This window comes from Shewanella marisflavi (assembly GCF_023283925.1).
Lineage (GTDB): Bacteria > Pseudomonadota > Gammaproteobacteria > Enterobacterales > Shewanellaceae > Shewanella > Shewanella marisflavi.
The window spans coordinates 1-57,671 of the sequence record NZ_JAKIKX010000003.1 but is presented as its reverse complement, the minus strand read 5'-3'; the positions used below and the strand labels follow the sequence as shown (position 1 = coordinate 57,671).

The 57,671-nt window shown below is 50.7% G+C and carries 50 protein-coding genes and 5 tRNA genes; 24 read left to right on the top strand and 31 right to left on the bottom strand.

Annotation, left to right across the window (positions count from 1 at the left end; translation table 11 throughout):
• Window positions 1–107 precede the first annotated feature (107 nt).
• The 6 genes from L2712_RS07860 to orn all read right to left on the bottom strand — a co-directional run bounded on the left by L2712_RS07860 (window position 108) and on the right by orn (window position 1,322).
• A tRNA-Gly gene (locus L2712_RS07860) sits at window positions 108–183 on the bottom strand.
• A 15-nt stretch (window positions 184–198) separates the two neighbouring features.
• Window positions 199–299, bottom strand: a tRNA-Ser gene (locus L2712_RS07855).
• Between the two features lie 8 nt (window positions 300–307).
• Window positions 308–383: transfer RNA gene (locus L2712_RS07850), tRNA-Gly, on the bottom strand.
• A gap of 8 nt (window positions 384–391) precedes the next feature.
• Window positions 392–467: transfer RNA gene (locus L2712_RS07845), tRNA-Gly, on the bottom strand.
• Window positions 468–514: 47 nt separating this feature from the next.
• Window positions 515–590, bottom strand: a tRNA-Gly gene (locus tag L2712_RS07840).
• A gap of 186 nt (window positions 591–776) precedes the next feature.
• Entirely contained in the window at window positions 777–1,322 is a 546-nt protein-coding gene (orn, locus tag L2712_RS07835; RefSeq protein WP_033538752.1) for an oligoribonuclease, read from the bottom strand.
• Window positions 1,323–1,437: 115 nt separating this feature from the next.
• Here orn and rsgA point away from each other — a divergent pair, with 115 nt between their 5' ends.
• The 7 genes from rsgA (at window position 1,438) to L2712_RS07800 (ending at window position 9,863) form a co-directional block, all read left to right on the top strand.
• Entirely contained in the window at window positions 1,438–2,493 is a 1,056-nt protein-coding gene (gene rsgA, locus L2712_RS07830) for a small ribosomal subunit biogenesis GTPase RsgA (RefSeq protein ID WP_033538753.1), read from the top strand.
• Window positions 2,494–2,580: 87 nt separating this feature from the next.
• A complete protein-coding gene (gene asd, locus L2712_RS07825; RefSeq protein ID WP_088903771.1) occupies window positions 2,581–3,441 on the top strand; it encodes an archaetidylserine decarboxylase in 861 nt (286 codons plus the stop codon).
• An 8-nt stretch (window positions 3,442–3,449) separates the two neighbouring features.
• The gene (locus L2712_RS07820; protein WP_248977426.1) at window positions 3,450–4,340 is read left to right on the top strand and encodes a DMT family transporter; all 891 of its coding nucleotides are present in this window, start codon (window positions 3,450–3,452) and stop codon (window positions 4,338–4,340) included.
• Window positions 4,341–4,464: 124 nt separating this feature from the next.
• Window positions 4,465–7,653 carry a mechanosensitive ion channel domain-containing protein gene (locus L2712_RS07815; protein WP_248977425.1) on the top strand — a complete coding sequence of 1,063 codons (3,189 nt, stop codon included), beginning with the start codon at window positions 4,465–4,467 and terminating at the stop codon, window positions 7,651–7,653.
• Entirely contained in the window at window positions 7,653–8,384 is a 732-nt protein-coding gene (locus L2712_RS07810; protein ID WP_248977424.1) for a glycerophosphodiester phosphodiesterase, read from the top strand. Before L2712_RS07815 ends, L2712_RS07810 begins: the two co-directional genes overlap by 1 nt.
• 200 nt (window positions 8,385–8,584) lie before the next feature.
• A complete protein-coding gene (locus L2712_RS07805) occupies window positions 8,585–9,511 on the top strand; it encodes a D-2-hydroxyacid dehydrogenase (RefSeq protein ID WP_033538758.1) in 927 nt (308 codons plus the stop codon).
• 160 nt (window positions 9,512–9,671) lie between these two features.
• Window positions 9,672–9,863, top strand: coding sequence for a bacterioferritin-associated ferredoxin (locus L2712_RS07800; protein ID WP_033538759.1), 192 nt, complete (start codon window positions 9,672–9,674; stop codon window positions 9,861–9,863).
• A 66-nt stretch (window positions 9,864–9,929) separates the two neighbouring features.
• Here L2712_RS07800 and parC read toward each other — a convergent pair whose 3' ends face one another.
• The 7 genes from parC to nudF all read right to left on the bottom strand — a co-directional run bounded on the left by parC (window position 9,930) and on the right by nudF (window position 17,989).
• A complete protein-coding gene (parC, locus tag L2712_RS07795; protein ID WP_088903766.1) occupies window positions 9,930–12,197 on the bottom strand; it encodes a DNA topoisomerase IV subunit A in 2,268 nt (755 codons plus the stop codon).
• Window positions 12,194–13,303: a PQQ-dependent sugar dehydrogenase gene (locus L2712_RS07790; protein ID WP_052125552.1), complete on the bottom strand. Its 1,110-nt coding sequence runs from the start codon at window positions 13,301–13,303 to the stop codon at window positions 12,194–12,196. Before L2712_RS07790 ends, parC begins: the two co-directional genes overlap by 4 nt.
• Window positions 13,304–13,399: 96 nt before the next feature.
• Window positions 13,400–15,286, bottom strand: coding sequence for a DNA topoisomerase IV subunit B (gene parE / locus L2712_RS07785; protein ID WP_033538762.1), 1,887 nt, complete (start codon window positions 15,284–15,286; stop codon window positions 13,400–13,402).
• 48 nt (window positions 15,287–15,334) lie between these two features.
• Window positions 15,335–15,913, bottom strand: coding sequence for a YqiA/YcfP family alpha/beta fold hydrolase (locus tag L2712_RS07780; RefSeq protein ID WP_033538763.1), 579 nt, complete (start codon window positions 15,911–15,913; stop codon window positions 15,335–15,337).
• Between the two features lie 175 nt (window positions 15,914–16,088).
• Window positions 16,089–16,928 carry a 3',5'-cyclic-AMP phosphodiesterase gene (cpdA, locus tag L2712_RS07775; RefSeq protein ID WP_033538764.1) on the bottom strand — a complete coding sequence of 280 codons (840 nt, stop codon included), beginning with the start codon at window positions 16,926–16,928 and terminating at the stop codon, window positions 16,089–16,091.
• A 9-nt stretch (window positions 16,929–16,937) separates the two neighbouring features.
• Complete coding sequence (locus L2712_RS07770; RefSeq protein ID WP_033538765.1) at window positions 16,938–17,384, bottom strand: DUF1249 domain-containing protein; 447 nt, start codon at window positions 17,382–17,384, stop codon at window positions 16,938–16,940.
• The gene (gene nudF / locus L2712_RS07765; protein WP_248977423.1) at window positions 17,381–17,989 is read right to left on the bottom strand and encodes an ADP-ribose diphosphatase; all 609 of its coding nucleotides are present in this window, start codon (window positions 17,987–17,989) and stop codon (window positions 17,381–17,383) included. Before nudF ends, L2712_RS07770 begins: the two co-directional genes overlap by 4 nt.
• A 284-nt stretch (window positions 17,990–18,273) precedes the next feature.
• Between nudF and tolC the strand changes: the two genes are divergently transcribed.
• Window positions 18,274–19,599 carry an outer membrane channel protein TolC gene (tolC, locus tag L2712_RS07760; protein ID WP_033538779.1) on the top strand — a complete coding sequence of 442 codons (1,326 nt, stop codon included), beginning with the start codon at window positions 18,274–18,276 and terminating at the stop codon, window positions 19,597–19,599.
• A 74-nt stretch (window positions 19,600–19,673) separates the two neighbouring features.
• On the opposite strand, the gene L2712_RS07755 is transcribed toward tolC, so the two are convergent.
• From L2712_RS07755 to L2712_RS07745, 3 genes are read right to left on the bottom strand one after another with little or no spacing between them, the layout of a single operon-like run.
• Window positions 19,674–20,432 carry a TIGR04219 family outer membrane beta-barrel protein gene (locus L2712_RS07755; RefSeq protein ID WP_033538780.1) on the bottom strand — a complete coding sequence of 253 codons (759 nt, stop codon included), beginning with the start codon at window positions 20,430–20,432 and terminating at the stop codon, window positions 19,674–19,676.
• 4 nt (window positions 20,433–20,436) lie between these two features.
• Entirely contained in the window at window positions 20,437–21,408 is a 972-nt protein-coding gene (locus L2712_RS07750; protein WP_033538781.1) for a DUF2333 family protein, read from the bottom strand.
• Window positions 21,409–21,420: 12 nt separating this feature from the next.
• Window positions 21,421–21,888, bottom strand: coding sequence for a copper chaperone PCu(A)C (locus L2712_RS07745; protein WP_033538782.1), 468 nt, complete (start codon window positions 21,886–21,888; stop codon window positions 21,421–21,423).
• Between the two features lie 49 nt (window positions 21,889–21,937).
• Here L2712_RS07745 and L2712_RS07740 point away from each other — a divergent pair, with 49 nt between their 5' ends.
• The gene (locus tag L2712_RS07740; protein WP_248977422.1) at window positions 21,938–22,675 is read left to right on the top strand and encodes an enoyl-CoA hydratase; all 738 of its coding nucleotides are present in this window, start codon (window positions 21,938–21,940) and stop codon (window positions 22,673–22,675) included.
• Window positions 22,676–22,688: 13 nt separating this feature from the next.
• Here L2712_RS07740 and L2712_RS07735 read toward each other — a convergent pair whose 3' ends face one another.
• From L2712_RS07735 to L2712_RS07710, 6 genes are all read right to left on the bottom strand, one after another.
• The gene (locus L2712_RS07735; RefSeq protein ID WP_248977421.1) at window positions 22,689–23,048 is read right to left on the bottom strand and encodes a hypothetical protein; all 360 of its coding nucleotides are present in this window, start codon (window positions 23,046–23,048) and stop codon (window positions 22,689–22,691) included.
• Between the two features lie 18 nt (window positions 23,049–23,066).
• Window positions 23,067–23,273, bottom strand: coding sequence for a PspC domain-containing protein (locus tag L2712_RS07730; protein WP_033538785.1), 207 nt, complete (start codon window positions 23,271–23,273; stop codon window positions 23,067–23,069).
• Window positions 23,274–23,435: 162 nt separating this feature from the next.
• The gene (locus L2712_RS07725) at window positions 23,436–23,714 is read right to left on the bottom strand and encodes a hypothetical protein (RefSeq protein ID WP_088903762.1); all 279 of its coding nucleotides are present in this window, start codon (window positions 23,712–23,714) and stop codon (window positions 23,436–23,438) included.
• 298 nt (window positions 23,715–24,012) lie between these two features.
• Window positions 24,013–25,002, bottom strand: a complete 990-nt coding sequence (gene dusA / locus L2712_RS07720; RefSeq protein WP_248977420.1) for a tRNA dihydrouridine(20/20a) synthase DusA — start codon at window positions 25,000–25,002, stop codon at window positions 24,013–24,015.
• 183 nt (window positions 25,003–25,185) lie between these two features.
• Complete coding sequence (locus tag L2712_RS07715; RefSeq protein WP_248977419.1) at window positions 25,186–25,848, bottom strand: single-stranded DNA-binding protein; 663 nt, start codon at window positions 25,846–25,848, stop codon at window positions 25,186–25,188.
• Between the two features lie 74 nt (window positions 25,849–25,922).
• Window positions 25,923–27,290, bottom strand: coding sequence for an MFS transporter (locus L2712_RS07710; RefSeq protein ID WP_033538789.1), 1,368 nt, complete (start codon window positions 27,288–27,290; stop codon window positions 25,923–25,925).
• 202 nt (window positions 27,291–27,492) lie between these two features.
• On the opposite strand from L2712_RS07710, the gene uvrA reads away from it, so the two are divergent.
• From uvrA to L2712_RS07695, 3 genes are all read left to right on the top strand, one after another.
• Entirely contained in the window at window positions 27,493–30,318 is a 2,826-nt protein-coding gene (gene uvrA, locus L2712_RS07705) for an excinuclease ABC subunit UvrA (protein ID WP_248977418.1), read from the top strand.
• Window positions 30,319–30,426: 108 nt separating this feature from the next.
• On the top strand, window positions 30,427–31,419 hold the full coding sequence (locus tag L2712_RS07700) for a M20/M25/M40 family metallo-hydrolase (protein ID WP_248977417.1): 993 nt from the start codon (window positions 30,427–30,429) through the stop codon (window positions 31,417–31,419).
• Between the two features lie 247 nt (window positions 31,420–31,666).
• Window positions 31,667–33,475: a DEAD/DEAH box helicase gene (locus tag L2712_RS07695; RefSeq protein ID WP_088903758.1), complete on the top strand. Its 1,809-nt coding sequence runs from the start codon at window positions 31,667–31,669 to the stop codon at window positions 33,473–33,475.
• A 49-nt stretch (window positions 33,476–33,524) separates the two neighbouring features.
• Here L2712_RS07695 and L2712_RS07690 read toward each other — a convergent pair whose 3' ends face one another.
• The gene (locus tag L2712_RS07690; RefSeq protein ID WP_248977416.1) at window positions 33,525–34,652 is read right to left on the bottom strand and encodes an NAD(P)/FAD-dependent oxidoreductase; all 1,128 of its coding nucleotides are present in this window, start codon (window positions 34,650–34,652) and stop codon (window positions 33,525–33,527) included.
• A 234-nt stretch (window positions 34,653–34,886) separates the two neighbouring features.
• Between L2712_RS07690 and L2712_RS07685 the strand changes: the two genes are divergently transcribed.
• The 3 genes from L2712_RS07685 to L2712_RS07675 all read left to right on the top strand — a co-directional run bounded on the left by L2712_RS07685 (window position 34,887) and on the right by L2712_RS07675 (window position 37,530).
• On the top strand, window positions 34,887–35,714 hold the full coding sequence (locus L2712_RS07685) for a tetratricopeptide repeat protein (protein ID WP_033538793.1): 828 nt from the start codon (window positions 34,887–34,889) through the stop codon (window positions 35,712–35,714).
• Window positions 35,715–35,796: 82 nt separating this feature from the next.
• Window positions 35,797–36,618, top strand: a complete 822-nt coding sequence (locus L2712_RS07680) for a tetratricopeptide repeat protein (protein WP_033538826.1) — start codon at window positions 35,797–35,799, stop codon at window positions 36,616–36,618.
• 84 nt (window positions 36,619–36,702) lie between these two features.
• Window positions 36,703–37,530, top strand: a complete 828-nt coding sequence (locus L2712_RS07675) for a tetratricopeptide repeat protein (RefSeq protein ID WP_088903755.1) — start codon at window positions 36,703–36,705, stop codon at window positions 37,528–37,530.
• A 63-nt stretch (window positions 37,531–37,593) separates the two neighbouring features.
• On the opposite strand, the gene L2712_RS07670 is transcribed toward L2712_RS07675, so the two are convergent.
• The 7 genes from L2712_RS07670 to metB all read right to left on the bottom strand — a co-directional run bounded on the left by L2712_RS07670 (window position 37,594) and on the right by metB (window position 44,816).
• The gene (locus L2712_RS07670) at window positions 37,594–37,971 is read right to left on the bottom strand and encodes a hypothetical protein (protein ID WP_088903754.1); all 378 of its coding nucleotides are present in this window, start codon (window positions 37,969–37,971) and stop codon (window positions 37,594–37,596) included.
• A gap of 27 nt (window positions 37,972–37,998) precedes the next feature.
• Window positions 37,999–38,220: a cysteine-rich CWC family protein gene (locus L2712_RS07665; RefSeq protein ID WP_033538796.1), complete on the bottom strand. Its 222-nt coding sequence runs from the start codon at window positions 38,218–38,220 to the stop codon at window positions 37,999–38,001.
• Between the two features lie 66 nt (window positions 38,221–38,286).
• Window positions 38,287–39,354, bottom strand: a complete 1,068-nt coding sequence (locus L2712_RS07660) for a c-type cytochrome (RefSeq protein WP_248977415.1) — start codon at window positions 39,352–39,354, stop codon at window positions 38,287–38,289.
• 11 nt (window positions 39,355–39,365) lie between these two features.
• Entirely contained in the window at window positions 39,366–39,956 is a 591-nt protein-coding gene (locus tag L2712_RS07655) for a c-type cytochrome (protein WP_248977661.1), read from the bottom strand.
• Window positions 39,957–40,081: 125 nt separating this feature from the next.
• Entirely contained in the window at window positions 40,082–40,972 is an 891-nt protein-coding gene (metF, locus tag L2712_RS07650; protein WP_033538798.1) for a methylenetetrahydrofolate reductase, read from the bottom strand.
• Window positions 40,973–41,236: 264 nt separating this feature from the next.
• A complete protein-coding gene (locus L2712_RS07645) occupies window positions 41,237–43,630 on the bottom strand; it encodes a bifunctional aspartate kinase/homoserine dehydrogenase II (RefSeq protein WP_248977414.1) in 2,394 nt (797 codons plus the stop codon).
• Window positions 43,631–43,649: 19 nt separating this feature from the next.
• Window positions 43,650–44,816, bottom strand: a complete 1,167-nt coding sequence (gene metB / locus L2712_RS07640; RefSeq protein ID WP_248977413.1) for a cystathionine gamma-synthase — start codon at window positions 44,814–44,816, stop codon at window positions 43,650–43,652.
• Between the two features lie 223 nt (window positions 44,817–45,039).
• Between metB and metJ the strand changes: the two genes are divergently transcribed.
• A complete protein-coding gene (metJ, locus tag L2712_RS07635; RefSeq protein WP_033538801.1) occupies window positions 45,040–45,354 on the top strand; it encodes a met regulon transcriptional regulator MetJ in 315 nt (104 codons plus the stop codon).
• Window positions 45,355–45,431: 77 nt separating this feature from the next.
• Entirely contained in the window at window positions 45,432–46,172 is a 741-nt protein-coding gene (locus L2712_RS07630; RefSeq protein ID WP_248977412.1) for a sulfite exporter TauE/SafE family protein, read from the top strand.
• 51 nt (window positions 46,173–46,223) lie between these two features.
• On the opposite strand, the gene L2712_RS07625 is transcribed toward L2712_RS07630, so the two are convergent.
• Window positions 46,224–47,420: a conjugal transfer protein TraF gene (locus tag L2712_RS07625; protein WP_248977411.1), complete on the bottom strand. Its 1,197-nt coding sequence runs from the start codon at window positions 47,418–47,420 to the stop codon at window positions 46,224–46,226.
• A 499-nt stretch (window positions 47,421–47,919) separates the two neighbouring features.
• On the opposite strand from L2712_RS07625, the gene L2712_RS07620 reads away from it, so the two are divergent.
• The 7 genes from L2712_RS07620 to L2712_RS07590 form a co-directional block, all read left to right on the top strand.
• A complete protein-coding gene (locus L2712_RS07620) occupies window positions 47,920–48,249 on the top strand; it encodes a c-type cytochrome (protein ID WP_248977410.1) in 330 nt (109 codons plus the stop codon).
• Between the two features lie 63 nt (window positions 48,250–48,312).
• Window positions 48,313–50,025, top strand: a complete 1,713-nt coding sequence (locus tag L2712_RS07615) for a DUF3373 domain-containing protein (RefSeq protein WP_033538804.1) — start codon at window positions 48,313–48,315, stop codon at window positions 50,023–50,025.
• Between the two features lie 71 nt (window positions 50,026–50,096).
• A complete protein-coding gene (locus L2712_RS07610; RefSeq protein ID WP_033538829.1) occupies window positions 50,097–51,476 on the top strand; it encodes a tetrathionate reductase family octaheme c-type cytochrome in 1,380 nt (459 codons plus the stop codon).
• Between the two features lie 242 nt (window positions 51,477–51,718).
• A complete protein-coding gene (locus tag L2712_RS07605; RefSeq protein ID WP_248977409.1) occupies window positions 51,719–53,374 on the top strand; it encodes an ABC transporter transmembrane domain-containing protein in 1,656 nt (551 codons plus the stop codon).
• Window positions 53,371–55,470 (top strand): ATP-binding cassette domain-containing protein, encoded by a 2,100-nt coding sequence (locus L2712_RS07600; RefSeq protein ID WP_248977408.1) that lies wholly within the window; start codon window positions 53,371–53,373, stop codon window positions 55,468–55,470. The genes L2712_RS07605 and L2712_RS07600 overlap by 4 nt, the downstream gene beginning before the upstream one ends.
• Window positions 55,463–56,788 (top strand): HlyD family type I secretion periplasmic adaptor subunit, encoded by a 1,326-nt coding sequence (locus tag L2712_RS07595; protein ID WP_248977407.1) that lies wholly within the window; start codon window positions 55,463–55,465, stop codon window positions 56,786–56,788. The genes L2712_RS07600 and L2712_RS07595 overlap by 8 nt, the downstream gene beginning before the upstream one ends.
• 9 nt (window positions 56,789–56,797) lie before the next feature.
• A partial coding sequence (locus tag L2712_RS07590) for a hypothetical protein (protein ID WP_248977406.1) occupies window positions 56,798–57,671 on the top strand: 874 nt, incomplete at its 3' end.

Here is a 57,671-nt window from a genome sequence, read left to right as displayed (position 1 = left end):
CGATGATCGATACCTTGGCAAGGTATCGCTATTACTCTTCGCAAAGCAGCAACTGAACTAATGTCGTGATTAATTTTAAAGGGGGGAGCTAAAACTGAAAAGAAGATTGGAGCGACATATCGGGTTCGAACCGATGACCTATACCTTGGCAAGGTATCGCTCTACCAACTGAGCTAATGTCGCATAAATCTTTAAACTTGGAGCGACATATCGGCTTCGAAACAAACAACCGATGACATAAACCTTAGTAAGGTATCGCCCTTTTGCTCTATACAAAGAGTCAACTGAGCTAATGTCGCATAAAATTTGGAGCGACATATCGGGTTCGAACCGATGACCTATACCTTGGCAAGGTATCGCTCTACCAACTGAGCTAATGTCGCATAAAATTTGGAGCGACATATCGGGTTCGAACCGATGACCTATACCTTGGCAAGGTATCGCTCTACCAACTGAGCTAATGTCGCTTAAAATCTGTGAGTCTGGATATTGGTGTAACCAAACTTTTGTAATTTGGAGCGACATATCGGGTTCGAACCGATGACCTATACCTTGGCAAGGTATCGCTCTACCAACTGAGCTAATGTCGCATAAATTTTTTCGAGCTAAATTAACTGTCATCATCAACAAAAGGTATCGTCTTTCACCTTTTATCAACTGAGCTAATGTCGCATTTCAATCTCTACCAACGAACACGCTAGTAAAAAGTTGAGGCCGCATTATAGGAGAATTTCGCCCCTCTGCAACCCCCTAATTTAAAATTTTCTATCGTTTGGTCAAATTTTAAATACTTTCTCGCGATAATATTGCAGTTCGGCAATCGACTCTTGAATATCAACCAAGGCTTGGTGAGTCCCCTGCTTCTTGAAACCGTTCATCACCTCTGGCTTCCAGCGACGCACTAACTCTTTGACTGAACTCACATCAATATTGCGGTAATGGAAATAATCTTCCAAGGCTGGCATGTAACGATTCATAAAACGCCTGTCCTGGCCAATGCTGTTACCACACATGGGTGAAACACCTGCCGGGACATGTTGTGAAAGAAAGGCTATCGTCTGCTCTATGGCATCTTGCTCACTAAAGTCACTCGCTTTGACTCTTTCGATCAAGCCTGACTCGCCATGGTGCTTCTGATTCCAATCATCCATGGCGGCTAATACATCTTCACTCTGATGAATTGCAATCACGGGCCCTTCGGCCAATATGTTTAACTCTTTATCTGTCACGATTGTCGCGATTTCAATAATTCTATCAACCTCAGGCTCTAACCCTGTCATCTCAAGATCTACCCAAATCAGATTCGTTTCATCTGCAGCCATATATCTGCCTTATCAATGCGTGTTTGCCTAAATTCAGGCTTTTTTATTTAAGACCGTGTATCATACTGCTTTTTTAGATGACACAAAATAACCTTATTTTGACGATGACGATATTGTGAGTAAGAAGAAACCCCTAAGCCAAGGTCAACGCCGTCGCATGCGTGCCAATCAAGAGAAGCGTTTGCAGCGAAAAGACACCGAAAACGCCACCGTTGAGTTACAGGATAGCTCACTGGGACCAGAGCAGCTCGGCACCGTCATTTCTCGTTTCGGTCAACATGCTGATGTTGAAACAGAAAGCGGCGAACTGGTTCGCTGTAATATTCGCCGAAACATTCAAAGCTTGGTCACTGGCGATAAAGTCATTGTTCGTCAGGCCACGGAAACCAGCGCCACCATAGCTGGCGTCGTCGAAGCCGTTCATCCTAGGCACTCGTCACTCTCACGCCCGGATCTGTATGATGGCATCAAGATTATCGCCGCTAATATCGACCAGATCCTTATTGTGTCGTCAGTGGTCCCTAGTTTTACGACCCAAATTATCGACCGCTATCTCGTTGCTGCCGAAGACACAGGCATAGCCCCTGTCATCATACTCAATAAGATCGATCTGCTTAGCGACGAAGAGGCTCCTCAGGTCGAAGCGGCGCTAAAGCGGTATCAGGCCATTGGCTACTCCGTCTATCAAGTCAGTAGCAAGTCAGGCGAAGGGGTTGAAGCCATTAAAGCCCTGTTAAAAGATAAGGTCAGCGTATTTGTTGGTCAATCGGGTGTGGGTAAGTCTTCGCTTATTAATGCTCTGTTACCAGAAGCTGAATTGATCACAGGTGATGTATCTGAAACATCAGGCTTGGGTCAACACACCACTACCACGGCCAAACTGCTGCATTTCCCCAGCGGCGGCGATCTGGTGGACTCTCCGGGTGTACGAGAATTTGCCCTATGGCACTTGCCTGCCGAGCGCGTAGGCTGGTGCTTTATTGAATTTAGAGATTACCTCGGCACCTGTAAGTTCAGAGACTGTAAACATAAAAATGACCCGGGCTGCGCCATCACCCAGGCTTTCGAGGAGGGTAAAATCTCCCAAGACAGATACAACAACTATCATCGTATAATCGATAGCCTAGATGAGCAGCGCCATGCCCGTCATTTCAGAAACGACACCGATTAACTGGGCCTGTTGTTCTTTGCTTAAACTTGAGAGATCAACAGACCCTAAAGTAAGAACAGCCAGATTGGATTTGAAGGAAAACATACTGTGGACAAATTGAAGATTGCCTTGCAATACATAATGCCAAAGCACCTGCTATCACGACTCGTGGGTAAACTGGCAGCCGCCGAACTCGGCGCAGTGACCACAAGTGTAATTAAATGGTTTATCAAGCAATATAAAATAGACATGAGTGAAGCCGCCGCAAGCGAACCTGAAGCCTATGCCAGCTTCAACGCCTTCTTCACTCGCGCCTTAAAGCCCGGTATCCGTCCTCTGTGTGATGATGACGACTATATCGTCCATCCGGTAGATGGTGCGGTCAGCCAGTGTGGTCCCATCAAAGAGGGTCGCATCTTTCAGGCCAAGGGACATGAATATTCATCACTTGCCCTTTTAGGCGATCAAAGTGATGATGCCAAACGCTTCGAAGGCGGTGACTTTGCCACTATCTATCTGGCACCTAAGGACTACCACAGAATTCACATGCCCATCAAAGGCACTTTGTCTAAGATGACCTATGTACCGGGCGAACTGTTTTCGGTTAACCCTCTGACGGCGGAAAATGTTCCAGGTCTATTTGCCCGCAACGAGCGTGTGGTCGCCATCTTCGAAACCGAAATTGGTCCTATGGCCATGGTATTAGTAGGTGCGACGATCGTCGCCAGCATAGAAACCGTCTGGGCTGGCACAGTCACGCCACCGACAGGCAAGAAGGTGTTTACCTGGGACTATCCGACCGAAGGCCCAGAGGCAATTACCTTAGACAAAGGCGACGAGATGGGGCGCTTCAAGCTGGGTAGCACAGTCGTGATGCTGTTTGCCAAAGACGCGATAGAACACTTTGCCGATGGCGTAGAGCCTAAGGCCGTCACCCGCATGGGACAAGCCTTCGCCAAAATCGATTAGAGGAAATATTGAATACGCACAGCAGCGAACGCTCGGGATTAATTGAACTGCATCTGGCCGTCCTACTGTTTGGGGGAACGGCACTCTTTTCCAAACTGATCCCACTCAGCGCCCTGGATATCACGGCGCTACGCTGCTGCATCGCCGCACTTGCTCTCGGCCTATTGGTTAAACTGAGTGGTCATCACCTCAAGCTTAATCAAGTTAAAGACTACTATATTGCCATTGGGCTAGGCATCATCGTCAGCCTCCACTGGGTCACCTACTTTGCCGCCATGCAGCTCTCGTCTGTGGCCATCGGCATGATAGCCTTCTTTACCTACCCTGTGATGACCGTTCTGGTCGAGCCATTTTTTACCGGCAAGCGACTGGAGCTGGCCGATATTATCAGCGGTATCTGCGTACTCCTTGGCGTAAGCTTGCTGATCCCCGAAGCCAACCTAGGGAATGATGTCACCCTAGGGATCATCATAGGAGTACTCTCTGCGGCTTTGTTTACCGCGAGAAACCTACTGCATAAGCGCTACTTTGCCAGCTACACGGGCGCCCAAGCCATGTACTACCAAACCGGCGTCAGCGCACTATTTCTGCTACCCTGGCTCGAGGTCGAGCCCAGCAGCATCCAAGCCAACGTCTGGTGGCTAGTTATCTTATTAGGTATCGTCTTTACCGCCGCGCCCCACGCCCTATTTACCTCGGCGCTGCGCCAGCTCAGTGCCAAGACGGTCAGTCTGGTCTCCTGCCTGCAACCCCTATACGGTGCCCTACTGGCCCTATTAATCTTGGGCGAAGGACTGGCGCTGAAAACCTTAATCGGTGGCGCCCTGGTGGTGTTTACCGCTGTATATGAAACCCAAAAGAGCCACAAAGCCAATCGCGCTCAGAAGGCCAGCCGTTAACCCTCTCGCGTCTGTGGCAAACTTCTCTCCACTCGGGTCAAATTAAACGATTCATAGATATCATTTTTAAACTAACTTGGTAATATATATTCGTCCATTCATGCTGGTGTGAACAAAGCGGCTTATGTCTCGTATTTTACTGATTATTCTCTGTCTAATCTCTTTCTCGGGCGCTGCAAATTCGCCCTTGAACCTCAATAAGCGTCTTGGCATAGGACAGGATTCCCAGGTCAGTAATAAAAGTACCGCAGAGCAGCTAGCGATCCTTGAGCAGCAGCTTACAGAGCAAAAAGCCCTGCAATCCAATTTTGATGCCATCATTCATAGCTATGAGAGTCAGAAGCAGGCGCTAAACCAGCAACAAAAAGACTCCACCTCCCCCCTTGAGTACAACCCCAATCAAGATTTGAGTCAGCAGGCGTCACTCTCTTACCTCAGACTGTCAGAACTCAAGGACACAGAGGCCAATCTCGCCAATCAGGTCAATGAGCTCATTAAGCGGCAGCGTCAGCTTCCTAGCCTGATCAGCCAGGCCAACCTCACCTTGTCTAAACATAAACAGGCCACTGAAAACGACAACCAGCCTCTGAGTGAGATGCAGCGCCGAGTCTATATACAGACGCTGTCGACACTCGAGTCGGAACTGGCAAGCAGCCAGAAGCAGATCGCTCTGACCCAAAAGCAACTCGCCTTAGTGCGCAGCCAGCTGGTGCAGCAAGAAGCCTTAATTGAAAAACTCAACAGCGCCATTGCCGAACAGCGCCATAAGGCAACCGCTGCGACCATTGCCGCCAGCCAGATAGAAACCAGCATCACAGACGATGCCATCGCCCTCAAACTTAACGCGCAGAATCAGGCCTATGGCGAACAGCTTAAAGAGCTGACTCACGCCATGACAGCTGCAGTCAATAAGCAGGAGCAGGCAGAGACCCAGTATCAATTACAGGCTAAGCAGCTCACTAATATTCAACAGCAGATAGGCTTGGTTAAACTTAATTCGGCCTTTGGCGAGCGCTTCTTACGCATCCTTTACTCCCTGCCTAAGCCGCCGAGCCAAGATAAGATTAGCAATGAGATCGCCAGTGCACGTCTGGCACGCTACGAGATAGAACAAGAGCAAGCCCTGCATCCTCTGCTCAGCAATAGCGAACAGGCACTGACGCCACTGCAGGAAAAACTCCTGAGCGCTCAGCAAACACTGCAACGTCAATTACTGGAAAATTATGATCTCTACCTGGGCGAACTGGCAGAGCTCAGAGTGCAATATGAACAGCTAGCCCAGCAGTATCAAACGCTCAAAACCACACTTAACGAACACCTATTTTGGGTGGCAAATGCCAATAGCATAGATGGCCACTGGGTAAGTGATCTACTCCAAAGCACTCAGTGGCTACTCACCCAGGCACCTTGGCATCAGGTAAAAGACTCCCTGAGTGAACAGAGCACTCTCTGGTCATGGTGGGTGATCTTAATGGTACTCTGCTTGGTGATGCAGGATCTGATCACGCCCAAATTTACCCAATTGATGGCGAAAAACGTCACCTATGTGGGCAACGTTACCCAAGATAAGTTTATCTATACCTTCTACACTCTGGTGGCCTCCTTACTCTACAGCACCATTAAGCCACTTCCGCTGATAGTCGGTGGCCTTATCTTCCACCTAAGCGACCATAACCTGGTCTCCTCTCTTGGGATGGGAGTTTTGGCCATAGGCATGCTGTATCTGCTATACCGTTTCACCTATCTATTGGCATTAGACAATGGTTTGCTAATCGGCCACTTTAAAGGAAATAAGCTTATCATTCGCGCCGGCCAGCAACGTCTGCGCGCCCTGACAGTGCTGGCCATGCCCATCGTGGGTGTCGTCGGGTTTACCGAGACCTTAGAAGCCTCTATGGTACGTAACAGCTTGGGGCGCGGGGCCTTTATTCTGCTGGCGGTCATGCTGTTTTGGTTCTACCGGGATCTTTTGAGCCTATCGAAGCTAGAACATCACTATCACCAGAATGATAAGAACAAACGACTACTACAAAAGCTGCTCTGGTCGATACTCATCTTATTGCCACCCATCTGCGCAGTACTGGCCTTTAGAGGTTACTATTTCACTGCCTACCAGATGCTACTACAGCTTCAGCTTTCATTGATCTTGTCTTTAAGCTTTATCCTGCTGTATCTACTGATAAAGCGCTGGATGTTAATCGAGCGAAGACGCATAGCCTTCAACCGTGCCAAGGCTAAGCGCGCCGAGATCTTGGCTCAGCGTGAAAAAGAGGACGATCCCAACAGCAATGAGCCTCCCGATACCTATGAAGAGCCGGTGGTAGATTTAGAAACCATCTCCAGCCAATCTCTCGGACTGGTGCGCTCACTGCTCACCCTGGCATTTTTAATCAGTCTGATAGGGCTCTGGACACAAACCCATAGCGCCATCTTCTCCTTCTTGGACGGCATCACCCTATGGACCAGCTCGAGTACAGTCGATGGTATCGCTCAGCAGCTTCCCATCACCCTAAAGTCCCTGCTGCTCGGACTGATCATCGTCGGCTTCTCGCTGATGATTGCCACCAATTTACCTGGTCTGTTAGAACTGATGATCCTACAGCGACTGGATCTCTCTCAGGGCACAGGCTTTGCGGTCACCACAGTAAGTCGCTATTTAGTGGTCTTCTTCGGTATGCTCAGCGGTTTTTCCACCCTGGGGATGGAGTGGTCTAAGCTACAGTGGCTGGTTGCCGCTCTCTCTGTAGGTCTGGGTTTCGGTCTGCAGGAGATCTTCGCTAACTTCATCTCGGGTCTGATCATACTGTTTGAGAAACCAGTACGAATCGGCGATACCGTAACCATTCGTGAGCTCACTGGTACCGTCAGTAAGATCCAGATCCGCGCAACCACCATTGTCGACTGGGATAGAAAGGAGATCATTGTTCCCAATAAGGCCTTTATTACCGAGCAGTTGATTAACTGGTCTCTGTCAGATCCTATTACCAGGGTGATCGTCTATGTCTCTGTTGCCAGAGATTCAGATCCGGCGAGGGTAGAAGCCGCCCTGTACCAGGCGGTTGAAGAGTGTGATGACGCTTTGACGACACCTGAACCTGAAGTCTGGTTTGCAGGTTTTGGTAAGCATACCCAAGATTATGAAATTCGCGCCTATGCCAAGGATATGAACACACGTTGGCCACTCAGACACAAATTGCATAAGCAGGTGAGTAAAACACTCAGAGAGAACAACTTAGAGCTCGCCTATCCACAACTTGAAGTGCATATTAAAGGTGGTCAGAACAAAGAGACTCAGGGGTTAATTAGAAGCTAATGCGTATCTATGCTCATCGTGGGGCCAGTGGCTACGTTGCCGAAAATACCCTGGCTGCCATCAAAAAATCGGTCGAACTTGGCTGCAACGCGGTCGAGATAGATGTCCACAGTGTCGAGGGAGAACTCTACGTATTCCATGACCGTAGACTCGATGGTAAAAGCTCTGGAACTGGGCTGATTGAAGAGGTCACCCAAGAGTATCTGGCAAGTGTCACCGTAGATGGCGAGCCCATCCCAAAACTTTGGGATCTGCTGGTCTATCTGCAATCTTTTAACGCCCTGATCAACATAGAACTCAAGGGATTAAACTCTATTGAGCCCTTTATGGCACTCTATCCTCAGATACTAAACAAGCTTAGTTATCGCGCCGATCAGCTACTTATCTCCTCTTTTCATCACGGCTTCCTGTTTAAGCTACGACAAGCCTACCCAGAAGCCGTGCTGGCACCGCTTATCGAAGGCGTACCAGAAGACTTAGCCGCCATCGTTACTCGCCTCAATGCCTTCTCTTTGCACCTGAGCATCAACTTCGTCAACCGAGAGTTAGTACAAGACGCCCATGCCCGCGGTGCTATAGTATTTGTCTATACCGTCGATAATCGCGACGATATCCATTATCTCGCGCAGATGGGCGTCGATGGCATTTTCAGTAATTTTCCTGATGTCAGCGCAGACTGTGTTCATCAGTTGTTGCTCACGCGTGAGGCCGCAAGTACCTACTCTCCTTAACATGCCCAACAAATAAGCAAATCTCATAAGCGGTATAGACACCTTTGGCTTTTTTTGTAACTGTAAACTTAACGCTTATCCAAACAAGAGAAGCCTCTCAACGAGATCATCACACAGGGCTTAGCAGCCAAAAGACAATAGCAACTGATGCAAATCAGGGTCTAACAACACAAAAATAAAAACAGCAACAAGGACTCGCTATGGAACACAAGCTACTGCTACTCACCAGCGACAACGACAAATACCGCACTTTACTCGGCTCTTGTCACCTTCCTCATCTAACACTGCTTGGCGACGATCCGCAAAGCATACTCGATGCCGATATCTGGCTGGCCGAACCACCACTAGCGGCGCCATTAGTCGGCCACGCCAAACAGATAAAGTGGATGCAATCCACCTATGCTGGCGTCGATCTTCTGGTGAAACCCAGGCTACGCAGAGACTATATGCTCACCAATGTGCGGGGCATTTTCGGCCCCTTAATGAGCGAATACCTGTTTGGCTATCTGCTGGCCCACCAGCGTCAGCACAAGCAATATCAGTCGCAGCAAGCTGAAAAAATATGGCGTCCCGGTAATTTTCGCACTCTGCAGGGACAACACCTTCTACTGCTCGGCACTGGTAATATCGCCAAGCACCTCGCCCAGACTGCAAAACATTTTGGTATGCGGGTCACTGGGATAAATCGCGGCGCTAAGCCAACCATAGGCTTCGATAATGTCGATACTCTGTCAAACCTATGTCACCACATAGGCCAAGCCGATGCCATCGCCGCTATCTTACCCAGCACGCCGCAGACGCAAGGCGCACTCAATAAACAGTTGCTGGAGCTAATGAAACCCGAAGCCATCCTCTTCAACTTGGGACGGGGTGATGTACTGGACCTTGACGCCCTCTTCGCACAATTACAGCAGCATCCACAACAACAGGCTATTTTAGATGTGTTCAATCAGGAGCCGCTGCCGGCAGAACACCCCATCTGGTCACTGGAGAATGTCATCATCACCCCTCACATCGCCGCCCCTAGTTTCCCTGAACAGGTGGTAGAGATCTTTGCCAACAACTACCACAAATTCATCAAGGACGAGCCCCTAAGCCATAGGGTCAACTTCGAGCGCGGCTATTAAGCCGGCGTATCAGACAGATCCCCCATAACCTGGGGGATGGATCACATTTTTTAATTACGCAGATTATTGCCCTTCGCTACTGTCTATAACTAGCCGTTATTAGCATTGAGAATCGTTTTCATTTATACTTGCATGCATCTGAAGTAGAGGGGTTAAATCAATGTACGTTTGCTTATGCCATGCTATTACCGACAAGCAAATTAAAGAAGCCGTAGATCAAGGTGATATGTCGCTAGCCGATGTCAAGCGCCGTCTAGGTGTTGGTAATCAATGTGGTAAATGCAGCCGAATGGCAACTGACATCATTCAGGCAAGACTGGATGTCACCCCCAATTTCTACGAAGTGGCTTAACGTCTACTTCTACCCTTATTCCATAAAAAAAGCTGCTTAATTGCAGCTTTTTTTATGGTCAATTCACTAGAGCGTGGGTTCATCCTCGCCCAACTCTACCTTGTCCACGCGCTGTAACCCTCTAGGCAACTTGGCGCCCCGACGGCCACGCTCGCCGCGGTAATGCTCAAGATCGCTCGGCTTAAGAGTCAGCTTACGCTTACCCGCCCACAGGGTCACCGCGGTATCTTGCGGCACAACATGTAGGTGCACCAACAACTCTTCACGGCTCTTGGCCCTGTCACTCGGGATACCTATGATCTTATTGCCCTTCCCCTTAGCCAGTTGCGGTAAGGCATCGACAGAGAAGAGCAACATACGCCCTTCGTTGGTGATCGCCAAAATCGACTCACTACGGCTCTTATCTACCCGTTTCGGTGGCAGCACCTGGGCATTGGCCGGCAGACTCAGTAACGCCTTACCTGCCTTGTTGCGCGACACCATATCCTTATAGTCGCCGATAAAGCCGTAGCCTGCATCAGAGGCCAGCAGGAAGCATTGGCCATCTTCACCCAGCAAGGCATGAACCATTGACTCCCCAGGAGACAACTGGAAGCGAGTCGTTACTGGTTCCCCCTGGCTTCTGGCCGATGGCAGGGTGTGGGTATCGGTGGCAAAGGCGCGGCCTGTGGAACCGATAAACACAGTAGCATGATTGCTCCGCCCCGAGGCGGCGCAGAGGAAGCCATCACCCGACTTGTAAGAGAGTGCCGTTGGGTCGATGTCATGCCCCTTGGCACAACGCACCCAGCCTTTCTCAGACAATACAACAGTTACCGACTCGGCTGGTACCAGCTCCTGCTCTGACAGGGCACGAGATTCGCTGCGCTCAATCAAAGGTGAGCGGCGCTCATCGCCATAGGTTTCGCTGTCTTGCTTTAACTCTTTCTTGATCAGGGTCTTCATGCGGCGATCTGAACTCAGCAACTGCTCAAGTTTCTCGCGCTCAGCTTCCAACTCGCTCTGCTCAGTCTTGATCTTAAACTCTTCCAGCTTCGCCAGGTGGCGCAGTTTAAGGTCTAAGATGGCATTGGCCTGTTCTTCCGTCAGCTTGAAACGGGCCATCAGCTCGGCTTTCGGATCATCGTGATAACGAATGATCTCGATCACCTCATCAATATTGAGGAAGGCGATCATCAAGGCTTCTAAAATATGTAGTCTTGCCAATACCTTATCTAATCTATGTTCCAGACGACGTCTGACCGTGGTCAATCTGAACTCCAACCACTCGGTCAATAGCTGTTTCAGCCCCTTGACCTGGGGTCGCCCGTTAAGCCCCAATACATTGAGGTTAACGCGGAAGTTCTTCTCAAGATCTGTGGTGGCAAACAGATGAGCCATCAGTTGATCGCAATCGACACGATTGGAGCGCGGCACAACCACGATACGCACCGGGCTTTCATGATCCGACTCATCACGCAGATCGGCCACCATAGGCAATTTCTTCGCCTGCATCTGAGCGGCTATCTGCTCCAGGATCTTACCGCCGCTAGCCTGATGGGGCAGCGCGGTGATCACTATCTCACCCGACTCTATGGTGTAAACGGCACGGGTCTTGATTGAACCGCGACCCGTGTCATAAATCTTGGCGATATCGGCCTTAGAGGTGATGATCTCCGCCTCGGTCGGATAATCCGGGCCGGGCACAAACTCCATCAAACGCTCGAGATCGGCTTTAGGGTTATCGATCAACTCGACGCAGGCATTGACCAACTCACGGGCATTATGGGGCGGCACATCGGTCGCCATGCCCACGGCAATCCCCGTGATGCCGTTTAGCAAAATATGTGGCAAGCGCGCAGGCAATACCAGCGGCTCTTTCATAGTACCGTCGAAGTTAACTCCCCAATCGACAGTACCTTGGCCCAGCTCGCTCAGCAATACCTCAGAAAACTTTGAAAGACGCGCCTCGGTGTAACGCATTGCCGCGAATGACTTAGGATCGTCCGGTGCACCCCAGTTTCCTTGACCATCCACCAGCGGATAGCGATAGGTAAAAGGCTGCGCCATCAATACCATGGCTTCGTAACAAGCGCTGTCACCATGGGGATGGTACTTACCCAAGACATCACCCACAGTTCTTGCCGACTTTTTGTGCTTCGACTGAGCCGTCAGGCCCAGTTCGCTCATGGCATAGATAATACGGCGCTGAACTGGTTTCAAACCGTCACCTATGTGCGGCAAGGCGCGATCCATGATGACGTACATTGAATAGTTCAGATACGCTTCTTCGGTGAAACGTCTCAATGGCATCTGTTCGACGCCATCGAGGCTTAAATCTATCGCATCACTCATTGGTTAGGATCCTGTTGTTCACTCGCTTCACTTTCTTCGCTCGCGTTCTCTTTATAAAACAGGCGATACACATTGCCTTTCAAATCGTCTGAAATGTACATGGCACCATCTGGCGCCATAATTAAGTCATAGGGCCTGGCGACAGGAAACTCACCATCAAGAAAGCTCACTACCGTCTGGCGCTTGCTGATCTGTTGACCTTCCAGGGTCAACATGGTGACCTGATAACCTATCTTACTGGAACGATTCCAAGAGCCATTTTCTGCCACAAAAAGCTGTTCTCTATACTTCTCAGGAAAGCTATTGCCGCGATAGAACTCAAGCCCCATGGGTGCCACGTGAGCCGGTAGCTCAAAGACGGGCCGGGTGACTTTGAGCCCTTTGGGTTTCTCGTAGGCAGGTTCTAGTACGCTACTGGCATGGATATAGGGAAAGCCATAGTGAGCACCTATGGTATCGACACGGTTAATCTCATCTGGTGGCAGTCGGTCACCCATCCAGTCGCGGCCCAAGTCGGCAAACCACAGCTTGTTATCACCAGGGGCCCAGTCAAAACCTGTGACGTTGCGGATCCCTGTTGCTATCTGCTCACTGCTGCCAGTTTCTAGATCGATGGCAATGATACTACCAAAGGGCGCATGGGCCTCGCAGACATTACAAGGGGCACCTATAGCGACATAGAGACGACCATCGGGTCCAAAACGCATTGCCCTGCGGCTCTTATTGGTCTTACCCGGCAGGCGATCATAAATCTCTTTACCACGGCCTGGGCGTCGCAGACGGTTCTCTATATCGACATAGCGTAGAATGCGTTCCTCTTCGGCGACGTACAGGTCACCGTTATGAAAGGCTATCGCCTCTGGGTATTCCAACCCTTTGGCGACCACATAGCGCTTATCGACTCGGCCATCGGCATTGCTATCGACCAAGGCCTGAATGGTACCCGCCTTATAGGAACCGACAAACAGAGTACCCTCATCACCCAACGCCATCTGCTTGGCGTCACCAAGGTCAGAGGCATACAGGGATAATCCAAACCCTTTGGTGACAGTGATCATGATAGGTTGTTCGGCTCTCACGCCGAGCGTCACCCCAGTCGCCATCATGGCAAAAAAAGTACTCAGAAAATAAAAACTAACTCTTTTTTTATGCATTATATTAAGCTTGTCTAACAAATTATCTTTTTTATTTTAATGACATAGCTATAGCTGGGCTAAGTCGCCTTTGGTTTCTAACCAGGTCTTGCGATCACCTGAACGCTTCTTCGCCAGCAACATGTCCATGATAGCCATAGTGTCATCGGCGTCGTCTATGGTTAACTGTACCAGCCTTCTTGTGTTGGGATCCATGGTGGTTTCCCTCAGCTGTAAGGGATTCATCTCACCCAAACCTTTGAATCGGGTCACTTGTACCTTACCCTTTTTCTTCTCGGCGGCGATGCGATCTAAAATGCCCTGCTTCTCGGCCTCATCCAGGGCGTAATACACCTCTTTACCCACATCGACCCTAAACAGTGGTGGCATGGCGACATAGATATGTCCCTTCTCCACCAACACCTTGTAATGCTTCATAAACAGGGCGCACAGCAAGGTTGCAATATGCAGTCCATCGGAATCGGCATCGGCAAGAATACAGATCTTACCGTATCTCAGTTCAGAAATATCTTCGCTGTCAGGATCGCAACCGATCGCCACCGAGATGTCATGCACCTCTTGCGAGGCCAGTACCTGCGACGCATCCACCTCCCAGGTATTAAGGATCTTACCGCGCAGCGGCATGATCGCCTGAAATTCACGATCTCTCGCCTGCTTGGCGCTGCCGCCGGCCGAGTCACCCTCCACCAGGAAGAGTTCGCCTCGCATAGGATCTTGGCCACTACAGTCGGTTAACTTGCCCGGTAGCGCAGGGCCAGAAGTGACCTTCTTACGCGCCACCTTCTTGGCTGCTTTCAGGCGCTTCTGGGCATTGCTGATGCACATCTCGGCCAAGGCTTCGGCCTGATCTGTATGGGTGTTGAGCCAGAGGCTAAAGGCATCACGCACAATCCCCGAGACAAAGGCCGCGCTTTGACGGCTAGAAAGCTTTTCTTTGGTCTGCCCGGCAAACTGAGGATCTTGCATCTTTATCGATAAGATGAAACTGCTGCGATCCCAGATATCTTCTGGTGACAGCTTGATCCCCCGAGGGATCAGATTGCGAAACTCACAAAATTCACGCATCGACTCAAGCAGGCCCTGACGGAAGCCATTCACATGAGTGCCCCCCAGCGGGGTCGGGATCAGATTCACATAACTCTCGTTGAGTGAATCCCCCCCTTCGGGAAGCCAGGTAATGGCCCAATCAACCGCTTCGGTATTACCCGTCATGCTGCCGATAAATGGCTCTTCGGGCAGGGTCACAGCACCCTGCGTCGATGACTTAAGGTAATCGGTGAGGCCACTCTCGTAGCACCACTCCTCAACATCACCCGTCTGCTTATTAGTAAACTTAATTCGTAACCCAGGGCAAAGCACCGCCTTGGCCCTAAGCAGATAGATAAGCTTAGGGATAGAGAAATTGGCTGAATCGAAATAGCTGGCGGTTGGCCAGAAATGCACCCGCGTACCGGTATTGCGGCGACCGCAAGTACCTGTCACGGTGAGATCTTCCACCTTATCGCCATGCTCGAAAGCCATATCATAGATCTGGCCGCCACGACGCACAGTGATCTCGACACGATTAGACAGGGCGTTCACAACCGAGATACCGACCCCATGAAGGCCGCCAGAGAATTGATAGTTATTGTTGGAAAACTTACCGCCGGCGTGAAGCTTAGTCAGGATGAGTTCGACCCCGGGAATGCCCTCTTCCGGGTGGATGTCGACAGGCATACCTCGACCATCGTCGATCACCTCTAACGAGTTATCTTTATGCAGCACTACATCAATCTTGGTCGCGTGTCCCGCGAGGGCTTCATCGACACTGTTATCGATAACCTCTTGCCCCAAATGATTTGGACGCGTGGTATCGGTATACATACCGGGTCGACGTTTTACCGGATCGAGTCCATTGAGGACTTCAATTGCATCTGAAGTGTATTGGTTAGTCATAGCGCACACAGTATATTGTTATTCAGGCCATGTTGCGGCCCTACATGTCTATTTGTCAAGAAACAGGAATCGACAGATCCCCTCCATCTGCTGTTGATATCCGACAAAGCTGTGATCACCACCTGCTTCAATCAGCATCTGACAACATTGGTATTTATTCACTGCTTGCCGATAATCGAGCACTTCATCCCCTGACTGCAGTAACACAAGAAAACGGTCTGGATGCTGAATCGCGGGTGTATCATACTTGGCGACCTCCAACTTGTGCTCGGGTAAAATTTGATAAGCTTGATCTGTGTAGGGATTGTACTGGGGACCGAGAAACTCATCAAACAGCTCAAAAGGCTTCACGGCAGGGTTAACTAATACGGCTCGGCCGCCATAGCGTTCGACCAGATAACTGGCAAAGTAGCCCCCAAGGGATGAACCAATAAAACGCAGAGACTCACCCTGAGCCAAGGCCTGCTCAACCAGATCGATTAACATCTCCATCGCCGCTTCAGGTGTGGCTGGCAATTGTGGTTGAATAATTTTGAGCTGTGGAAAGTGCTTGGCTATATATTGGGCCGTTACCACGCCTTTATCTGACTGTGGTGAACTATTGAATCCATGAATATAGAGCAGCATATTTCCTCGACAGCGATTGATAAAACGGCAAATCAGGCCCGCCGATACGAAGCACCATAGGATAAGTGGCTCCATACGGCACCGGCATCAAGATGCTAACATCGGCGACGCAATTAACCAAATATTAACGCTCAATAATAGACAAGGCCCGCATTGTCTAGCGGGCCTTATAAGCCTAGTAACCGCTCGATTCGTGATCTGGTGAAAACTTATTTCCAGGCACCCGATAGACATTGGTCAAAATAGAACCGTCGGGCCTGAGCTCGAGCAGGCGATAACCCGGCTGCTGAGCATCGAGGGCAAAATAGGGAGACTTAGGCTTAAACTGAATACAGGTCGACGGGGTCGCCATCAATCGCAGCGGCCCGCTATTTCCAGCATAGACCTGATCTAACCCCTGATGCACATGGCCCCACAACAAGCCCTTGACCTGAGGCAGTGACGATACCCGGTCGAGAAACTCCTCGCCATTGTCCATACAGTGTTGATCCAACCACTTGCAATCCACCAGGATAGGATTGTGATGCATAGCTAAGAGCGTGTGTTTATCGGGATGGGCAGCCACAGCCTCTTCGATAAATGCCATCTCACTGTCGGCCATATGCCCACCAGGTTTACCCCTAACGGTGGAGTCCAACATGATAATTTGCCACTTTCCCAACAGGATCCGCCTATCACCATAGACCCTAGGGCCCTGCATATGCAGATTCATGATACGCGGGTCGTCATGATTGCCAGGCAAATAATGACAAGGAAGATTGAGTTTTTCGATGGCTGCCACAAAGTTGTGGTAAGACTGGTTTGAATAATCTTGGCTAATATCACCAGTTGCCAACAGGAGGTGTGCCGGGTACTCAACCGCTTTTATTGTGTTTAACACAGCATCCAAGCTATGTGCGGTGTTGACACCCAACAACTGCGCTTCGGGATCAGCAAAAAGATGAGGGTCCGTCACCTGAACCAGCTTAACGCTCTCATCGTGATCAATAGAATAAGAGATAGCCTCTTTTAGCACATTAAAACCCTAAGATTCGGACTGACAAATAACTCGGGCATGGTTGTCAATCATGAGTAGCTCTTCAAGAAAAGCATTTACCTGATACTTTTCGTCTCTATGGTACATACGTATATTCGGGTAATCATATACTGGTCTTAATCGATAAATCTGTCGACTAGTTAACACTTCTGCTAATTTAGCGTCATGGTAAACACGTACTACAACTTTAGGAGTATCAACATATTGCACCATATCCAGCGTTCGGGATATCTCGACTAATTGAGTGTATTGAGTGTTTTCCAGCAGCCGCACCTCTAGGCAACCGAAATCGCCTTCGACCTGCCAGCACTCTCCCTGCTCACAATTGGCTGGCAGCCAGCGTAAGATATTAAAGTAGTTGCGACTACACAGGGCAAGAAATCGACTCACATTGACCTGATAGTCCTGCTTGCGCTTATTTAACGACACACTCACTTGGTTGACCTTAAGTTTTGATAATGTAACTGCAGCCACTGCAAGCCAATAACAGTCGAGGCATTGTTGATGATGCCGTCACACAAGAGTTGATAAGCAGCCTCTCGCGGCATCACATGCACCTTAATATCCTCATGCTCCTCATCCAGCCCGTGCAGGCCATCAGCCTGACAAGCATCGACCTTGGCCCAGTAGAAGTCAAACCTTTCACTGGTACCACCAGGGCTTGAAAAATACTGACTGACATAGTGCATCTCACTGGCCACCAATCCTGATTCTTCTTGCAGCTCACGATGGGCGACCTGCTCTGCCGACTCGCCCGTCTCAATCATGCCGGCAACTAATTCTAGCAGCCAAGGCGTAGGTGCGGCCTCCAGGACAGGAATACGGATCTGTTCAATCAGCACTACCTTGTCGGTCACGGGATCGTAGGGTAAGACTACCACGGCGTGGCCACGCTCGAACACTTCACGCACCACCTCCTGACTCCAGCCTCCGGCAAACAGCCTATGCTTGAATCTGTACTCTTCCATGCGAAAAAAGCCCTGGTAAAGGGTTCTTTTGCCCAACATTTGTACATCATCATCGGTGAATTTCTGGCTCATATCACATCCCACGATTTTGTTAGTGATTGCTTATCCCAAAGGGCTCACAATATAGCATGTTGATCGCTAAAATTTGCAGACTTACAGTTAAAAACTGTTACACTTCCTAGTTGACTTAAAAATGGTTAATTTCTTAATATCTTAACCTTAATAAGTTTAGATCTATGGGAAGCGTCGGGAAGCGCAAACCGCTTTTGAGCAAATGAATTGCCAGAAGCATCACTTAACTTTATTAAGTAAATGGCTCCCATCTAGGAGTATTTATGTCTAAAAAAGGACAGCTAATGAAATTTAAGATCCGCACCTTATGTGCAGCGTTGACGCTTGCAGCAACGACTACTGCCGTGCAGGCCGACGATCTCCTGCAGATATACCAGCAGGCCCTAACCAATGATCCTGTTGCGCTGCAGGCACAAGCACAGCGTGACCGTCTTTACGAGCAGATCGAAGAAAACCGTGCTCCACTCCTACCAACTATCAGTGCCAACATTGGCTATGGAAAAAGTTGGAGCAACGTTGATGATGACATGTACAACAGCGGCCTAGATGCAGGTGTCTCGCTGAGACAGGTCATCTACGATCACAGCGCCTGGGTCGGACTCGATCTTGCGGAGCTTGCCGCCTCTCAAGCAGACGCGGCCTATGCCTCGACACTTCAGTCCCTGATCATTCGTGTCACCAGTGCTTATTTCGATGTCTTAGCCGCGAAAGATAACTATGAATTTAAAGGCGCAGAAAAACGTGCTATCGAGCGTCAGCTTGAACAAACTAAACAACGTTTTGCTGTGGGCCTTACCGCCATTACAGACGTACATGAAGCCCAAGCCCAATATGACTTGGCCCGTGCATCTGAAATTCTGGCAGAAAACCAGCTGATCAACAGCTACGAAGCCCTGCGAGAAATCACCGGCATAGACCACAAGTCTATCGATATCTTAGATACCACACGCTTTACCGCGGTACCACCAACCCCAGGTAACCCAAGCGAGTGGCTAAAGATGGCCGAAACCAATAGTGTAGATCTGTTAACGACACGTATCGGTAAAGATATCGCTCAGCAAACCATTTCGCTTTTTAAGGCCGGTCATATGCCGTCATTAAGCCTTAATGCGGGTTACACCACCAATCTGGATCAGCAGAATCAGACGGGTAACTTGAACGATTATGACAATGCCAATGTCGGCTTGACCCTTAGCGTGCCTATCTTTGAAGGCTTTAAAGTCAGTTCCAAAGTCAATCAGGCTCAATACCAATACGTAGAAGCCAGTGAAAAAATGGAGCAGACTTTCCGCAAGGTAGTCAAAGATGTGCGTAACAACTTCAATAACGTTGGCGCTTCTATCAGCTCAATCCGCGCCTATGAGCAATCTGTGGTCTCTTCAGAAAGTGCGCTGAAAGCTACTCAAGCCGGTTTTGAAGTCGGTACTCGTACCATTGTTGACGTGCTCAACCGTACGCGTGACCTATACGACTCTAAGCGTCAGCTCTCTAATGCCCGTTACGGTTACATCAACTCTATCCTAGCGTTGAAACAGGCTACAGGCACATTGAGCGAAGACGATGTCATCGCCATCAATAACGGCCTAAAGGCACCAGAAGTCAGTCAGTAAGACCTCTGAAAGCAAGCCTTTAGACATAAAAAAACCGCCATAATGGCGGTTTTTTTTATGCTTGAAACAAGACGTTAGAAAACCAGTTCAAGTCCGGCAAAATAGCCTTTGAACTGCATATTGGCGGTCACACCATCGAAGTCATTCACGTCAAAGTTAAAGTCACGGTAACCGAAACGAATCTTAGTATCCAATGCCGTACCATCAAACGCCCAGCCTAGGCCCAGCTGATAGTCATAGACGCTACTTTCATCTACGCCCTGCATCACATCGGCAAAAACATACAAACCTATGCCAGGAATCCCCACTTCGGCGTTGGCATAGGCCATCACGACACCATCATCGAGATCTTTCTGTGAGTAGGCACCCACTACGCCAGATGGCGAGACCTGATGAACACGAAAAGAGCCATGCATCTTCTTATAGGCGGCACCAAGATCCAAAGCGACGATATCGTTATCTAGCAGCTCCCAATAAAGTACAAAATCGGTATTGCTCAGGTTACTCGCCGTAGTCACGTCGTCGTTAAACACGTTACCACCAAAAGCCCAGTCGCCACCGAGTGTTGCTTTACCATCGGCATCCAAACGGTTTTCGCGGATCTTAAAGTTTGGCACTAATGGAATTGGGTGCTCGATAGCAACCCATACACTGCCTTGAGATGAAGAGCTGTAATCAAACTCTTGTTGGGCTACTCCTTTTTGCGCAAAGGTGCCCTCTGCATCGGCTTCCCAATAATCACCACCCACTTTAAAACCAACAACTGTGGCCGCGTGTGCGGACGTCGCTGCTATAGACCCTAGCAGTGCACATGCAACTAGTGTTTTTTTCATCTATTTAGCCTTGAGTCAATAAGTTAGTTAAGTCAATCACCGCGGCATTTGCGCGGGAAATATAATTGGCCATCACGAGAGAATGGTTGGCCACTATGCCGAACCCAGATCCATTTAAGACAATTGGGCTCCACACAGACTGCTGAGTCTCTTCCAGTTCACGAATGATCTGCTGTAAGCTGACCTCAGCATTTTTCTTCTTCAGTACATCGGCAAAGTCGACCTCAATCGCCTTCATAAAATTAAGCAGTGCCCAGGTAGCACCACGAGTCTCGTAGAAGACATCATCTATCTTCCACCAACTGGTTTTAATCTGCTGGCTCGCAAGGTTAGGAGTCGATTGACTGGCTTCAGTCTCGCCAGCCAGATCGGTATTAATACGCTCCTGCCCGACACTGGCAGACAAACGCTGAGACATACTGCCCAAACGCTTCTGCACCTCTTTCAACCATTCATTTAAATTATCGGCACGAGCATAAAATTGGGCATCGGGATTATTGGTATCAGCAATGCGGGCGCGGTAGAGCTTCAGCAGCTTAATAGCGTCACGGTACTCGCCCTCGGCGCTAGGCACCAGCCAACTCGTGTGTTCGATATTCAGCTTGGAATGAGCCGCCAGTAGATCTTTATCGGCGGTAGACTGCGACTGTGAGCGACTAAACTCTTTGCGCATGATCAGCGCCAAGTCCCTCGCCTGCTCGATGGCGCCAAACTCGAAAGCGGGCATATTATCCATAAACAACGAGGGTGGCATGACATCATTGGACAGCCAACCGCCATTTTTATCCAGGAGTGTTTCCATGGTCAAAATCAAAGACGTCGTTGTCGCATAACCGACAATCTTATGGCCTGACTCATTATTGAGCTGATGAGGTTCTATACCATCGGGCTCAATGCTCCACCAAACGCTGATGATGTAGCCAATAAAAAACAATATGGCCACCGCTAGACTGACCCGTTTCCATGTTACCTGCATATGATTACTCCATTAATGGTGATGATGGTGCTCACCATCATCTTGTGTCGCTGCCGCTTGCTTGCTAACTGGAAGCGTCACTTGCTGCTCGCTGCCATCACTAAACTTTAGCCTTAACACCACTTCCTGTCCTTCGGTCAGCGGTTGTTTTAATCCTAACAACATCACATGATTCCCCGAGGGTTTCAACTCAAGGTTGCTGTGGCTCGCCAGGGTAAACTTAGGCAATTGACGCATCTTGATCACGCCATCTTCTTCGATCAGGGTATGTAATTGCGCTTCCCCCGCCACGTCGGTCTCGACACCAACCAGATCAAGATCTGGCCCGTGATTCATCAGGGTGAAATAGGCAGCAGTGTTAGGCACGCTCGGCGGCATGGCTCTGACATAGCCATCCACAAACATGACGTTTGCTAATACGGAAAATGAAGTGCATGATAGCAAGACGAAATTAAACGCTTGTTTGAAAATCTGTTTCAATGCCTTAAACTCCTTTTTAACCCCATTTGCCTATAAGGATTATTGACCAATGAGTACTATTCAATTTCAAGATGAGCAGGGCGTTCGCATCATCACGATCAATCGCCCCGACAAACGCAACGCGTTGAACCTTGAGATGTACACTCGGCTCACAGAATACCTTATCCAAGGGGAGTCCGACAACGGAATTAACGCCTTTCTGCTTAAAGGTGAAGGTGATTGCTTTACCTCTGGTAATGATGTTGCTGACTTTTTAAAAAATAGTGACTTAGGACCGAATCACCCCACCTTCAAGTTCCTGTTTACCCTACTTGATCTCACTAAACCTTTAGTCGCAGCAGTGGCTGGCCCATCAGTTGGGATTGGCACAACTTTACTATTGCATTGCGATCTTGTGTATGCCGACAACACGGCTAAGTTTCAGCTGCCCTTCATCAATCTAGCCCTAGTGCCAGAAGCAGGTGCCAGCCTATTACTGCCTCGCCTTGTTGGCCAGACCAAAGCCAATGAACTCTTGCTGCTAGGTGAACCTTTCGACGCTCAAAGCGCCCAAGCCATGGGGCTTATCAATCAAACAGTGCCAAGCGATGAACTCATGAATTACGCCTTGGCGCAAAGCATCAAGCTGGCACAGAAACCTCCTCAGGCACTCAAGATCAGTCGTCAATTGCTCCGAGGCGATAAGGCACTTATCAGAGAGCAGATGCTAAAGGAGTTAGAAGAGTTTGCCCTAAGATTACAGAGCGACGAGGCTAAGGCGAAGTTTAAGGCCTTTCTCAGCAAATAATGACTCAGCTTGGCTAGTCGACTCGACTGGCCAACCCGACTCCCCATGCGGCCAACAATAACAAAAGTAGTGACCAAAATAGGGAAAAACCCGCAAACATCATGGCGATGGCGCTTAATACGCAGAATGAAGAAACCAGGGCGATAAAACTAAATGCCAGTGTCAGCCATAAAAGTAAAATCAGTAACAGTGCGCTGACCAAGGCACTACTCCACAAACCAATATCTATCCATTGGGGCGATTCGAGAGTGATATAAAACCAGCTGACTTCAAAGTAATGGCCTAGTATCAGAATGGTCGCCGCGACAAAGGTAATGACTCCCAAGACCAAGAAGATATCCAGTGCTTTATGTAATACTGTACGTCCTTTCACACTATCATTCCCTACTTACTAATAACCGGGTTTCCACTTGGGCAGCACCAGCGCCAATACAAAATAAACCAATAACACTAAGGCGGGATTCATAAAGGCTGCAACCGCCCAAACCACTCGAGTCCACAGACAAGACCAGGCAAACTTATCCGCCGTCATCGCCGCGACACCACACACTATGCTACGGGGATTTTTCAGTCTTCTAACCAGATCATCGATATTCATAATGCTTGTCCTTACATCAAAAAACTCTTGAGCTTCCGCTATAACACCTTATGCCATTTCAACGTACAGACTAAGGTTGCGCAGAGCGCGAAGCTCAATACAGGGAGCAGTAATAGTGCTGCTAACTCAAACAGATAAGTCATAGTTATTCCTTAACCAGAGTTATTCCTTAACCATTGCACTCGTCATTGGCGCTTCTTCAGTTGTTGTCGTTGTTTCGGCCAACTTGACGTTGGTATCAAACAGTGATTCTGACAACTGCGCCTGCAGTGATAGGCTAAGTTCCTGCTGAGCGGTGGCCATCATCTCTTGCATTTGAGTGGCTAAATGACGCTCCAGCTTGGCGGTAATATCTGTTGGGATAAAGTCGTCTGCCGAGGCAGAGAAGCTAGCACCTACTAGTAGAGAGGCGATTAGCGATACTTTAGTTAGCTTGTTCATGATGTCTTCCTTTCCATTTCGTTTATGACATCTTAGACAATACAAAGGGTGTGCCAACTTTGGCGTTTAGACGTAATCAACTGATAAATAATCATTTATCTAAAAACAATGATTCGGTGAAGGATTTTTCAAGAAAAGCGAAAATCAACAAATAGTGAGTTTCACTACCCGCTGGTAATTTTCACTATTTTTGGTGGTTAGTTTAAATAATAAACAAAAAAAGCCACTAACAATGCAGTGGCTTCTTCCATGAGATATGGGTTAAACCCATACTAAATAAGGCTTATTTTATATCCGCCTATTTAGCATCCATGCTGGCACGCGCTTGATGCACGACCTCGATACCTGCGCCAGGCTTATGAGCGTTTTCACTCAAATAGCGACGCCAGGCCCGAGACCCCGGCTCGCCTTGATACAAACCTGTGATATGGCGAGTGATATGATTTAGTCGTCCGCCGGACAACAGATGTTTCTCTATATAAGGAATCATATTCTCCAAAACGGCATCTCTGCTCAACACAGGCTTATCCGAGCCACACAACTGCTGATCCACCTGCGCTAACATATATGGGTTCTGGTACGCTTCACGCCCTACCATGACGCCATCTAGCTGGGTCAAATGCTCGCCGCACTCAGCCAATGTCTTAACCCCACCATTGATGGAGATGCTCAGCTGAGGGTAATCCCGCTTGAGGCGATAGACCCTGTCATAGTCGAGCTCGGGGATCTCGCGGTTCTCCTTGGGACTGAGCCCCTGCAGCCAAGCCTTACGGGCATGAATAATAAAAGTGTCACAACCGGCCGCGCTCACCTTATCGACAAACTCAGTCAGAAATTCGTAGCTATCTAGGTCGTCGATACCAATGCGGGTCTTCACTGTTACCGGAATATCCACCACCTGATTCATCGCCGCCACGCACTCGGCTACCAGCTCAGGCTCAGCCATCAAGCAGGCACCAAAACGGCCATTCTGCACGCGATCCGATGGACAGCCCACATTAAGGTTAACCTCATCATAGCCGCGCTCGGCCGCCAGTTTGGCACACTTGGCCAGATCTGCAGGATTTGAGCCTCCTAGCTGCAAAGCAAGCGGGTGCTCTTCCAGGTTATAGGCGAGATAGTCACCCTTGCCATGAATAATTGCGCCGGTCGTCACCATCTCGGTATACAGCAACAACTCTGAAGACATGAGACGCGCGAAATAGCGATAGTGTCTGTCAGTCCAATCGAGCATGGGCGCAATGGAGAAAGTACGATTAATGGCAGTTGGCATAGTGGCAGATGACATAAATAAGGATAACCCAAGTTTAGCAGTGCCCTTCTAGGGGCTGGGCGCGCATTTTACACCGCATGGCGGCAAATGAACACTCCAGCGCGAGTATACAATCCCTGCATAACCACAGAGATTCGGGCGCTAAAAAGAAAAACCCTGCCAAGGCAGGGTTTTAACGAAACGATTGTCGACCTAATCCTAGAACGGGATATCGTCGTCCCAGCCATCATCCAGATCCGGCGTGAAGTTTTGCTGAGGCTGCGGCGCAGGACGTTGCTGCGGTGCTTGTTGCGGCGCCGCCTGTGGCTTAGGAGCGTAGGCTGGTGCCGCTGGTGCGCCATAACCTTGCTGTGGTGCCGCTTGCTGCGGCGCGCCATATCCACCCTGAGGTGCTGCGCCCGATGGCTGTGGTTGTGATTGTGGTTGTGCACGTGGCGCTGGAGCCGATTGCTGAGGCGCATACTGGTTCTGCTGCGGTGCACCATAACCTTGCTGACCACCTTGACCGCCTTGACCTTGAGCACGGCTATCAAGCATCTGCATCTCGTTGACATTGATCTCTGTCTTATAGCGATCTTGGCCTGTCTGCTGATCTTGCCACTTGCTGGTCTGCAGCTTGCCTTCAAGATAAACTTTTGAGCCCTTCTTCAGGTACTCACCGGCGATCTCAGCAAGACGACGGTACATTACAATGTTGTGCCACTCTGTACGTTCTTGCATCTGACCTTGTTGGTCTTTCCAAGACTCACTGGTCGCCACTGTAAAGTTGGCTACGGCGTTGCCGTTTGGCATGTAACGAACCTCGGGATCTTTCCCTAAGTTACCGACCAAAATTACCTTATTGACACCACGACTGGCCATTGAAATCTCCTGCGATAATCTTACAAATCTAAATTAAGTACACTTTAAACGAGCGACCTGCGGCCGATAAAGTGTTAATTGGAAGAGCCTAACACAGCTCGCGCCTGTCTCAAATCGAAATGCTCATCAACTTTCAAATAAGCGACCTTCTCCTCAAGTACCACAATGGCCTCGGCCACCCCTGGCAATTGCGATAGTTCAGTCGCCATCGCGCGAGCCTGATCTTTACCTTCCACCACTGCTTCAAGGGTATAGCTCTTTAACAACACAGGGTTTTGCATTCCCAGCGTTAGCAGTAACCAGATACACATCAATCCAAGCGCCACGGCAAAGACGCCCGCCGCCCCCAGTAACTGGTAAGCCCCACCGCCGAGCAAACCACCACAGAAGGCGCCGAGGAACTGACTGGTGGAATAGACCCCCATGGCCGATCCCTTGTCGCCCACAGGGCAGAATTTGGCGATCAGGCTAGGTAAGGAGGCCTCAAGATAGTTAAAACCGGTAAAGAAGAGCACCACGGCCACACTCAACACCATCAGACTATCGGCAAACATTGCCATGGCAGCTAAGGCGGCAATCATGATCATCAGCGCAACTTGAAAAGTCGCCTTAGTGTTTTTCTTTTTCACGCCTATGATGATCAGCGGCACCATCAGGAAGAAAGCGCCCACAAAGGCAGGGAAATAGAGCATCCAGTGCTTCTCTTTCACCAGACCGGCATCGACAAGATCCAGCGGCAAAGCAACAAACACTGCGGTTAATACCAGGTGAAGAATGAAGATCCCCGCATCCAAACGAAACAGTTGAGGATCGGTAAGCATCGCCTTGAGCTTAGCCGGCGCCGCGACCGTGTCGCCTTTAGGGGCCTGACTTATAGGTGTCGGCACTAGCAGCTGCACTATTACCATACCCAGCAGGGCAAGGCCTGCGGTCATGGCAAACAAGCCTGAAAGACCTAAATGCTCAGCCACAATAGGGCCAACCAGCAAAGATAAGGCAAAGGAGAAACCTATGCACATCCCTATGATAGCCATCACCTTAGTGCGTTGCTCATCCCGGGTCAGATCGGCAGCCAGCGCCAACACAGCCGCCGCAATCGCCCCCATTCCCTGCAGTGCACGACCAGCAACGACACCATAAATGGAATCGGCCGAAGCGGCCAACAAGCTGCCCAGCGCAAACACTGCCAAACCAATCAGAATGATAGGTTTACGGCCATACTTATCCGATAAGATCCCCATTGGGATCTGTAATATGGCCTGAGTTAATCCATATGCCCCGATGGCAACGCCTACCCATAAGGGAGAAAAGCCTTCAAGGTGTTGTCCGTATAACGCAAAGACAGGCATGATCATAAACAAGCCCATCATGCGCAGCCCAAATACACTGGCTAGTGAAAACGCGACTCTTTTCTCAGTCTTAGACAGTCCATTATTGGCCATTGTTCGCCCTGATCTGTATTCATAAATAAGTCGCGCAGTTTATCATGAAGCATGGAAATAGCTCAAAAAGAAAAGTAAAAGCTGCGACCAAAATGCACTATTACCATTCGCCTATCGCTAGATCACAAGCTTGGCTTTTCTATGACCTAACTCAATTTTTATGCGATAATCAGTCTCTTTTTCGGCACAACCAGAGAGACAGATGGACAAGATTGAAGTACGTGGCGCCCGCACCCACAATCTCAAAAACATCAACCTGACGATCCCCAGAGATAAGCTAATCGTGATCACTGGCCTGTCGGGTTCAGGAAAATCCTCACTCGCATTCGATACCCTCTACGCCGAGGGGCAGCGTCGTTATGTCGAATCCTTATCGGCTTATGCGCGCCAATTCCTAAGCCTGATGGAAAAACCCGATGTAGACCATATCGAAGGTCTGAGCCCGGCGATCTCCATCGAACAGAAGTCGACCTCACATAACCCGCGCTCTACCGTAGGGACCATCACAGAGATCTACGACTACCTGCGTTTATTGTTTGCCCGTGTCGGCGAACCCAGATGTCCGACTCATAACCAACCACTGGCGGCACAGACCGTTAGCCAGATGGTGGACAAGGTATTGGCACTGCCAGAAGGTAGCCGGCAGATGCTGCTGGCGCCGGTGATCAATGATCGCAAGGGTGAGCACGTTAAGCTGCTCGATAGCTTAGCCGCCCAAGGCTTTATTCGCGCCCGTATCGACGGCGAAGTCTGCGATCTGTCCGATCCTCCAACGCTTGAACTGCATGTGAAACACACCATCGAAGTGGTGGTGGATCGTTTTAAAGTGCGCGATGATCTGCAGCAGCGCCTAGCAGAATCGTTCGAAACCGCGCTGGAACTCTCAGGCGGTATTGCCACTGTCGCATCTATGGATGGTGACACCGAAGAATTGCTCTTTTCGGCCAATTTTGCCTGTACCCACTGTGGTTACTCTATGGCCGAGCTTGAGCCGCGCATCTTCTCCTTTAACAACCCGGCCGGCGCCTGCCCTACCTGTGACGGTTTAGGGGTGCAGCAGTTTTTCGATGCCGACAGGGTGATCACTAACACCGAACTGTCGCTGGCTGGCGGCGCCATTCGCGGCTGGGACAGACGTAACTTCTACTATTTCCAAATGCTTACCTCTTTGGCTGAGCACTATAAATTTGATGTCGAAGCCCCTTTCGAGAAGTTGAGCGCCAAAATACGCAATATCGTCTTGCATGGCTCAGGTAAGGAAAGTATCGCCTTCAAATACATCAATGATCGCGGCGACGTGGTGGTGCGCAACCACCCCTTCGAAGGGATCCTGAACAACATGGACAGACGCTACCGCGAGACCGAATCCAACTCGGTGCGCGAAGAGCTGGCCAAATATATCAATACCCAGGCCTGTCAGAGCTGTGGCGGATCGCGCCTGCGGGAAGAAGCCCGTCATGTGTTTATTGAAGACCTCAACCTACCAAGACTCACCGAGTGGTCTATCGGTGAGGCGATGGAGTACTTCGAACAACTGACCCTAAGCGGGCAAAGAGCCCAGATCGCCGAGAAGATCCTCAAAGAGGTGCGCGATCGCCTCGGTTTCCTGGTGAACGTCGGCCTTAACTATCTCAGTCTGTCACGCTCCGCCGACACTCTGTCTGGCGGTGAAGCCCAACGTATTCGTCTCGCCAGTCAAATCGGCGCAGGCTTAGTCGGCGTCATGTATGTGCTGGATGAACCTTCTATCGGCCTACACCAGCGAGACAACGAACGCCTGCTCAATACCTTGATCCACCTTAGGGATCTCGGCAATACGGTGATCGTGGTCGAGCATGACGAAGATGCCATTCGTATGGCGGATCATATTATCGATATCGGTCCGGGCGCTGGGGTTCACGGCGGTCAGGTGATCTGCGACGGTCCGCTAAAAGAGATCATTGCCTGTGACGACTCGATCACCGGCCAATATATCTCGGGCAAGAAGCAGATCCAGATAAGCGAAAAGCGCGCCCAGTACGATGCTAGCAAGGTCATAGAGCTATTTGGCGCTTCGGGCAACAACCTGAAAAACGTCGATCTCACTATCCCCGTCGGTCTGTTTACCTGTGTCACCGGGGTATCGGGCTCGGGCAAATCGACTCTGATCAACGATACCTTCTATAAAATTGCCCATCGCCAGCTGAACGGTGCCACGGTAGATGAACCCGCGCCCTATCAGAAAGTCACTGGTATGGAGCACTGCGACAAGGTGGTGGATATCGATCAGAGCCCTATCGGTCGCACGCCGCGCTCTAATCCGGCCACCTATACGGGAATTTTTACCCCAATCCGTGAGCTATTTGCCGCTACCCAGGAGGCGAGAACCCGTGGTTACAAGCCGGGACGTTTCTCCTTCAACGTCAAGGGCGGTCGCTGCGAGGCCTGTCAGGGCGACGGCCTGATCAAAGTGGAGATGCACTTCTTGCCGGATGTGTATGTGCCCTGTGACGCCTGTAAGAGCAAGCGCTATAACCGCGAGACCTTAGAGGTACGCTACAAAGGTAAGAACATTCATGAGGTGCTCGAGATGACGGTCGAGGAGGCGCGCGAATTTTTCGACGCCGTGCCAGCCATCGCCCGTAAGCTGCAGACGCTGATGGAAGTAGGTCTCTCCTATATTGGCCTTGGGCAGAGCGCCACTACCCTCTCAGGCGGCGAGGCCCAGCGGGTCAAGCTCGCCAAGGAGCTGTCTAAGCGCGATACCGGCAAGACACTCTATATCCTCGATGAGCCCACCACAGGTCTGCATTTCGCCGATATCCAGCTGCTGCTGGATGTGCTGCACCGCCTCAAGGCTCACGGCAATACTATCGTCGTCATCGAGCATAACCTGGATGTGATAAAGACCGCCGACTGGATCATCGACCTTGGCCCAGAAGGCGGCTCGGGCGGCGGCACCATACTGGTCAGCGGCACGCCGGAGCAGGTGGCAGAACATAAGAGTTCGCACACAGCCCGCTTCCTTAAGCCGCTGCTAAAGGGTTAATTCTAACTCAACCCTTCAAAAGCCAGCCTCACCGGGCTGGCTTTTTTGTTTCCTTTATTGAGCAAACCTCGGTAGGTTAGGAGTTTTCATCCAAAGGGTATCACTGAATTGACAACCCCTCTTGCCACAGACCCTGCTCGTCAGCTGATCCACTTGCTGCTTGTGTGCATAGTTACAGCGAGCCTAATGGGCTGTGCCAATACCCAGCCCACCTGCAGCGAAGAGTATCGTCTCACCTGGGCCAATCAACAAATGCTATATGAGCGGGTCGCCACGCTGAGTTCTCCGGTCTACATGGGGCGCAAGACAGGCACAGAAGGGGCCGTCCTCGCCCGAGGGTACATTATAGAGGCGATGCAGGGCGCAGGACTCACTCCTTGGCTGGGCAAATTTTCACACGATTTCGAATACAAGTATCAATTCAGTACTCGCATCGGCACCAATGTGATCGGCACGCTACCCGCCACCGCGCCCAGTGACCGCTGGCGAGTCGTGGTGGCCCATTATGATCACTTAGGCAAACAGGGCTCCAAACTCTATGGCGGCGCCGACGATAACGCATCTGGTGTCGCCGCCTTGCTGGAAATAGCTGCCCACATAGCCAGTCAACCAAGAGAAGCCAACCTACTGTTTATTGCCACTGATGCTGAAGAGCCTGGACTGTATGGTTCCAAGGCGTTTGTCGACAGTTTGATGGCGCCAGACACTCAGCTCGTGCCAGAACAGATCGAATTGGTGATCAACCTAGATATGATAGGCCGACCGGCACGTAACGCCCGCATCTATCTCGAGGGGCGTCGCGGATTTAGCCAATTCGACACCTTGAAGACTGAGCTGGAACAAACCGTCAACCTCTGTATTCGCGCCAATCATCCCCCCGAAGCGGGCAAAACCATTCAACGTATCGACTGGTTAAGAGCTTCAGATCATTATCCTTTTCATAAAGCAGGCATTCCCTGGCTCTACTTCGGGGTCCCACCCCATAAGGATTACCACCAACCTAGCGATGACATATCCAAGATAGATGTTAATTTTCTAGCCGCTGTTACGGAAACTGCCTACAAACTGTTAATAATTGATAGTTATCTTTTAAATAACTAATATAAAACACAGGGAATTTTGTATTTCTGAAAAATGTAACTCATTGTTAAATATCTGTTTAAATTAACCGCACTCCTGCTTTACTGCTAAAATTATGCCAAGTGGTGGAAAGATATCTCACTTACTGGTATAATAATCGGCTTACTGATTCGTTTTCGGTGCGGGAAGTCGACACGGGGTTGATTTTCTGTCTTTAAAATCTTTTGGTGCAGTCTCTGCACTTAGTTACACCACAAGGCTACAACCCATGTCATCCAGTGAAAAAACTTTCCGCGAACTCGGCCTGTCCGAGCCTTTGTTGCGTGCTCTTGACGAGCTAGGTTACGAAAAACCTACGCCAATTCAAGCAGCTAGTATCGATCCCCTCATGGAGGGTAAAGATATTTTAGGCCAGGCACAAACCGGTACAGGTAAAACAGGTGCCTTTGCACTTCCCCTATTAAATGCTATCGACGCCAATGCCAATACTCCACAGATCTTAGTACTCGCGCCAACGCGTGAGCTAGCCGTTCAGGTCGCCGAAGCATTTGGTAGCTACTCCAAATTTATGAAAGGCCTGCATGTACTGCCTATCTATGGTGGTCAAAGCATGCACCAGCAGCTTAATGCGTTGCGTCGTGGTCCACAGATCGTAGTAGGCACGCCAGGCCGCGTCATGGACCATATGCGTCGTGGCACCCTGAAGCTTGAAACGCTAAAAGCTATGGTGCTCGATGAAGCCGATGAGATGCTCAAGATGGGCTTTATCGACGATATCGAGTGGATCCTGGAGCATACGCCTAAGCAACGCCAGCTAGCGCTGTTCTCTGCAACCATGCCAGAGCAGATCAAGCGCGTTGCCAACAAGTATTTGCAAACGCCGGTACACATCAGCATCGCCGCCAGCCACACCACGGTTGAGTCAATTGAGCAGCGTTTTGTTCAGGTGTCACAACACAACAAACTCGAAGCCTTGGTACGCGTACTGGAAGTGGAAAACACTGAAGGTATCATCATCTTCGTGCGTACCCGTAACAGCTGTGTCGAATTGGCTGAGAAACTTGAAGCCCGTGGCTATGCCTCGTCACCGCTGCATGGTGATATGAACCAGCAGGCCCGTGAACGCGCAGTAGACCAGCTTAAACGCGGCAAGCTAGATATCTTGATCGCTACCGATGTTGCCGCCCGAGGTCTGGACGTTGAGCGTATCGGTCACGTGATCAACTACGACATCCCATACGATACCGAAGCCTATGTACACCGTATTGGTCGTACTGGCCGCGCGGGTCGTACTGGTATGGCGATTCTGTTCGTCACCCACAGAGAGATGCGTATGCTGCGTACCATTGAGCGTGCGACCAAGAGTCGTATTTCGCCAATGAATGTACCTAGCCCAGAAACCGTTACCGAGCGTCGTTTGTCTCGCTTAGGTGAGCAGGTATCAAATACCATCAACAATGAGTCATTAGACTTTATGCATGGCGCCGTTGCACAGCTTTGTCAGCAACTGGAAGTGGATACCGAAGCTTTGGCTGCCGCCCTCCTTAACATGGTGCAAAAAGAACGTCCACTGCAACTGCCACCGATCCAGGAACGCCAGCGCGATAGTCGTGATGAGCGTAACTCACGTGATCGTAGTGAACGTGGTGAGCGCGGCGAACGTAGCCCTCGTGGCCGTCGTGAATCGCGTCCAACGCCAACCAATCTAGGTAAGGCTGACACGCTTAAAGATCATCCAGATGTCAAGATGTGCCGTTACGTCATAGATGTCGGCCGTGACCACGGCGTGGGTGTGGGTAACATTGTGGGCGCCGTAGCCAACGAAGCCAACATCGACAGCCGCTACATTGGCCAGATCCAGCTATTCGATCAGATGACCTCTATCGATCTGCCTGATGGCATGCCAAAAGATATACTGCAACACCTCAAGAAGGTGCGCGTATGTGGTAAGCCACTCAATATTCGCGAAGCGGGAACTGAACTTGCGGGTGCGTCAGATGACAGCCGTCCAGCACGTCGTCGTAAGCCTGTCGGCGAGCGTAAATCTCACCGCAAAGGCGGTAAAGATAACGCTTAAGCGTTAGACGTTTAAAGAAAAGGAGCCTAAGGGCTCCTTTTTTGTTGCCTCAAAGGCTAGGTAACCTCTTAGAGACCTGATCGGCAATGGCCAGGCTCGCGGTGAGCCCCGGCGATTCTATCCCTATCAGGTTAACCAATCCCCCTAGGCCATGTTCGGCCTCACCTTGAATAACAAAATCAGATACCTGGCTATCATTCGGGCCCTGTAACTTAGGCCGGATACCCGCATAGTCAGCTTGCAATCTATCAAGCTCAACCTGAGGAAAATAGGCTGAGATAGCGCGGTAAAATGTCGCCTTCAAGCTCTCTGGCACCGCATATTCTTCAACATTGCTTGGCGGCAAGTAAAGGGTATCAGGACCAAATTTGAGTTGACCCGCCAAGTCTAAGGTTGCATGAATCCCCAGACCTTTAAGACCGGGCTCAGGCACGGGATAAATAAGATGACGAAAAGGACTCTTCCCTTGATAGGAAAAATAGTGCCCCTTGCACCAATGCAAGGTAGGAATAAACGCACTACCCAGCCCCTCTATCTTACTGGCCAGCTCACAGGCATAAAGCCCGGCGCTATTAATCAAATAATGGGTATCTATCTGCAGCGCCAATCCATCATTTACCAGCTCTATGCTAAAGCCATTGTTGTGAGCGCTCGCCCCCATAAACTCAGTATGTGCAGCAAAAATCACCCCGTTTGCCTCGGCTTCAGCCAATAGGCTATACATATAGCCATGGCTGTCTATGATGCCGGTTGAGGGAGAAAATAGCCCGCCCGCCGCCTTAAGCGCAGGCTCCAGCTCCGCCAATTGCCGACGACTCAGGGGCTCGAGATCTTCCACCCCATTGACCCGACCTTGCTCGAGCAAGGCATCAAGCTTAGCCTCCTGCGCCTTATGGCTGGCGACTATCACCTTGCCGACGGGGTTAACCGCGATGCTACGTCGGGCGCAATAGGCATAGAGGTCATGTTTTCCCTGCACACACAGCCTCGCCTTCAGGCTTCCAGTGGGATAATAGATCCCCGCATGGATCACCTCACTGTTGCGGCTGCTGATCCCTGTACCTATGGCGTCGGCGCGATCGACGAGCAGCACCCGCTTAAAACGCTGGCTTAGCCTGGCAGCCACCGCAAGCCCGACTACCCCGGCGCCAACGACCACTGCATCCATCTTATCCATCGCCCGCTTTCTCCCTTAATTTATATCCGGTTAATCAGAAAGATAGTCGCCGTCCCAACGGGGCCATACTACCAACATTAAGCATCATCGGCTTATAACAGACCCAGAGACCCACTGATACTAACCGTAAAACTCACCTTGAATCACGCTTCTACATTAGCACTTAAGTACTATGGCACTATCCGTTAGTTACTGATAGTAAGGGTGATTAACATTTTACAAAAGGAGTTTGGCATGCAGCGGATCGTGAATCAGCTTTTGTTAGCTGCTGCTCTGGTCGCAATAACCTCTACCAGTAATGCATCCCAGTTGTCCGCCTGTAATACGGCGGAATGTGAAGATTACTTTAACGCTTATACCATCTTAACCAAGCGTGGCCATTCGAGTGCCATGGCGACCCTTGGTGAACTCTACTATTCCGGCTACGGTACAGAGCAAGATAAAGATAAAGCCTTTAAATGGTTTAGGCGTGCTGCCAAATTTGGCCACACCACGGCGCAATACAAAGCGGGGATCATGTATCTACAAACCTCGGCACATCAAGATATCGATAAGGGGATCAATTTATTAAAGCGCAGTGCTAAGGCTGCTTTTTCCCCAAGCGCACTGGCCCTTGGCAAGATATATCTACAAAATACCTTAACCGAACCGGATCTCGAAGAGGCCGACAGATGGCTCGCTCTAGCCTATAAACTCAATAATTTAGAGGCTATGAAATTCACCAAGGCACTTAGAGAATCACCCGACACTCGCTCACTCAAGCTGCCTAAAGCCTTTGCTCTTGTCGATGCAGAAAAGCCAATAGCGCCAGACAGTAAAAACGCCATGGAAGAGATGGAAGTGATTCTCGTCGAAGCGCCTGACTTTGCCGCTTACTTCGATGAGGAGATCGCCCAGCTTAACCGTAGTCGCCCTGACACAGCGAAAGGCACGGGCTCCAGCATCGCCGGACGCACTTGTACAGATATTTGGGCCTGTAGCAGCGAAGGAGACAATGAACGCATTCGAGATACCTTGCTGTCAGACTGGGGAAATATCGCATTAGCTTCAAACATTAGATAATTTTGACTTCAACACGTCGTACTTATAGCCATGTATAGCTAGAAGAGTTGAACATGATCGGCTCTAAGAAAGGGACTAAATGATGAAGAACACACTCAAAGCACTCTCGCTCGGACTCAGCCTATGGGCAGTAACCTCATACAGCTACGCAGCCGGGCTGCCTGAATGTGACACGGCAGAATGTCAGGAATATTTCAAAGCCTACACCATTTTAACCAAACGAGGTCACTCGGATGCGATGGCGACTCTTGGCGAGCTCTATTATTCAGGCTATGGCACAGAAAAAAATCCTGAGAAAGCACTCAAATGGTTTAGACGCGCCGCCAAGTTTGGCAATACCACGGCTCAATATAAAGCAGGGATCATGTACCTGCAGCAAACCGACTATCAAGATATCGACAAAGGTATCAGCCTGCTGAAGCGCAGTACTAAGGTCGATTTCTCACCCAGCGCCTTCGTATTAGGCAAAATCTATCTTGGTAATGAGCTCGTCATACAGGATCTCGCCGAAGCCGATCACTGGCTGTCAAAGGCCTATGAGCTTAATAATCAGGAGGCGCAAAAATTTGCCAAACAACTAAAAGGCTCTGAGCTTGGCAAAACAGTAGCACTACCCAAGCTCTATAGCCTGATCGACGCTAAAAGCGCCGACAAACCCGGCAGCAATGCGCCCGTCGGTGAAATGGAAACCATTACGGTGACGGCACCGGATTATACGCAATATTTCGATGACGAAATTCTTCGTCTTAACCATAGCCAACCCGATACAGAGAAGGGCACAGGCTCAAATATTGCCGGACGTACCTGCGCCGAGATGTGGGCCTGTAGCAGTGAAGGAGATGGCGATCGTATTCGCGACTTCCTCCTGTCTGACTGGGGAGCCGCAGCACTTATTTTCAGATAACTTAACACTTCAACATGTCGTACTTTAGGTCACTAACGGCTTAAGGGGTTGTAGTCAACCAACCACCTCAATAGGATGTTTAAAATGAAAAGGATAATCAAATCGCTCTCTATAGGCTTAACCCTGTGGGCGATCAGCTCCAGCAGTTATGCTTCAGGCTTGTCTGAATGTGATTCAGCCGAGTGTAAGGAATACTTCAAGGCCTACACCATTTTAACCAAGCGGGGTCACTCAGATGCCATGGCAACCTTAGGTGAACTCTATTATGCGGGTCACGGCACAAAGAAAAACCCTAAAAAGGCACTCAAATGGTTCCGACGTGCGGCTAAATTTGGCAATACCACGGCGCAATACAAGGCTGCAGTCATGTATCTTCAAGATACCGACTATCAGGATGTCGATAAGGCTATATCTTTATTGGAACGTAGCCTGAAAGTCGATTTTTCACCGAGCGCCCTGATACTGGGTAAGATTTATCTCAATGATAATCTCGTCAAACAAGATCTTGCCGAAGCAGACAAGTGGCTATCTAAAGCCTACGAACTAAACAATGTTTCTGCCAAAAACCTTGCCAATAAGCTCAAAAACTCAGAGCAGGAAAAAAACCTAGCACTTCCAAAGTTATACGCCTTGGTCGAAGCCGATAAAAACGCTAAACCAGGCAGTAATGCCCCTGTTGGTGAGATGGAAACCATTACTGTTACGGCCCCCGACTATCATCGCTATTTCGATGATGAGATCGCCCGTCTCAACACCACTCGCCCCGATACCGAATCGGGTACTGGTTCCAAAATCGCCGGCCGAACTTGTGCCGAGATGTGGGCTTGTAGCTCCGAAGGGGACGGCGAGCGTATAAGAGATGTAATGTTATCTGACTGGGGAAAAGAAACGCTTGCCTTTAGACTCAATTAAATAAGCAACGCCCCGAGCGCTCGTTAGAGGATAAAAAAGAGGCAATTTCGCCTCTTTTTCTTTTTAAAGCCTGTCGAAATCAACCCTGTACGCCAGCGCATCGCAACGCAAATACTCGGCACAATCGTTGTTCAATTTATGGTCGACACATTCCATGACCACTATGCCATTGGCCCCTAGCTTTTGCGCCTTATGCTTTAAATTACCCACTAACAAAGATTCTGTTGGTCTTGGCTGGCTCGAACGCATCCTGCAAAATGAGGTTGAAACCTTGCCTAAGGAATCCGCCTTATAACGATGAATCTCCTCCACACTGTACACCTCGACCTTATAAGTCTTCAAAGCTTCCTCTGGTGAAGGGGCAATATTGGCACTTAGGTTTAAATTGCCACATCCTGGTAGCATCAAAACTCCCAACAGGGTTATTGCTATTTTTTTCATTGATGTTTGTCCTTAAATCATACTTTTTTACTTATCGACACGCCTGACACCTAGCAAAGCCTCTTGTTTCAAGGCCTCAGCGCAAACTTGGCAGATACAGCGTTCAGGCGCCAAGTTATCCAGTGCCAACTGGTGTTTAGGCACAAAGACCTGCTGCTGACACCAACAGGTCTCTATCTGACGCTTAGCCGCCATGGCACAAGCATTAGGCTGCTGACACAGGGGGCAGATACTGGCTTTTATATTCATACATTAAAAAACTGAGTGTTAGCCATCAACGGTAACACTCAGTCTTGGGTTGAACAAGTTTACGGCTTATTGCTTCGCCGGGTTGATGGGATAGGATTGAGTGCCCAGCACGGCTCCCTCTGCTACCGACTCACCATAGTAACCCTGATGTTTGTGGTAACGCTCGGCAAGGTCGGCCACTTTGCCCTCTTTCAGACGTGGATCTTGTGGTCGCTCATGGGAGACCACAAAAGCTGCGACATCCCAGGCATCCTGATGACTGAGCTGAATGCTCTTACCTAGAGGCATGTTCTCATAGATGAAGTTGGCCGCAGTATTCACCCTGTGCATACCCGCCCCCCAGTTAAAGCTGTTTGGTCCCCATAAAGGCGGCAGGCTATAAACCCCTGCCATGGCAACACCTTCGCCGTTTTCACCATGGCAAGATTGACAATGGGCTCGATACACCTGTTCCCCGCGTGCTGGAGAATAGGCCTGCTCTGGCTTGGGAATGGCGGGAAATCCGCGGCCCGGCAATTTAGCGCGCTCATCCAGGCTAGTCGCCTTGGCAATCGCCTCTGGTAAGACAAAGTCCTCCCGCTTGCCCCCTTTAAGCAGTTCTTCATCACTCAGCTCAGGCACAGCCCCCGCTACGCCATATTTGTCCATCAGACCACTCATGGCCAACCAGTAAGAATAAGCCGACAGCGCCACCAATGGCTCACTGCCAGACTCGGGCGCCTTGCCATTCATCGAATAGGTAAAACAGCCCTGGATCCGCTCCTGATAACTGTTTACCTTATCGTTTTTCTTACGATAGGCCGGATAGGCCAGATAGGCGGCCCACAAAGGTGAAGCATTAGCCTTACGGCCGGCATCCATATGACAGTTGACGCAATTGAGCTCATTGCCCACATACTTACCCCGCAGCTGCTGAGTATTCACAAACAGCTGATATCCGAGCCGCACCTTGTCACCGAATGCGCCCTGGGGAATGGCCGAGAGCGCACGCATCTTGAGATACTCAGCGTCAGGGCTTGGCGCAGCCAACTTCAATTCAGCCTGCTTATCGGGCAACTCCCCTGCCTGCACACTATTGCCAAGGGCGATTAAGAGTAAGCCGCTTAGTGTCTGACTCAATAGATTCCTGTTCATTACCGCCTCCTTTATTTCATCTTGGCAAAATAGTCGGCAAGTGCCGCTATCTCATCTTTACTCAGCTTATTGGCGATATGACTCATCATGCCATCAACATCCCCCTTGCGCGTGCCTGACTGCCAGGCCTCCAGCTGGCTCTTAAGATAACTGGCTTGCTGGCCCGCCAGACGAGGAAACTGGCCACCACCTATCCCCGAGGGGCCATGACAAGTGACACAAGCAGGTAAAGTACGCTGCCAGTCCCCCTGATACACCAAAGTTTCGGCAACCGAATCAAAGGTGAGCTGACTGCCACGCGTGACTATTGTCGGTGCGGGCACAGGCTGCGCCGCGAAATAATCGGCGACCTGGCCAATGGCATCTCCCTGCACCGTCATCGCCATAGGCGTCATGGTCGGGTTCTGCCTGTCACCTTGCTGAAACAAGTGGATCTGCTTGGCAATATAGTCTGACGATAAGCCTGCAATTCGCGGCGCAATAGGCTCAATCCCCATCCCCGTAGGGCCGTGGCAACTACCACACAGCGCTGCTGCAGGCGGCATCTCATTGGCGGCTATCACCTGGTTACTCAAAAAAAGAACGGTCACTCCGATAAGCATTTTGTACATATCAACCTCCTTATTAGCTGTGGTTAATCATAGGAGTAAAACCCCACCACGCATACTGGCAATAGGTATAAAAAACCCCGCTGATAAAAGCGGGGCCGGAGGTGATGATAAATGGATTATTTACCCGGTCTGACACCTAAGGTATGGCAGATGGCATAGGTCAATTCGGCGCGGTTTAGGGTATAGAAATGAAAATCCTTCACCCCTTCGCGGGACAACACCTTGACCATATCGATGGCCACGTTAGCGCCGACCATCTGGCGGGTAGATGGGTCATCATCTAACCCCTCAAACTGCTTGTGCAGCCATCTTGGAATAGACACATTGGTCATGCCAGCAAAGCGTTTCAGCTGAGTAAAATTGGTCACAGGCAAAATGCCAGGCACTATCTCTACATCTATACCGGCCGCCACGCAGCGATCACGAAAACGTAGATAAGATTCGACATCGAAGAAGAACTGGGTGATGGCGCGGTTTGCCCCGGCATCAATCTTTTTCTTAAGGTTAATAAGGTCCGCCTGGGCGTTAGGGGCATCGGGATGAACCTCTGGATAGGCCGCCACAGAGATATCGAAATCGGCCACAGATTTCAGCAAGCGCACCAAGTCATTGGCAAAACGAGTTGGCTTAGGGCTTCCCGCAGGGAGATCACCACGCAGGGCGACGATATCGCGTATACCCGAGTTCCAGTAGTGTTTCGCTAACTCCACCAACTCTTCGTCGCTGGCATCGACTAGGGTCAGATGGGGCGCTGCCACCAAGTCTGTCTCTTTTTGAATTCGCTCGATCACCCCATGGGTACGATCACGAACGCCAGAATTAGCACCGTAAGTCACGGACACAAACTTAGGATTAAGCGGCTCTAATCGTCTGATAGAGTTCCATAAGATAGTTTCCATCTCAGGTGTGGCCGGCGGGAAAAACTCAAAGGACACATTGATGTCACCATTGAGCTCAGACAAGCTTTGGTTTAACGAATTGGCGTGTTGTGCATGGTGAAAAGCCATCTTAATTCCCTCAGACCTAGAGCAAAAATATTTTTAGACGTTTGGACGTCTATATGTCCATATACTAGAGAAACTCAGAGTGATGTCAAGCCTAAAAATTGACTCATTGCAAAACAATCTGTTTATAAGATAGTCCGAAAGCGAAACGGCTGACACAGGCAGGCCGATCTCACCGATTCATCCGGCGAAACCCACTGAAAGAGAGATAAAAAGAAGGAGATAAAAAGGTATAAAAAAGGCCGATGCACGCATCGACCCTTTAGATTACTCTTGTAGAAGATCCCGGCACATCTGCGCCAGATCTGACTGCACCGCAGCCGCCGTCACCTCGCGCCCAGCGCCCGGGCCACGGATTATCAGCGGGTTATCCTGATAAAAATCACTGCGGATCACAAAGACATTATCACCCGGTGTCAGGTTGGCATAGGGATGACTTCTATCGACCCACTCAATTCCCACCTTAGCCTTAAGCTGTCCCTGTTGGCTGTCCAGCGAAGCGACATACCTGAGCACCTTGTTCTGCTCGGCGGCCGCCTGATACTGCTGCAACATCTCGCCATCGAGTTCTGCCATACGTGAAAGGAAGTCATCCAATGGGATCTCAGCCAGAGACGCCGGCACTAATGACTCAAGTTCAATATCATCAAGCTCTATGTCATAGCCTATCTCACGGGCCAGAATCAACAACTTACGCTGCATGTCCCGCCCAGAAAGATCATCGCGTGGGTCCGGCTCGGTGATCCCCAGCCCCTTGGCTTCCAACACCAACTGCGAAAAAGGCTTAGTGGCATCATAGTGCTCAAACAGCCAGCACAGGGTTCCCGAGAAGATCCCGCCAACGGCCTCGATACTGTCGCCGCTGTTATGCAGATCGTTGAGTGCATGTTGCACAGGCAAACCCGCGCCACAGCTAGCGTTATAGCGCCAGAACAGGCGGCGGTTGCCCAGCTGCTGTTTCAGCTCCTGATAGAAAGCCAGCGGGCCAGAACCCGCCAGCTTGTTGGCGCTAACGATATGAATACCGCGGGCAAAGAACTCAGGATATTGCAGAGTCAGGTCGGCACTGGCGCTGATATCCAAAGCGATCAACTCATCGCAGTCCAGGGCCTGAAGCTGCTCAAACAGATGAGTGTATTGCCAGGCTGTACCTCGCTCTTCAAAGGCCTTTTGCCAGGTGTTAAGGTCGATATCTGTCTCACTGAGCAGCGCCTTCTTGGAACTCAGCAGTCCCACTAACTCGACGCTGACCTCCAGCTCCTTATTAAGCACAGGGCGAGCACGCTTAAAGAGATCGATCCAGGCTTCACCTATGTTGCCTATGCCCAGCAACAGGACGCCGATGCGCTTACGTGGACCGGCGCAGCGTCTGTGCACCTTCTGAGTTAACAGATTCACCTGGGCCTTAGGCACTAAGGTCACCAAACTCAAACCATCGTTACACAGAGGATGCGCCTCTCGGCTCAGCAGGCGGGAAAAGCCGCGACGATAGAGGCTGGCGTCGGCACTCACTAAGGCCACTAGGCCAAGATCGTCTCTAAGCTGCAACTCATCGATACCCAGCTCGCCAGTATTGGCTTCAAAAATCGCCTGGGCTTGCTTCTGATTTTCATGGGTAAAGGCCAGCTCGGCGCGACCATGAGCCAATGACCAATAGGCCAGTGGCGTCAGCCCTGCCCGGGCAAAGCAAGCCAGCAACTGCGGCAACTCGACATCTATGGTCAAGCTGAATAGGCTAACGCTCGCCAGACTGGTCACCACTGGGGCACTGGCCGACGAGCTCTTTGGCGCGATCAGGGTGAAGTCGGTATGGGGGGCATAACTTGAGCGCACCGCCAGGCTAACCTCGGTATCAAACAGAGGCTGCAGGGTACGATTGTGCAGCACAGGGGAGCCCAGATGCGCCAGGCGATTCGCCTCGGTCAGCGACATGCTCTTAAGCAACTTGGCATCATTAATTCGGTTGGGGTCGGCGTTAAACACCCCTTCGACGTCAGTCCAGATGGTGACTCGCTCGATATCTGCCAGACTGGCCAACAGGGTGGCACTAAAATCTGAGCCGTTGCGACCAAGCAGCAGGGTATCACCCTGTTCATTGGCGCAGATAAAGCCGGTGATCACCAGACGCTCTTGAGGATGAGCCTCAAGCAGTGCCTGCACTCTTTGTCTCGACTCGTCTATGCGGATCTGCGGCACGGCGCCTTCATCGGCTACCAGCAGGGTACGGGCATCGACATCCGATGCGGCCACGCCAGATTCTCTCAGCAGCGCCGCCAGCAGACGCGAAGACCAACGCTCGCCGAAACTCACCACCTGGTTACGTTGATAGTCGTTAAGTTCATCCAGCGACAGCAGGCTACTCAGCTGCGACTTGTCGGTCGACAGGCGCTCTCTGAGGCTACGGGCCTGCTCATTGGAGAGCAACTGTTCAATCAGGTTTTGCTGGTAACTCACCAGCACCTGTAACTCCTCTTGCCATAGCTGATTTGAGTCACACAGCTCCAGCAAGCGGTATAAAAAATTGGTACTCTTACCCGCAGCCGACACCACGATCAAATCATCGCTGTGGCCATGAGTCAGTAAAATGTGAGCGACGCGGCGGTAACAATCTGCATCCGCTAAACTAGAACCACCAAATTTATGCAAATGACATCGTGTCATTTTATGCTCCTCAAACCCTTTAACTACTTACCGCGATAGCCGCTTCTAAACCGGCGAGTATATCTGCCACCAGATCCTCGCCATCTTCAATCCCTACAGACAAGCGGATAAGGGTATCTTTAACACCCGCTTCGCGACGCGCCTCTGGGTCCATCGCTCTGTGGGTCATAGTCGCAGGTACTGCCACCAGACTCTCCACGCCCCCCAGACTCTCGGCTACCGAGAAGTATTGTAACGCATCTAAGAAGGCAACGAGTGCCGATTCACCGCCTTTTAACTCAAAACTGAGCATTGCGCCGAAGCCCTTCTGCTGTCTAGCCGCAATTTCATGGCCAGGATGCTCGACAAGGCCCGGATAATACACTTTTTCTACCGCCTTGTGGTCACACAGCAGGGCCAAAACCTTCTGGGCGTTGGCCTGATGTTCACGAATACGCACCGAGAGAGTTCTTAATCCCCTCAGGGTCAGATAGCTGTCAAAAGCCGAACCGGTCAGCCCCAAAGTATTAGACCACCAGTGCAGTAACTCGCCGACCTCAGGGTCTTTGGCCACCACGGCGCCGCCGACAACATCACTGTGGCCGTTAATATATTTGGTGGTCGAGTGCACCACTATGTCGGCGCCGAGCAACAAAGGTTGCTGCAAGATGGGAGACAAGAAGGTGTTATCCACTACAACCTGCGCCCCAACCTGATGGCTCGCCTGTGCAATGGCTTCAATATCGACCACCCTCAGCAGCGGGTTAGAAGGTGTCTCAAGCCACACCATCTTAGGCGCTTGTGATAGCGCTTGGCGTAACGCGACACCATCGGTTTGATCCACTACGGCTAACTTAAAGGCACCCTTCTTCGCGAGGTTGGTAAAGAGTCGATAGCTGCCGCCATAACAATCATGGGGGACCACCAAGAGATCCTCAGGCCCTAGCAGGCTGGTCACAAGAGTGATGGCTGCCATACCGGTGCAGGTGATCACGCCTGTAGCCCCTTTTTCCAACTCGGCAAATGCATCGCCCAAGATTGAGCGAGTAGGATTGCCCGAACGACTATAATCGAATGCCCGCGGCTGTTGATGCCCTTCAAACGAGTAATTTGTCGACAGATAGATAGGCGGCACCACGGCACCATGCTGAGTGTCTGACTCTATGCCTTGTCTTACGGCGGCGGTGGCTAGTTTACGCTCTGTCATCTTCAACTCCTCAATTCGAATCTGGGCAGAGACCTCTGGCAAAAGAGATGTCTGGACGTCTAAATGTACCTAAGCCAACGGGTAGCGTCAACAACTTTAGACGTTTAGACGTCCAAACATTTAGAAATCTATTTGCAATTACCAAAAATTAGAGGCAATAATTTGACTGTATTTTGTAAGGGTTTAAAATCTGCACCGAATTTGAGAATTTACAGGTGAGTCAATGACTGAGTGGAATGGCGATTATATCAGCCCCTATGCTGAACATGGTAAGAAGAATGAGCAGGTAAAGAAGATCACTGTCTCTATTCCTCTAAAGGTGCTTAAGGTATTAACCGATGAGCGCACTCGGCGCCAGGTCAATAACTTACGTCACGCCACCAATAGTGAGTTACTCTGCGAAGCTTTCTTACATGCCTATACTGGCCAGCCACTGCCGCACGATGATGACCTGTCTAAAGATAAACCCGACAGCATTCCAGCAGAGGTAAAACGCCTAATGACCGAAATGGGCATTGAGTGGGAAGAGATGGAATAACACGGCCACACACTAATCGACAGAGGGATCGCTAGGCGATCCCTCTTTAGTTTTCACACTTAGTCTGGACTATCCCTGTGCCTGCACTTCCGCTCGATCCACAGATCTTGGCGCTCGCCTCGCTTATCGTCTTTGTCGGCGCTCTCACCCAGAGCCTTATCGGCTTTGGCATGGCGATAGTTGCCTCACCGTTACTTTATCTTATCGAGCCCTCATTGGTTCCGGCGCCCGTGATCTTAATGGGTTTCTCTATCGCCCTATTGACCCTATTTCGTGAACGCGGCGCCTTGGAGTTTAATGGGCTGCAATACGCCTTGCTCGGTCGAATCCCAGGTGGATTTATCGGCGCTGGTTTACTCTTGTTCGCCCCACAAGCTATCTTAGGACTCACAATCTCCATCATTGTCGCAATTGCCGTAATGCTGAGCCTGCTCAGGGTTAGCCTGGTGGTCAATCGACGTTCTCTCTTTAGCGCTGGCGTGATCTCGGGGATCTTCGGCAACATAGCTGCCATCGGCGGTCCGCCATTGGCTATCTTACTCTCGGGCAAAGATGCCAAGCAGTTTCGCGCTGCATTGTCGGCCTTCTTTATCTTCAGTTCCGCCATCGCCATGGTGATCTTAGGGCTGACAGGGCTGCTTACCCCGCAACACTTTTACTCCTCGGCCTTACTACTGCCCTCAGTGCTGCTTGGTTATCTGATGGCAAACCGACTCGTCGGACGCATCGACAAACAAAAGACCCGTATGATGACGCTTATCCTCTGTAGCCTGAGTGCTATCCTATTGGCCGCCAAGTCGATAACGAGTCTGCTATAAAATAGAAAAAGCCGGCAATATTGCCGGCTTTTCGATTATCGCTACCTTAGGCTAAAAATGATAAGAAGTTTGAATCACGCCGCCAAAGGCATCGTCACTGCCCACTAAACCGGTAAGATCTAAGTTAAAGAAGCGCCCTATGGTAAAGCCCGTACCTAAGCTATAGAGGTTACTACTGGTATCTTTCATATCGTGGCGATAACCCAACCGCAGCGCAAACCAATCTGTGGCTCTCATTTCACCACCTATGCGCCAATATTGTGTTTCACCCAGCTCGTCAAAGCGCTTATGACCATTGAGATCCACATCGGACGTCAAACTGAACTTATCCCAATCATAGGCAACACCTAAGGTGTATAAGGCCTCGATGCGATAGGTAAACTGACGCCCCAAGGTCTCAACGGTATCGAGCTTCTGACTCACCAAGTTGCGTCCAGATAGGCCCAGGGTTAAGCCTTCTATGGGCTGCATGGCCACACCGATATCTAAGTTAAACACACTATCATTGTTGCGATACTTATCATCGTCAAAGTCATCGACATCGTAGTTATTAGCGTTGACCACATAGTTATAGGTATCTATACGCTGAAGCTTGGGAGATATCCCCACCGCTATCGGCATATTAACGATTGAGAGCGGAAAACTTAAAGCTAGCCCTAGGTCCGAAATAGCTCCCACCACTACGGCGCCCTGTGAGTCTAAATCTGTCACCTCTGGAGGATTGTTGGGATCCAGATTAGTCAAGGAATCGATATCGCTCTGCTCTATCACTGCCACGCTCGCCACATCTATGTATGTCTTATAAAAAATCGACATGGGCATGCGCTTAGTCGGTAGCACCACAGAAAAGCCCAGCCCTACGCTGGCATAGGCGTTCTCGCCATCGAGCGACTCGAGATCGGAAATCAGCAGATCTCGAAAACTGCTTATGCCCGTCACGTCACCGGCATCAATCGCCGCTTCAAGGCTGTCATAGGAATCCTGCAGGGCGTCAAACTTGTCAATGAGGTCATCGAGGCTGCCCACTTCGGCCCCCAAAGCCGGTATCATCACGGCACCACTAGAGTACTTAGGAGCATGAATAGCTAACAGAGCAGGGTTGATAAAGGCGGCACCTTCGCGGTTAGATGCCGCAACCCCGGTTCCGCCCATGGCATCGCTCCTAGCCTCGCTATAGAGAGAAGCAGCAGACGCCACAGAGACATGGCAAGACAATAACACCGCAATAGCCAAGCTAAGGTATTTCATATCATTCACCCCATTCATTATTCTTGTACTTGCTCTAAAAAACTGACCAAGCTGTATTTAAAGATAGACCATGCCCTCAAAACAGTGACTGCAAAACAGGACAATTTAATAATTTTTTCCCCCCCTTTTTAGCCCCAAGCGCCTACAACAATATTTTGCCGACAAACCTGCTCTGCGACTTGCGTTATTGAGCGCATTGGCTGAGCTAAAACAAGTCTAAATACCTATTTAGAGGGTGCTTAAATAACAAAGTGTGATCTTAACCACTCCAATTATTGCTTGGTTTTTCTCGCTAAAACACAAAAACAAACAATATTTTTCAACAACTTAAGCAACATCCATTAGATTTTTATCCATGATATTTTTATCAATTAGATTTATTTCATGAAGGTGATCAACATCAAATTTACAACTGCCCCTTTTTGGTAAATTTTCCAACAAGAAACAAGCATTTTGTTTCATGTTAATAAATCGCTCACAGTAGCGATTAAGGAAAAAGATGATGAAAAACCTAACCAAAATCAGCACCTGTTTACTACTCGCTTTCTGCGTCGGCGGACAAGTCTACGCCGTCGATGGCGGTAACCCTAAGAAAGGCAAACATCTCTACAAAAAAGAGTGCAAAGCCTGCCACAGCAAGGGGGATGCCGCCGGTGAACTCACTCCTATGAGCAAGACCATGAGCCAGTGGGACCGCTTCTTTAAACGTGATATGCACAGCGCTCAACCAGAAGTATTTAAAAAACTCTCCGACAAAGAGCGCTTGGATATTCAGCAATTTTTATACGACCACGCGGCCGATTCCGATCAACCACAAACTTGCGGTTAACCACAGTTTCGTAATCGAAGCGCTCATTCACTTCTCCCGATGAGCGCCTAAGGAGAGATTCACATGCGTACTCTACTGTCTATACTGATCGCTAACGCCCTGGCTATGTCAGGCACAGCCTATGCTGTCGATAGCGACGCACAAAAATTAGCCGAACTGAAACAACAACTTGCCGACCTTACCGAAGAGATTGACGATATCAATAGCCGCGTCGACAAGAACGAGCGCCACACTGCTCTCGACCGACTTGAAATCACCGGTGATTTCCGTACCAAGGCCCATTCATTGCATTACCAAAATGTCACCTGGAACCCTGCAATCAAGGTAGACTTTAATGATTTTGGGGCTAAAGCCATGTCTGGTGCCTTTGGTATGCCTAACGATCCCGACTCCCCGCTGGGACAGATGATGGCAGCCAATCCGGAACTCGCCGCGGCCTTCCAAAGCGGTATGCTGCAAGGCGTGATGCCTTACGTGCTGGCACCTAAAACCACACAAGACATCAACAACGATATCTTCTACACCACGCGTCTGAGACTCAACCTCAAGGCCAAGGTATGGGATAACGTCAGCTTTGCTGGTCGTCTCAGCATGTACAAAAACTGGGGCGACTCAACGGGTGTTCAGGTCTTCGATTCATGGCGCTCTTTCACCATGGATGGCACCAATAGCGGTAACACCAGCGGCGATTGGCTAAGAGTTGAACGCGCCTATTTCGATTGGAAAAATATCGGTGGCAGCAACACCTACCTATCTATTGGTCGTCGTCCATCGACCTATGGCCCACCAACCCAGTATCGTGAAAATGAGAAACGCGGCGGCACACCGTCTGGCCACCTGGTGAACTTTAACTTCGACGGTGCGACCCTGGGCTACAATCTCGGTGAGATCACGGGTATCGAAGGCCAAGTCGTACGTTTCTGCTACGGCCAGGGCTTCGAATCCCAGTGGGGTAATGGTGAGATGTTTGGCGATATCGTCACTAAAGACACCCACTTAGGTGGCTTTAACATCGATGCCATCAACGACGGTAATCACTTCCTGCAATTTACCTTGTTTGGTGCTAAAGACATTAACGACGGCTTCAAGGGCACTATGGCCTTCCCAACTCAGCTTGCGGGAATCTTTGCCCCTACCATGTACCAGGACATGCAGAAGTTCAGTAACTTCAATTTCCAAACCCGAGTACAGCCTAGCGGCGTTATCGGCGACATGTACCTTGGCGGTATAGGTTATGCCTACGAGAGCGATGAAGACTTCAAGGCCTTCGCCTCTTTCGGCTGGACCCGCGCCGAAGGCAACGGCAATGCCGGTATGTTTGGCGGCATGCTAAGCGATGCAATATTTGAAGCTCAGCTTAATGCCGATGGCAGCGAGATCATCATGATGCCAAGTGCCGCCGACGAAGCTGACACCAAAGATGGTTATGGTATCTATGTGGGCATTCAAATCCCTGCACCTTACGGCAAGTTCGGTCTCGAGTATAACTATGGTTCCAAGTACTGGACCCCATTTACTCAGGCGCAGGATGACCCTATCGGCAGCAAGCTAGCTACCCGTGGTCATGTGGCAGAGGCCTACTATATGTTTGATATCAATCCAAGAATGTTCATCAAGCTGGCTGGTCTCTACTACGACTACGAATATACCGGAAGCGGCACTCCGGTAGGCGCCCCACAAAAAGTGGATGACGTGGTAAATGGCTCAGCCTACTCAATGTTGCCTGTGGTCGATACTGCCTATGACCTCAACGCTTCATTAGTCATCAACTTCTAACTTTATTGTCTCCCCCGGCTTCGGCCGGGGGTAGGGAAATCAGCATGAAACTCACTTACTCTCTTACGGCGATGTTTGCTGCAGGGATCTTCGGCTTGGCCAGCCTTAATGCCGTTGCCGAAAATCCGCACAAGGAAGCCATTCAGGGGCCCTTTACCCAGGGCTCTCAGGTGACCGAGCAGTGCATCGAATGCCATGAAGATCACGCCAAAGACTTTATGAAGTCTTCTCACTGGACCTGGGAACTGGAACAAGATCTCCCTGGACGCACAGTAAAGCGTGGTAAGAAGAACGCTATCAATAACTTCTGTACCTCAATTTCAGGTAACGAGCCAAGATGTACCAGTTGTCACGCTGGCTATGGTTGGAAAGACAATAACTTCGACTTTAGCGACATGACCAAGGTCGACTGTCTGGTGTGTCACGACACGACGGGCACTTACATCAAAGATCCCGCCGGCGCAGGTGAAGCTCTGGCAAAGGTCAACCTAGAGCGCGTTGCGCAAAATGTTGGCATGCCAGTGCGTGACAACTGTGGTAGCTGCCACTTCTATGGTGGCGGCGGCGATGCGGTCAAACATGGAGATCTCGACTCCTCTATGGCCTATCCCGATAAAGCCACCGATGTGCATATGGACACAGATGGTAATGACTTCCAGTGCCAAACCTGTCACACCACACAGGAGCACCAGATCACGGGTAATGCCATGGGGGTTTCACCAGGTGGACAGAACGATATCGGCTGTGAAAACTGCCACGATGGTGCGCCGCACGCCAACAAGCGCCTCAATACCCATACCGCCAGTGTCGCCTGTCAGACCTGTCACATTCCTTTCTTCGCGCGTAACGAACCCACCAAGATGAGTTGGGATTGGTCTACCGCAGGACAAGACCTACCTGAAACCAAGGATGAAAACGGCAAAAAGACCTTCCAGAAGAAGAAAGGTAGCTTTGTCTGGGGCAAGATGGTTGAGCCTGAGTATGCCTGGTACAACGGTAAGGCCGATGCCTACATGGCTGGTGATAAGATGGATCCCTCTAAGGTCACTAAACTGACCTCACCACTGGGTGATATCACAGACAAGACAGCTAAGATCTATCCATTCAAGGTACATCGCGGCAAGCAGATCTTCGATGCTAAACAGAACATCATCATCACGGCAAAAACCTATGGCAAAGGCGGTTACTGGACCGAGTTTGATTGGGATAAGGCCGCCAAGCTTGGCATGGAAGCTAATCAGGCACTGACCCAACAAGGCATCAAGTACAGTGGCGAGTACGGCTTCGCCGAAACCGAGATGTGGTGGCGCATCAACCACATGGTTTCGCCAAAGGATCAGGCGCTCAAGTGTAACGACTGCCACAACAAGGGCACACGTTTAAATTGGCAAGCCTTAGGCTACGACGGCGACCCAATGAAAAACAAGAAAGGCCCTAAACACGCTAAATAAGTAATCATTTTCATCATCACCCCCGCAGTAAAGAGGTCTGGTTCGCCAGGCCTCTTTTTTATCTCAAGCAACTTATCCCAGCCCCATTCAGCAACTGACTATGACAAACCGAGCTTTGCTGTTAAATCAGAAATATAGACATTTGTTTTATATCTTAGCCTTGTCATAACTGCTAGTTTTAGTCCCAGCAACATTGAACTACACTCTTGTTTAATCGCCAATTATTCCAAGGGATGGCATAGATGGTTAAAACCTTTCGTTTGCTCGCACAGAATCAGTCGCTCATCGAACTGCTCCTGGCCTCTGTGTTTATCAATCTGCTTTCACTCGCATTGCCTTTCACCATGTTGCAAATCTACGATCGCATCTTGCCCAATGAGGCGCACGGTACCGCAACGGTACTTGTGATTGGGGTAGCCATCACTATCCTGCTAGAACTAATACTCAGATACGCCCGCAGCTGGCTACTAGGCGCCTCGGCGGCTAACTACGAGTTGCACACTATAACCCGAGTGGTGAAACGCCTGCTCAATGCCGATTACCACCACATTGAAAATCTCGGCGCAGGCAAGATCTCACACGGCATCCATGGCATAGCGGCAATGCGTGACATCTATTCAGGGCAGGCGGCCGTGGCACTGATGGATTTCCCCTTCGTTCTTATCTTCCTCGCCCTAGTGGCCTACATTGGTGGCCCTCTGGTATTTATCCCTTTGATCGTTTGGCTAATTGCAGGCATAAGAGTATGGCAACTGGGGCAGAAGCTCTCACTCGCCACCAAGGAGCTGAGCCTGAGTAAGGATGAACGCACCCGCCTCTTGATGCTAGTGCTGTCAGGGCTCACGACCACCAAAGCGATGGCGCTCGAATCCCGCATGACCTACGCCTATAAAAAGATCAATCATCAACGTCTCGCGCAGCAGGAAGAAGTCGACTGGCTTTCGGCGAAACTACAGGAGCTGATTCAGGGCACCGCCCAAGCCACCACCCTATGCCTTGTGATGATTGGCTGTTTCGAGGTGCTCAATGGTAACCTGACCACTGGCGGCTTGGCGGCATGCTCCATCCTGGCCGGTCGCGCCGTTGCTCCCCTTAGCGCCATCGGCAGCCTGAGGGCCAAATATGTCAGCGCTAAAGAGGCGATGGATCAAGTCAACGCCCTAGTCGATACCCCCCAGGAAACCTTTAACGGCCAGACTCGCTATCAACATAAGCTTCCTCTGGGTCCCATCTGTTTAGAGGATGTTTGCGCCGAGAAAACCAGCGCCCGGCTCGACAACATCAACCTAACCATTCCTGCAGGTGCCATAGCCACTATCACTTCCAATCCCATGACCCATGCCAGCCTGCTGTTGAGTACCATAGGGGCTTATCATCAACTAGATAGCGGGCAGATCGCTATTGCGGGTGTGCCACAGCAAGATCACGATGGCTTCGAATACCGCCAATCCATCTGCTATGTCCCCCCGTGGGCTAGTCTCTTCAGCGGCTCCATCTTAGACAACCTGACTCTGTTTCGCCGTGAACGCGAGGCCAGCGCCATGTTGATTGCCGACCAACTCGGTCTATCGGCGACCCTGGCTCAGCTGCCGGCAGGCTACCAGACTCAAGTGGGCAGCACTGAAAATCAGGTGCTCAACAAAGGCGCAATAAAGTTAATCGCCTTAGTGCGAGCACTGGCGCAGTCACCCTCTATACTGCTTCTGGATGAGCCCATGGTCTCTCTGGATGCGGACTCTCAGGCGCGCCTGCTGCAGCTGTTACACGAGCGTCGCACACAGATGACGGTGATCATCGCCTCCTATTTTGATGAAGTCGCGGCGCTAAGCGACGTGCAGATCGCACTCGGCGAAAGCGGCGAGCTCCTCAGCCTAACGAAAGGAGGAACGCGTCCATGAATCAGTCCCAAGACCCGATACATCTGCCTAAGCCACTGCTGATCGCCCTGTTCCATCAGCTAGGGCTCAGTGTTCAGGCCAGTAATATTGACAAGAGCCCCCTAGACGACAGGCTTACCTACCTTGAAGCTTATATTCTGCTGAAGAAACATCATGTGGGCATCAATGTGCAAGCTCTGGATGCCGACCTCTTGGTACACAGCGTCTACCCATTCATTTTGCTGCCACAGGATGGAGAACCTATGGTAGCGCGGCGCAGCAACCATAGCTTTCAATATTTGAGCAAAGATAATCAATGGATCACGCTCGATAAGCTGCCGAGTACTGGCCACGTGTTTCTAGTGGAGAGCCTGCCAACCCAGAGCAAAAGCAGCAGTGTGTTTGCCTCCCATCTAGCCAAACTCAAGTCCTGGTATCGCCCCATCTTCTGGCTAAGTCTGCTCTCCAGTCTCAGCGGATTAGCCATCCCCCTCTTTACGATGGTGGTATATGATAGGGTTATTGGTGGTCAGGCGTCGCAGCTCCTTCCTAGTATCGCCTTTGGCGCTGCCTTGGCCTTGGGAATATTTGTCGCCAGCCGCTTGCTTAGGGCACAGGCACTAGCCAATGTCAGCAACCGATTCGCGAGGGATCTTTCCGGCATCACCTTCAATCGTCTGTTGAGCATGCCCCTTAGTCTGCTCTCGCGTGTTGGCCTCTCCAGCCATATTGCCAGGATGCGTAACGCCGAGAAGGTACGCAGCCTAGTTGCTGGGCCAGGCGGCGCAGGCCTCATCGATCTCCCCTTTACCCTCATCGCCCTCGTCGCCATCACGCTATTGAGTGGCTACTTAGTGCTGGTACCGTTGGTGATGTTGGTACTCTTCTATTTGGTAATGAAAGCGCTGGATAAGTTTACCCAAGGTGCAGCCCCTACCATAAGTGGCGAGTATCAGAATAGTCTCAACGAGCTGGCGACTCACCTGTTGCCGCTCAAGAGCGCGGGAGAAAGCGGCGCCTGGTACGAGCAATTTATACGCCGGGCCCGGGAGCATTGCCGACAGAATTTTCTCTACAGTAAACGTGCTGGCCTCAATGCCGCGGTGGCCCATGCCATGGGGCTGTTTACCGCCCTAGCCACAGTGTTTACTGGCATCTTCCTGGTACTTAACCAAAGTATCAGTCCGGGGGCGTTGATCGCCTGTGTCATGTTGATCTGGCGGATCACAGGACCGGCGCAACTGGCCTTCGCCTCGCGCCAAAAGTTTAACCTGCTCAAGGGCGCCATCGATCAGTTTGATCGCTTCATGGCTGTGACCACAGAGTTCAATGAACTTAGGCTCGACTCACCGAATCTTAAACTGGCACCGGCGCTATCCTTTAAACATGTGACCCAGAGATACAGCGCCGACAGCGAACCCGCCCTATCGGGGGTTACGCTCGACATAGAAGCGGGTGAGACGGTAGCCATTATAGGCCCTAACGGCAGCGGCAAGACCTCGCTGCTGCTCACCGCCATAGGGGTTATCGAGCCCCAGGCAGGCTTTGTTACCATCAATGGCAAAAACCTGAAACAGTTCGACCCAGAGATCTTCCGCCAATGGGCTGCCTTTAGCCCCACCAATAGCGAGATTTTACCCGGCACCCTGGCCGACAACCTTCGCTTGGCCAAACCAGAGGCCAGCGATGAGGAGCTCAAACAGGCCCTCACAGATGCCGGTGGCGCCTCGTTGCTGCAGGCGCTGAAACAGAACATAGATACCAACCTCTTCTCCCGCGGCACCAGCATGTTCTCGGCAGTGGAGAGCAGCTATATCAGTTTGGCAAGGGCCCTATTGAAAGGCTCTCCCCTCCTGGTGATGGATGAGCCGATAGCCAATCGCAATCCCTTTGCCCGACAGGCCTTTATCCAAACCCTCAAACGTCTCAAGGGCAAGACCACAATCCTGTTCACCACACACGATCAAGCGCTGATCCAGCAGGCCGACAAGGTAGTGATCCTCGACAAGGGCGCCGTGGTCTACGCAGGTCAGCTGCCTAACCAAGACAGTGTGACAACACAAAGTGCAACTCATCAGGACTCAACCCCCAGCATGGAGGCCTCACAAAATGAATGACAGCCAACTTACTCAGCATTCCTGGCCTGAACACGAATTTACCGAGGCCATCGAGGCGCCCGCCGAGAAGCGCGCCATTCGCCGTATTACTTTCTTTATCGCCGCGGCCGTCTTTATTCTACTGATCTGGTCTATCTTCACCAACATAGAGGAGATCGCCAAGGCCAAGGGCCAGGTGGTGCCGCTGGGCCACAGGCAGGTGATCCAGAGCCAGACCGGCGGCACCTTGGCGTCGATCGCCGTCGCCGAGGGAGACTTGGTTCAGAAAGGCGACCTGATCGCTAACTTCGTCGCCACCGACAGCCAGGCTCTCAAAGAGGAGCTTCAGAGCAAACAGGCCAACTTAGAGCTGAAAATAGAGCGTTACAACGCCTTCCTCGAAGAGCGCGAGGCAGACTTCAACGCCTATCAGCTCGGATTTCCCACCTTGGTAACACAGCATATCAACGCCCTAGCGCGTATGAATCAGGAGAAACAGGCGATCATTGCCCTATCCGAATCTGACGTGGCTAAGTCTGAGGCTGAACTCTCCAGTATCGAGCAGGAAATTCCCCCACTCAAAGATCAGATCCGCTCGGTCGAACAGACTCTCCAAATGATGAACTCGGTCAAGGAGCAGCAAGCGGTCTCTAAGCTCAGGATGATGGAATCGCAACAGAAACTTGATTCCTATATTCGTGAACTCAAAGTCTTGGAGGGGCGTCGTAGCGTGCTGCAACGCAATATCGACAATCAAGAGAAACAGCTCGCCCAGAAACAGGCGAGCCTCTTCAACGAGGTAGGTGAGAAACGCGCCGACGCCCAGGCCGAACTGCTGGGCATCATTGCCCGGCTCAAATCCTCTGACTCCCTGGTACAGCAGAACCGAGTCACCTCGCCGGTAGATGGCATCATTCAATCTATCCCCAACAACTCGGCGGGTAGCGTGATCCAGCCTGGCGGCACAGTGGCGGTGATAGTTCCCACCACCCCCACGGCGCTGCTTGAGGCCAAGCTGTCACCCAGAGATATAGGATTCGTCACCGTAGGGCAGAAGGCCCGAATAAAGATAGATGCTTTCGACTACAGCCGCTACGGCGCCATCGATGGTCAGGTGAAGAAGATCTCCCCCAGCACGGACGCGGACGAAAAGGGAGGAGTCTTCTATAAGGTACAAATCGCCATCGATAAACCCTACTTCGGCGACCAACCTGACAAGCTGGCACTGATCCCAGGCATGACGGGGGAAGCCGACATAGTCACCGGCGACAAAACTGTCTTCCAGTACCTGTGGAAGCCAGTCTTTACCAATGTGACCGAAGCCTTTGGTGAACGTTAGGAGAACACCATGAGCCAAAATAAGCGCCCCCAGAACAAGCCTCATAAGGACAAGCCGCTCACCAATTCGCAGCCAGCGAGCGAGCCTGAGCAGTTAACGGAGGCTCAGCGGCGTGAACGAAAGGCGAAGCATCTCGCCAGGGCGCAGGACAAAGCGGTAAAGCAGCTCAAAGCCGAAGAGTATCGCGACGGCAAAACAGAAAAACGCTTCAATCAAGATCTAGTGGCGGACAAACCTTGGCACACGCCCTCCAGCGCTAGCACGGCGCCAGAGGAACTAAACTCAGATCTGGCAGATAGTGCAGATCTCGACTCGAAGGCTCAAGGCGACCAGACACCTGACACAGCAGGATTAGACGATAAGATAGTATCAGATGCACAGTCGCTAGATTCGGCCTCATTAGCCGCAAAATCACAAGCAGCGCAGTCACAGCAAGCTCAACCACAAGAACCCCAAACACTAGAAGCACAAGGAAATGCAGCGCAGGCGCAAAACAAGCTGGCTCATCGCTCGGCGCAGACCACGGGGCTAGATGAATTTAGCGGCTTCGACAAAGACACTGGCCAGGCACCGAGCCTGACCCCCACCGCCCACGCCCTCACCTCAGATGGCAAGCCGCCCGCCTTTCAGGTGACTCTGACGACCAGCAAGACATCAGCCCACAAGCCGCTGCAGCCGAGCACCGACTCGACACAGCATCCGAGCACACAGCCCCCAACCACAGAGCGCCCCACTACCGAGCCCCAGGTCTCGCTGACGGGTACTAGCACTGGCACTGGCACTGGCACTGGCACTGGCACTGGCACTGGCACTGGCACTGGCACTGGCACTGGCACTGGCACTGGCACTGGCACTGGCACTGGCACTGGCACTGGCACTGGCA

Coding starts and splice junctions, on each gene's coding strand:
- L2712_RS07680 (WP_033538826.1), top strand. CDS start 35,797: ATGAAGAACACACTCAAAGCACTCTCGCTCGGACTCAGCCTATGGGCA.
- L2712_RS07805 (WP_033538758.1), top strand. CDS start 8,585: ATGGAACACAAGCTACTGCTACTCACCAGCGACAACGACAAATACCGC.
- metF (WP_033538798.1), bottom strand. CDS start 40,972: ATGGCTTTTCACCATGCACAACACGCCAATTCGTTAAACCAAAGCTTG.
- L2712_RS07615 (WP_033538804.1), top strand. CDS start 48,313: ATGCGTACTCTACTGTCTATACTGATCGCTAACGCCCTGGCTATGTCA.
- L2712_RS07750 (WP_033538781.1), bottom strand. CDS start 21,408: ATGCAGGTAACATGGAAACGGGTCAGTCTAGCGGTGGCCATATTGTTT.
- L2712_RS07675 (WP_088903755.1), top strand. CDS start 36,703: ATGAAAAGGATAATCAAATCGCTCTCTATAGGCTTAACCCTGTGGGCG.
- L2712_RS07610 (WP_033538829.1), top strand. CDS start 50,097: ATGTTTGCTGCAGGGATCTTCGGCTTGGCCAGCCTTAATGCCGTTGCC.
- L2712_RS07790 (WP_052125552.1), bottom strand. CDS start 13,303: ATGATGGCGACTGGGGTGACGCTCGGCGTGAGAGCCGAACAACCTATC.
- L2712_RS07620 (WP_248977410.1), top strand. CDS start 47,920: ATGATGAAAAACCTAACCAAAATCAGCACCTGTTTACTACTCGCTTTC.
- dusA (WP_248977420.1), bottom strand. CDS start 25,002: ATGTCATCTGCCACTATGCCAACTGCCATTAATCGTACTTTCTCCATT.
- L2712_RS07695 (WP_088903758.1), top strand. CDS start 31,667: ATGTCATCCAGTGAAAAAACTTTCCGCGAACTCGGCCTGTCCGAGCCT.
- L2712_RS07730 (WP_033538785.1), bottom strand. CDS start 23,273: ATGAATATCGATGATCTGGTTAGAAGACTGAAAAATCCCCGTAGCATA.
- L2712_RS07600 (WP_248977408.1), top strand. CDS start 53,371: ATGAATCAGTCCCAAGACCCGATACATCTGCCTAAGCCACTGCTGATC.
- L2712_RS07595 (WP_248977407.1), top strand. CDS start 55,463: ATGAATGACAGCCAACTTACTCAGCATTCCTGGCCTGAACACGAATTT.
- L2712_RS07740 (WP_248977422.1), top strand. CDS start 21,938: ATGAGTACTATTCAATTTCAAGATGAGCAGGGCGTTCGCATCATCACG.
- L2712_RS07755 (WP_033538780.1), bottom strand. CDS start 20,432: ATGAAAAAAACACTAGTTGCATGTGCACTGCTAGGGTCTATAGCAGCG.
- L2712_RS07645 (WP_248977414.1), bottom strand. CDS start 43,630: ATGACACGATGTCATTTGCATAAATTTGGTGGTTCTAGTTTAGCGGAT.
- parC (WP_088903766.1), bottom strand. CDS start 12,197: ATGAGTGATGCGATAGATTTAAGCCTCGATGGCGTCGAACAGATGCCA.
- L2712_RS07670 (WP_088903754.1), bottom strand. CDS start 37,971: ATGAAAAAAATAGCAATAACCCTGTTGGGAGTTTTGATGCTACCAGGA.
- L2712_RS07605 (WP_248977409.1), top strand. CDS start 51,719: ATGGTTAAAACCTTTCGTTTGCTCGCACAGAATCAGTCGCTCATCGAA.
- L2712_RS07685 (WP_033538793.1), top strand. CDS start 34,887: ATGCAGCGGATCGTGAATCAGCTTTTGTTAGCTGCTGCTCTGGTCGCA.
- L2712_RS07660 (WP_248977415.1), bottom strand. CDS start 39,354: ATGAACAGGAATCTATTGAGTCAGACACTAAGCGGCTTACTCTTAATC.
- L2712_RS07715 (WP_248977419.1), bottom strand. CDS start 25,848: ATGGCCAGTCGTGGTGTCAATAAGGTAATTTTGGTCGGTAACTTAGGG.
- orn (WP_033538752.1), bottom strand. CDS start 1,322: ATGGCTGCAGATGAAACGAATCTGATTTGGGTAGATCTTGAGATGACA.
- L2712_RS07655 (WP_248977661.1), bottom strand. CDS start 39,956: ATGCTTATCGGAGTGACCGTTCTTTTTTTGAGTAACCAGGTGATAGCC.
- L2712_RS07780 (WP_033538763.1), bottom strand. CDS start 15,913: ATGCTGCTCTATATTCATGGATTCAATAGTTCACCACAGTCAGATAAA.
- L2712_RS07625 (WP_248977411.1), bottom strand. CDS start 47,420: ATGAAATACCTTAGCTTGGCTATTGCGGTGTTATTGTCTTGCCATGTC.
- tolC (WP_033538779.1), top strand. CDS start 18,274: ATGAAATTTAAGATCCGCACCTTATGTGCAGCGTTGACGCTTGCAGCA.
- L2712_RS07690 (WP_248977416.1), bottom strand. CDS start 34,652: ATGGATAAGATGGATGCAGTGGTCGTTGGCGCCGGGGTAGTCGGGCTT.
- parE (WP_033538762.1), bottom strand. CDS start 15,286: ATGACTAACCAATACACTTCAGATGCAATTGAAGTCCTCAATGGACTC.
- L2712_RS07815 (WP_248977425.1), top strand. CDS start 4,465: ATGTCTCGTATTTTACTGATTATTCTCTGTCTAATCTCTTTCTCGGGC.
- L2712_RS07665 (WP_033538796.1), bottom strand. CDS start 38,220: ATGAATATAAAAGCCAGTATCTGCCCCCTGTGTCAGCAGCCTAATGCT.
- uvrA (WP_248977418.1), top strand. CDS start 27,493: ATGGACAAGATTGAAGTACGTGGCGCCCGCACCCACAATCTCAAAAAC.
- L2712_RS07710 (WP_033538789.1), bottom strand. CDS start 27,290: ATGGCCAATAATGGACTGTCTAAGACTGAGAAAAGAGTCGCGTTTTCA.
- L2712_RS07725 (WP_088903762.1), bottom strand. CDS start 23,714: ATGAACAAGCTAACTAAAGTATCGCTAATCGCCTCTCTACTAGTAGGT.
- metJ (WP_033538801.1), top strand. CDS start 45,040: ATGACTGAGTGGAATGGCGATTATATCAGCCCCTATGCTGAACATGGT.
- L2712_RS07800 (WP_033538759.1), top strand. CDS start 9,672: ATGTACGTTTGCTTATGCCATGCTATTACCGACAAGCAAATTAAAGAA.
- L2712_RS07810 (WP_248977424.1), top strand. CDS start 7,653: ATGCGTATCTATGCTCATCGTGGGGCCAGTGGCTACGTTGCCGAAAAT.
- metB (WP_248977413.1), bottom strand. CDS start 44,816: ATGACAGAGCGTAAACTAGCCACCGCCGCCGTAAGACAAGGCATAGAG.
- nudF (WP_248977423.1), bottom strand. CDS start 17,989: ATGAGCCAGAAATTCACCGATGATGATGTACAAATGTTGGGCAAAAGA.